Raw genomic sequence first — 54,003 nt, 5'->3', positions numbered from 1 at the left:
CGGCCTGGGCATCGAGACCGTCATCGACCTGCGCTACCCGTGGGAGATCGAGTCCAAGGGCCGGGTACCCGGGCATCCGTCACTCGCCTACCACAACCTCAGCGTCGAGCACCGCCCCTACGACCAGGCCGCCCTCGGACCCGACGTGGAACCGGGGCCCTACCTCGCCGAGCGCTACGTGGAGGTCGCCCACGACGGCGTCGCCGAACTCCGCCTGGCGCTGGGGGTGCTGGCGTCCCAGGACGGCCCCGCGGTCTTCCACTGCGCGTCCGGGAAGGACCGGACCGGTCTGCTGGCCGCGCTGGTCCTGGCCCTGCTGGGGGTGTCCGAGCAGGACATCGTGGACGACTTCGCGCTCACCGGGCTCGCCACCGGCCGGCTCCTTGACGACTGGCGGGCCGGGCACCCCGGCCGCACGCGGGTCTGGCCCGGGTACGGCCGCGCGCCCGCCGAGGTGATGAGCCTGTTCCTCGCGGCCCTGGCCGCGGAACACGGGTCCGTGCACGGCTACGCGGCGGACCTGCTCGGCGCCGACGCCGCCCTGGTCGAGGCCCTGCGCGTCCGCCTGCTCGAACCGGCCGCCGGGGCTCCTGCGCACGGGGATCACCCGGAGCGCTGAGCGGCGCCCCGGCGGGGCTGCCCGAACTCCCGTACGGGACCGGCCGGCCGCCGCGGCGGCGAACCGGCCCCGCGGCGGCCGGCGGGCACGGCATACTCGGGGCATGGCTGACACCACCGCGGTCGAGCTCGACACCGACGTACACGACCGGCTCGCCGCGCTCGCGGCGGCACGCGGCCTGAGCCTGCCGGACTACCTCGCCGGGCTTGCGGCCGCCCAGGAGCGCGAGGCCGGGCTGGCTCGCGCAGCGCTGGCCTTCGAGCGGGCGGTCGAACGGCCCGGGTTCCGCGAGGGCTTCGCCCGCGACTTCGGCCCCGGCGGCGCGGGCACCCGCGCGGCGTAGGCTGCCGGATCCCCCGCGGCCGCGATCACCCCCCTGAGCGTGACCGAGAGTGAGATGTAGAGTTCCGCGGACCTACGGCGGTCACAGGACGGCCGTGCGTTGACGGAGGCTGTCGAGGGATGAGTGTGGGCATAGCCGCGGGCGACAGGAAGCCGCGTCGGCTCGCGGCCCTCGACGCCGTCCGGATCCTCGCCGCACTCGGCGTGGTGTTCTACCACTACGTCGCCCTGGACAGCGCCTGGGGAGAGCCGACCGCGGCCGTCTTCCCGCGCCTGCGGCCGCTGGCCGTCTACGGCTGGCTCGGCGTCGAGGTCTTCTTCCTGGTCAGCGGCTTCGTCATCTGCATGAGCGTGTGGGGCCGCACCGTGGGCGACTTCGCGGTCTCCCGGATCTCCCGTCTCTTCCCGGCCTATTGGGCGGGCATCGCCTTCACCTGCCTCGTCCTGCTGACCTGGCCCGAGGTACGCCCCCTGAAGTCGTTCGCGGACGTCGTGGTGAACCTCTCGATGCTCCAGGGCGGCGTCGGCGTCCCCAACGTGGACGACGCCTACTGGACCCTCTTCGTCGAGCTCAAGTTCTACGTCCTGTTCGCGGCCGTCGTCGCCCTGCGCGGAGTGACCTACCGCAGCTGCGTGCTCTTCTGCGGGCTCTGGACCGTGGCCGGGGTCGTGGCCCCCACCGCCGACAGCGTCGCACTGTACTTCTTCGCGATCCCGTCCCACTCCCCGTACTTCATCGCCGGCATCGCCTTCCACCTCATGCGGCGCTTCCGGCCCAACGCCGTCCTGTGGGCCGTCGTCGGCGTGCAGTTCCTGCTCGCCCAGCACTACGTGCACGGACGGATGATCTCCAGCCTGGGCCGCGCCGTCACCGACCGGACGCCCGCCTGGCCCGCCCACGTGATCATCACGCTCGGCTTCCTGGTCATGGCGGCCATCGCGCTGGGCGCCCTCGACCGGGTCCAGTGGCGCTGGCTCCCCCACGCGGGCGCGATCACGTACCCCTTCTACCTGATCCACATGATGGCCGGGCTCACCCTCATCCACCGGTTCCGCGACGACGTGGCCCCCGTCCCCCTGGTCCTCTCCGTCACCGCCCTCATGCTCACGCTCGCCTGGGGCATCCACCGGTTCGTCGAGCGCCCGCTGGGCCGCATGCTGCGCGACAGCCTGCGCCGCGGGGTCCAGGACATCCGCACGGGCACCCCCGGCGGGCCGACGGGCTTCGGCCGGGTCCCGTCCCAGCCCGCCGCCCCCGACGCGGAACGCGTCACCTCCGGACGCTGACGGACCCGGGCGTGCCGGTGGAGCGGCAGGGAGGCCCGGGCGGCGGGTCAAGGCATGTGGTCGGGGTCGCAGCTCGCCCGGCGCAGACCGATCGTGCGCAGGGCCCGCATCAGGGCATCGGAGTCGCCCTCGCGGACGATGTGGACGGCCCCGTCGACGGCGAGGGCGAACACCTCCCGGGGCACACCCGAGGCCGCCGTCCGCAGGACCACCCCGCCCGGCGGGTCCAGGGCGCGCACCCCGTGGAACACGTCGAGGACGCCCGGAGCCGCGTCGAGGCTGTGGAGCCCGGCGGGCGGGTGCAGCGCGCGAGCGGCGACGTCACGGCGCGCTCGGACGGTCACTTCTTGATCGCGTCTGACACCCCAACGACCGTTTTACGCCCGGGTCGCGGAAGTGATCACATGAACAGCCCTTTGGAGTAAACACATTGCGCCACCGGTCGACGCCACCGCCCCCGGGGGGGCCGGCCTTCCCGAGCGCCGCCCGGTCCGCAGGGGCGGGCGCAGGCTCAGCGGCCAGGCGGCGACTCAGCGACCGGGCGCAGGCTCAGCGGCCGGGCGGGCCGGGCCCTGACGCACCACGCGGCCCGCGTCCATCACGGCGGTACGGTCGCCCAGCGCGTCCGCGGCGGCGAGGTCGTGGGTGATGAACACCAGGGCGAGCCCGTCGCGTTCGCGGAGCCCGGCCAGAAGGTCGAGGACCGCGCCGCGGGCCGCGGGATCGAGGCCCGAGGTGATCTCGTCACAGACGAGCACCCGCGGCCGGGCCAGCAGGGCCCGGGCCAGCGCGGCCCGCTGGAGCTCCCCGCCGGACAGCTCCCCCGGGCGGCGCCCTGCCGAACCCGCGGGCAGGCCCAGTGCCTCCACGGTCCGCCGGGCCTGCGCGAGCGCGTCCGCGCGGTCGGCCCCCCGGAGGCGGACCGCCGTCCGCGCGATCTGGCCGAGGACCGGCCGGTGTTCGTCGAAGGCCGCCTTCGCGTCCTGGAACACGTACTGCACGGAAGCGAGTTGCGCCCGGCTGCGGGACCGCAATCCGGGCGGCAGCGGTACGCCGTCGAGCACGACCCCGCCCCGGTAGCCCGCGTGCAGCCCCGCCACACACCTCCCCAGGGTGGTCTTGCCGCTGCCCGACCGGCCGATCAGCGCGAGGCACTCCCCCGCCGACACCGAGACGCCGACGCCGTGCAGGACCGGGAGGGCGCCGCGCCCGGTGCGGTGTACGGCGGTCAGGTCCCGGACCTCCAGGCGCGGCGGCCCGGCCGCGCGCTCCGACGGCCGACCGGACGGGCGCGGCGGGGCCGTGAACGGCTGCGCCGAAGACGGGGACTGCGGCGACGGCGACGGCGACTGCGGCGACGGAAGGGACGGCGGCGCCTCGGCCGGCGGCGCGCCGAGCACCGTGTCCGCGGGGCCCCGGTCCACTACGCGGCCGGCCCGCAACACCACGACCTCGTCCGCCAACTCCCTTACGACGTCGAGGTCGTGGCTCAGCAGAACGATGGCGACTCCCTGCTGGGCGAGGGCCGCCAGCTCCCGTACGACGCCCCGTTTGGTGTGCGGGTCCTGCCCGGTCGTGGGCTCGTCCGCGACGATCACCCCGGCGCCGAAGAGCAGCGCCTGCGCGAGCACCACGCGCTGCTGCTGCCCGCCGGACAGCTGGTGGGGGAACCGGCGCAGCACCTGCGCCGGGTCCGGGAGCTGCGCCCGGAGCAGGGCCGCGTGGACCCGCTCGCGGACCGCCCGGCGGCCGCCGCCCCCGCGGGCCGCGACGTCGCGCAGCAGCGCGCCGACGCGCCGGGCGGGGTGCAGTACGGCGGCCGGGTGCTGCGGTACGTAGCCGACGCCGTTCGGCAGGGTGCGTACGGTGCCCGTGACGCGCGCGCCGGGCGGGTACTCGCCGAGGAGGGCGAGCCCGGTGGTGGTCTTGCCGCTGCCGGAGGGCCCGACGAGGGCCGTCACCCGGCCGGCGCGGACCGTCAGGCTCACGCCGTCGACGACGGCGCGACCGCCGGTCTCGATCCGCAGGTCCCGTACGTCCACGAGGACGGTCATCGCCGTGCTCCCTTCCGGTGGCCGCCGCGCTGCAGGGCCGTGTCGAACAGCAGGTTGACGCCCGTCGAGAGCGCGGCGACGAGCAGGGCGGGCACCACCACGGCCCAGGGCTGGAGGAACAGCCCGGTGCGGTTGCGGTCGACCATCACCGCCCAGTCCGAGGTGTCCGGCTGCACCCCGACGCCGAGGAAGGCGGCGGTCGCCACCAGGTACAGGGCGCCGGTCAGCCGGATCCCGGCGTCGGCGGCGAGGGTCCGGCGCAGGGAGCGGGCCACGTACCCGACGGCGGTCCGCCACCAGGACTCCCCCTGCATGCGCAGCGCTTCCACGGCGGGCCGGGAGGCGACCTCGGCGGCGGCCGCGTGCACCACCCGCGCCGCCTCCGGTACGGCCGCCAGCCCGACCAGCGCGGTCAGCCCGGCCGGCCCGGGAGCGAAAGCGGCCGCGACCAGCAGGACCAGGAGCAGCGAGGGTACGGCGATCAGTACGTCCAGCGGCCGCATCAGTGCCTCCTCCAGCCAGGTCCGGCGGGTCAGCGCGGCGGCGAGGCCGACGGGCAGGGCGACGAGGTAGGCGAGCAGCGTCGCCCCGAGGGCCACGAGCACCACCGACCGGCCGCCGAGGAGGACCTGCCGCCAGGCGTCGCGCCCGGTGAAGTCGGTGCCGAGCCAGTGGTCCGGTCCGGCGGAGAAGGACACCGCCCGGGGGCCGGCCGGTCCGGCGAGCAGCGGCCCGAGGACGGCGAGCAGCAGCGGTACGGCGACGAGCACGGCCCCGGGCGCGTACCGCGCGGCGGCGCGGATCACGCGTCCGCCCCTGGTACGGGTCCCCCGTCCGCCTCCGGTACGGGTCACACGTCCGCCTCCGGTACGGGTCACGCCGCCACCTCCGAGCGGGGGGCCAAGCGGCGCGCGAGCAGGTCGGCGCCGAGGTTGGCCATGACGGTGACGAGGCCGTAGACGACGGCGAGGCCCTGGACGACCGGTACGTCGCGGGCGGCGAGCGCGTCGATGAGGACGGTGCCGAGGCCGGGGACGACGAAGAGGGCCTCGACGACGATCACCCCGCCCAGCAGCCAGTCGCAGGTGCGCGCCAGCTGCTGGCCGGCCGGTGCCAGCGCGCCCGGCAGGGCGTGGGCCCAGCGGACGCGGGAGGCGGAGAGCCCGTAGCGGCGGGCCTGGGCGACGTACGGCGAGGCCATCGCCTCGATCATCCCGGCGCGCACCAGACGGCTGAGGGTGCACACGGGCCGGGCCGTCAGGACGAGGACGGGCAGGACCAGCACGGCGGGGTCGCCGGTGACCGCGGTGCCGACGGCGGTGGCGGGCAGCCAGCCGAGGTGGAGCGCGAACACCGCGGCCAGCAGCACCCCGAGGGCGAACTCGGGCACCGAGTGCACGGCCACGGTGACGGCGCTGACGGCCCGGTCCGTGAGGCCGCCCTCGCGGCGGGCGGCGAGCATGCCGAGGCCGAGGGAGAGCGGCACGAGCAGCGTGAGGGTGGCGCCCGCGAGGATCAGGGTGGGGCCGGCGCCGGCGGCGAGGTGCCCGGTGACGGGCCGTCCGGTGGCCAGGGAGGTGCCCAGGTCCCCGCGCGGCATGCCTGCGACCCACTCCAGGAACCGTTCGGCGGCGGGCCGGTCCAGGCCCATGGCCTCGCGGATGCGGGCGATGCGCTCGGGGTCGGGCTGGTCCCCGGCGAGGGCCACCGCCGCGTCGCCGGGCAGCGCCTCGGTGAGGACGAAGACCAGCAGGACGACGGCCGCCGTCTGCCCCGCGCCGAGGAGCAGACGGCGGCCGGTCCAGGCGAGGCCGCCGGTCACGCGAGCCAGGTCCGGTCGAAGCGCGCCCAGTCGAGGGTGTTGGCGGGGGCCGTCCTGGACACCCCGCGCACCGTGGGGGCGGTGGCGACGATCCAGTCGGCGAACCCCCAGATCAGGAAGCCGCCCTCGTCGTGCAGCCGGCGCTGCATCCGCTCGTACAGGGCGGTGCGCTGCTGCTCGTCCGGGGTGGACTGGGCCTGCTGGTACAGGTCGTCGAAGTCGCGGTGGCGCCAGTGGGTGGCGTTGGTGGTGGAGCCGGTGAGGAGGCGCTGCGAGACGTGGGACTCGATGGGCATGGCTCCGGAGCGGTAGGAGGCGAAGGTGCCGGAGGTCTGGATGTCCTTCCAGTACGTCTCCTTGTTGCCGACCTTCACCTCGACGGTGACTCCGGCCCGGGCCGCCTGTTCCTTGAAGATTCCGGCGGCTTCGACGAATCCGGTGGCGGCGGGCGCGGTGTCCAGGGTGACCTTGAGCCCCTCGGCTCCGGCCTCCTTGAGGAGGGCGCGGGCCCGGTCGAGGTCCTGGGTGCGCTGGGGCAGTCCGGAAGCGTAGTAGCGGCAGCCCTTGCCGAAGAGGTCGTTGCCGATCTCGCCGGTTCCGGAGAGGGCGCCGTCGACGAGTTCGCGGCGGTCGGCGATGAGCAGGAACGCCTGGCGGACCCGCTTGTCGTCGAAGGGCGGGCGGTCGGTCTTCATGACGAAGCCCTGCATGGAGCTGCCGGGCAGCCGTACGACGTCGATGCGGCCCTTGCCCTGGTGGGCGCGGGCGGTGGCCGGGTTCAGTTCGTGGGCGTACTCGACCTGGCCGCCGAGGAGGGCGTTGACCCGGGCGGACTCCTCGCCCGCGATGAGGAATTCGAGCTCGTCCAGGTGCGGCGCGCCCTCCCAGTAGCCGGGGTGGCGCTTGACGAGCAGGCTGCTGCCGGGCGTGAAGGAGACGAAGCTGAAGGGGCCCGATCCGACGGGCCGGTCGAAGGCGGTGGCGCCCCGGGGGACGACGTACGCGCCGAAGGCGGCGAGGACGTTGGGGAATTCGGCGTACGGACGCTTGAGCCGGAACTCGACGGTGGCGGCGTCCACGGCCCGGCTCGCGGCGAGGTCGATGGGCTCCAGCGAGGCCTTGGCGCGGAAGGTTCCCTTCGGGTCGGCGATCCGGCGGTAGCTGAAGAGGACGTCCTCGGCCGTGACGGGCCGTCCGTCGTGGAAGGCGGCGGGGCGCAGGGTGATCCGCCAGGTGTCGAGTGCGGCGTTGGGTTCCCAGCGGGCGGCGAGGCGGGGTACCGGGGCGAGGTCGGCGCCGAAGTCGGCGAGCTTGTCGAAGAGGGCCTTGGCGCGGGCCGCGTCCACGAACAGGTTGGCGGCGTGCGGGTCGAGGGTCTCTCCGGCGCCGCCTCCGGCGAAGGCGGCGCGCAGGCGGCCGCCGCGCCGGGGCGTCCCGCCGTCCGGGGCGTGGTCGGCCGTGGTGCCGGGGCCGGTCCGGCAGCCGGCGGCGAGGGCGAGCGCTCCGGCTCCGCCCGCGAGGAGGAGGCTTCGGCGGGCGGGGCCGGTGGGTGCGGTGGGTGCGGTGGGGTCGTTCGCGGTGTGCATGGCGTGCGGTCTCCATTGCGGTGCGGGGGCTTCGGGCGGTTCGGTGCGGCGGGGGGTGACGGGGAGGCGCCCGGAGGTCACCGGGCGCCTCCTTCCGTACGGGTGCCTGCGGCGGGCGGGCCGGGCGGGGCCGGTGACAGGACGGCGGCGGGCGGGGCCGGTGAGGCGCCCGCCCCGGGTGGGCCGGACTCCGCCTCCGGGCCCGCGGGCAGGGCCCGGCGCCGGTGCAGCCGCGCGACGGCGGCGGCCGACGCCAGGCCGAGGGCGAGGCAGCAGGCGAAGGGCAGCCAGGAGGGGCCGGTGCGGTCGGCACTGTCCATGGCCCAGCCGATGCCCGCACTGCCCGCGGCGGCGGCGATGCCGGAGACGGCGTAGAAGAGGCCGTAGTACGTGCCGGTGAGGCCGGGCCGGCCGAAGGCCGGGATCAGCTCCATCACGAACGGCTGGGCGATCATCACCCCGAGGTGCAGGAGCAATACGCCGGAAAGCACCACCAGCAGGTTCAACGGGTGGGGCCCGGAAGCGCCCGCGACGAACATCGGGGGCACGAAGCCCAGCCCCATCACCGCGAGGCCGGCCGCGATCCAGCGGGCGCGCCCGCCCGCGGCCCCGAGCCGGCGGGTGATGCGGAGCTGGAAGAGCACGTTCGCGACGGTTCCGATGAGGAACAGCAGCCCTATCGAGCCGTCCCACCCGGAGGCCCGTACGGCGGCGTGCGGCAGCAGCAGGTACAGCTGGTTCTCCAGCCCGAACATGCCGATCATGGCGAGGGCGAAGGGAAGGAAGCCCCGGCTGCGGGCCGCCTCGCGCCAGTCCGCGAACACCCCGGTGTCGGGGGCGGGGATCTTCCGGACGGGCAGCACCAGGAGCTGGGCCAGGGTCAGCAGGGCGAAGACGCCGGCCGCCGACACCGCGGCGGCCCGGAAGTCCACGAGGAGCAGCAGGGAGCCGAGCAGGGGGCCGAGGAGGGCCCCGGTGGTGGCGAAGACGTTGAACAGGGCGAAGGCCTCGGCCTTGCGGTCGCCGGCCTCCAGAACGACGTAGGTCCGTACAGCGGGGTTGAAGAGGGCCCCCGCGAGCCCGCTGAGTATGGACGCGGCGAGCAGCAGCGGCAGCGCGTCGCCGAGGGCGAACAGGGCGAACCCGACGGTCCGCAGCGCACAGCCCGCGATGATCACCCCGCGGGCGCCGAGCCGGTCGGCGGCCGAGCCGCCCAGCAGGAACAGGCCCTGCTGGCTGAGGTTGCGCAGGCCCAGGACCACGCCGACGACGGCGGCCGACAGCCCGAGGTCGTCGGAGAGGTGCGTGGCGAGGTACGGGATGAGCAGGTAGAAGCCGGTGTTGACGCCGAGCTGGTTGACCAGGAGCAGGCGCACGGGGAGCGGGAAGCCGCGGACGGCGGTCAGGGTCTTCACCGGGGCTCCACGGCGTCGGCCCGCCGGTTCCGGACGCCGCCCCCGCCGGTCACCCGGCGTACGCCGAGCCCGGGCCGCCCGGAGGCGCGTACGGTGCCGTCCGCCCCGCCGATGCCGGTCCAGGGGTCGTCGGCGAGCAGCAGGTGCCCGTCGAGGTCCACCCAGCGGGCGCGGCCGGCGAGGTGCACGGCGGGGGCGATGCCGAGCGAGCTGGCGGTGAGGCACCCGAGCATCAGGTCGGTGCCGGTGCCGCGCAGGGCCGCGTGGATGCGCAGGGCGGCGCGGACGCCGCCGCACTTGGCGAGTTTGACGTTGACCCCGTGGACGCGGCCGGCGAGCGCGACGGCGTCCTCGTAGGAGACGGCGTCCTCGTCGGCGATGACGGGTACCGGGGAGTCCGCGGCGACCCGGGCCAGGGAGTCGGGGCTGCCGGGGGCGACGGGCTGTTCCACGGCGGTGACACCAAGGGCGGCGAACCGCGGCAGCAGGTCGCGGGCCCGGCGCTCGGTCCAGGCGCCGTTGGGGTCGAGCAGGAGGCTCGCCCCGGGTGCGGCGGCGTGGACGGCCTCGACGCGGGCCAGGTCCTCGGCGGGGTCCGGGTGCCCTGCCTTGACCTTGAGGACGGTGAACCCGGCGGCGGTGAGGCGGGCGGCCAGTGCGGCGGCCTCGGCGGGCCCGGTGATGCCGATCGTACGGGCGGTCGCGACGGCGGGACCCTGAACGGCGCCGGAGTCCGCTCCTGCGAGGGGACCCTGACCGGCGCCGGGGTCCGGGTCCAGCAGCCGGTGGGCGGGCTGGCCGGCGCGCTTGCCGACCAGGTCCAGTACGGCGGCCTCCAGCGCGGCGAGCACCCCGGGCGGCAGCCCGTGCCAGGCGCCGCCCTCCCCCGGGCGGCCGGTCTCGGCCCAGGCGGTCTCCGGGTCGGGGAACCGCTCGGTGGCGGCGCGGGCGGCGGCGAGGTGGTGCAGGATCCGGGCGGTGGGCAGGCCGAGGTGCTCGCTGCTGACGGCCTCGCCCCAGCCCCGCAGGCCGCCGTGCTCGACCACGGCCCAGACGGCGTCGCGGCGGGCCATGACGGAGCGCGAGATGCGCAGCGGCTGTGCGAGGCGCAGGTCGGCGGTGTGCCAGGTGAGCTTCACGCGGCGCCTCCGCGGACGGGCGCCGGGACGGACGTACAGCGGGTCCAGCCGGTGGCCTCGACGGCGCGGGGGTGCGGGATCTCGACGGGGCGCACGGCCCGGTCGGCGGTGTCCAGGCCGTGGGCGTGGCAGAAGTCGTCGTCGTAGACGGTACCGAGGTAGCGGTGCGGTCCGTCGGGGAAGACGGTCGCGACGACCGCGCCCGGTTCGACGCGGGCGGCCCAGGCGGAGACCAGGGCGACGGCGCCGGTGCTCCAGCCGCCGCTGACGAAGCTGGACCTGGCGAGGCGGCGGCAGGCGTCGACCGCCTCGGCGGGTCCCACCCAGTGCACCTCGTCGAAGGCCTCGTGGGCGACGTTGGCCGGGTGGATGCTGCTGCCGAGGCCGCGCATCAGGCGCGGACGGGCGGGCTGCCCGAAGATGGCGGAGCCGACGGAGTCGACGCCGATGACCTTCAGCCGGGGCCAGCGGCGGCGCAGCGGTCCGGCCAGTCCCCGGCTGTGCCCGCCGGTGCCGACGCTGCACACCAGGACGTCCAGGTGGTCGAGCTGGGCGGTCAGTTCGGCGGCGAGGGAGCGGTAGCCAGCGGCGTTGTCGGGGTTGTTGTACTGGTCGGGCCAGTAGGCCCCGGGGGTGTGGCGCAGGACCTCGCGCAGCCTGGCGATGCGGGCGGCCTGCCAGCCGCCTTCGGGGGCCGGACGGTCGACGAGGTCCAGCCGGGCTCCGTACGAGCGGAGCAACTGCCGCATGTACGGCTCGAGTTCGGTGTCTCCGACGAGGATGACGGGGTGGCCGAGGGCTTGGCCGGCGAAGGCGAGGCCGACGCCGAGGGTGCCGGAGGTGGACTCCACCACGGGTGCGCCGGGGAGGAGTTCGCCGCGGGCTCGGGCGCCACTGAGCATGGAGACGGCCGCGCGGGCCTTCATCCCGCCGGCGCCGAGGCATTCCAGCTTGGCCCAGAAGCCCGGGTGTCGGTACGGGAGTTCGGTGCGGATCCGGGCGAGCGGGGTGCGGCCGAGCAGGGGCAGCAGTTCGGGGCGGGCGGCGGTGTCGGCCGCGGGGCGGGGCAGGATCGGGGTGACGGTCATCGGGTGCCTCCGTAGCGGTGCACGGTGCCCGGTCCGCCGTCGAGCCAGAAGAACGGGTACGGCTCGGCGGACACGGCCGTGACCCCGGCGCCGAGGAACCGGGGCAGGACGGCGCTGCCGGTCTGGGCGAACATGACGAGGGGCTTCCCCGTGGCAGCGGCGTGGTCGAGCAGCGGCTGGAAGGTGCCGTTGCCCAGGGTCATGCCGGAGGCGAGGACGGCGTCGCAGTGCTCCAGTTCGGCGAGGGCGTCGGTGCGGACCGGCTCGCCCCATTCGGTGGCGCCGCCCTTGAGGTCGCAGGGCACGTAGCGGGTTCCGCGTTCGCGCAGCCGCTCCAGCAGGGAGTTGACCACGCCGACGACGAGGACCCGGCCGGGGCTCCCGCCGGCCGGCGGGGGCAGCAGGTCGACGACGGCGCGGGCCCGCGCCCGGGAGCGGTACAGCGAGCCGCCGGCCGGGAGCGGGTGGGGGCGGGCTCCGTGCTCGGGGGCGTGCGGGCGTACGTGCATGAGGTAGGCGTCGAGCGCGGCGATCCGTACGGGGAGCAGCGGGTGGTCGAGCAGGTCCGCGACGCGGGCGCCCGCGCAGTCGTCGAGCGCGCCCGCGGTCAGGGTGCCCGGTTCCACGGCGCAGGAGCCGACGGCGGCGCCGAGGCGCAGGCTGAGCACCTCGTTGCGGTAGCCGCCGGAACGGCCCTCGTGGCGTACGGCCTGGGCGGTGGTGAAGGCGAGGGCTACGCGCTGCCCTGCGGGGTCGGGTCCGTGGAGGCCGGCACGCACACCGTCGAGGAGGCCGGTGACGGTCCGCGCGGGCGGTTCGCGCAGGGCGGTGGCGCTCACGCGGGCACCGCCGCGGGGATGTCCTGGCGGTCGTAGGCGGGGCGGAGCCGTCCGAGGAGCCGTTCGGCCGTGCCGCGGGCGCCCGGGCCCTCGGTGTCGGCGGTCATGATGTGGCCGAGGTATTCGTTGTTGCTGGTCGCGGGCCGTACGGTACGTCCGGGCTCGGCGAGGTCCAGTTCCAGGACGCCGGGCTCCCGGCGCACTTCGTCGGCGCCGTCGACGGCGGCGAGGGTGCCGGCGACGGCGGGCAGCAGGAAGGCGACGGCGGCGCTGCGCACTCCGGTGGGGCGGGGGGCGAGGTCGGGGGCGCGGCCGAGCGCGACGTCCACGCAGGCGGCGGCGAGGTCGATGCCGGTGACGTGGCGGACCAGTTCGGTGATGCGGTTGCCGGCGGGCCGGGGGTTGACCTCGACCAGGCGGGGGCCGGCGGGGGTCAGCCTGATCTCGGTGTGGCAGACGACGTCGTCGAGGCCCAGGACCCGTACGGCCCGTACGGCGGTCTCGGCGGCTTCCCGGGCGGATGCGGCGCCGATGTCGGCGGGGAACATGTGGGCGGTCTCGATGAAGGCGGGGGCTCCGCCGAGGCTCTTGTCGGTGATGCCGACGACGTGGACGGCTCCGGCGTGGGACACGGTCTCGACGCTGACCTCCGGGCCGGTGAGGAGTTCTTCGAGGAGGAGGACGGGGGCGCGTTCCTGGCCGCGGGCGTTGACGGGGAACTCGGCCACGGCGCGGCAGGCGCGTTCCAGCTCGGCGTCGTCGCCGACCTGGCGGACGAGCATTCCGGCGCACAGGTCGACGGGCTTGACGACGAGCGGGTAGCCGATCTCCCGGGCGGCGGCCCGCGCCGCCGCCGCGTCGGTACAGACGGCGAAGCGCGGGCCGGGCACCTCCGCCTCCGCGAGGACCCGGCGGGTCCGGTCCTTGCGGCAGGCGTTCTCCACGGCGCGGGGGGCCGGGCCGGGCAGTCCCAGGCGCTCGGCCGTCCGCGCCACGGCGGGCAGGTAGTAGTCGCAGGAGGACAGGACACCGTCGAAGCCGAGCAGCCCGTGCAGTCGCTCGGCGAAGGGCAGCAGCGTCTGCGTGTCGTTGGTGTCGGCGGTCACGACGTGGCGCGCGGCGAGCAGCGGGTGCGTGCCGTCCGCGGGCGCCGTGGGGCGCAGGTAGTGGTGCAGGTCCCGGGTGAGGAAGGTGAAGTCGTGTCCGCCTTCGCGGATCGCGCGAGGTAGGAGCCTGCTCATCGACCCCACCCAGCTTTCGACAACCAGCAGGTGTCCCAAGGGATTTCCTCTCGGAGGGCATGACCGTGGAGGGCATGCGTGTGAAGCCGGACTCCTGGCGGCAGGCGTCCGGACCGAACCCAGACGGACGTTATCCGAAATCGTTTTCATTTCCAATAGTGGGTGCGCTGTGCACTCGCCGGGGCTGGCCTATGCTCGGAGAAGGGGCCGCTGCGACCCGTGGAGGGCGGCTGTCATGACCGAGGCGAACGAGGCGGACCGCGCCGACTTGGCCCTGAAGGCCAAACACCGCGCCATGTGGGCCCTCGGCGACTATCCGTCCGTGGCCACGCACGTCATCCCGCAGCTCGGATCCGTACTCGTCGACGAGTGCGGCGTGCGGCCCGGCGACCGGGTACTGGACGTCGCCGCGGGCACCGGCAACGCCGCCGTTCCGGCCGCGCTTGCCGGGGCCGACGTGGTGGCGTCCGACCTCACCCCCGAGCTGCTGGAGATCGGCCGCACGCTGGCCGCCGAACGCGGCGCCGAGCTGGAGTGGCGGGAGGCGGACGCCGAGGCCCTGCCGTTCGCGGACGGCGAGTTCGACACGGTGATGTCCTGCGTGGGCGTCATGTTCGCCCCGCACCACCAGGCCGCCGCCGACGAGCTGCTCCGGGTCTGCCGCACCGGTGGAACCGTGGGGCTGGTCAGCTGGACCCCGGAGGGGTTCGTCGGCCGGATGTTCGCCACGATGAAGCCCTACGCTCCCCCGCCGCCGCCCGGAGCCCAGCCGCCGCCGCTGTGGGGGAACGAGGAGCACGTCCACGAACTGCTCGGCGACCGCGTCGCCGACGTCGTCGCCCAGCGCCGGACGGTACGCGTGGACCACTTCGCGCGGCCCAAGGAGTTCCGCGAGTTCTTCAAGGCCTGCTACGGGCCGACGATCGCCGTGTACCGCAACCTCGAGGGCGATCCCGACCGGGCGGCCGCCCTGGACGACGCCCTCGACGGACTCGCCCGCGACCACCTGTCGGACGGGGCGATGGACTGGGAGTACCTGCTGCTCACCGCCCAGCGGCGCTGACCTCCACCCGAGGCCTCACCCCAGGGCGGGGTGTGCCTCGGGGTGCGCGTCCCACCAAGCCTTGTGGAAGGCGTTGTTCTCCACGTCGGCCACATAGGCGCCGGCCGCGGCCTCGAACAACAGCTCCGCCTGCCGGGCCGACACCGTGGACCGGTTCCAGGCCAGGCGGATCCGCCCGGTGACCGGCGCACCGAGCAGGGGACGCATCACGGTGCCCGCGGCCGTCGGGGCCGTCGGCTGGGTGAGGGAGACGGCGCGGCCCGCGGCGATCAGGTCGTAGTGCATCTTGCGGTCGGTGATCCGGTAGCGCAGTGACGGCGTGAACCCGGCCTTCACGCAGGCGGCGAGGAGCGCCTCGGGGCCGCCGTCGTCGTCCACCACCAGCGTCATCCAGGACTCCCCCGCGAGGTCGGCCAGGTCGATCACCTGCCGGTGCGCGAGCCGGTGCTTCTCCGACAGCCGCACGCAGAACGGCTCCTTCGGAACCAGCGTCCTGGCCGCGCTGCCCCCGGGGAGCGGCACCTCGTGGCCGTTCACCTCCCCGTACACGATGGCGTCGTACTGCCCCGCGCCCAGCATCCGCGCCAGCGCGGTCACCGAGTCCTCCAGGTCGACCGTGATCTCCTGACCGGCCATGGACCGGTCGGTGCGGACCAGCAGGCCGTCGAGCAGGACCAGCAGGATGCAGCCGAGCCGCAGCGGGGTGCCGGTGGCGATCTCCCGCGCCTCGGCGCCCAGCGCGTCCATCTCGCTCAGCACCCGGCGCGCCTTGGCCAGCACGAACTGGCCCAGTGCCGTGGGCTCGACGCCGTTGCGGCCGCGGACGAACAGTTCGCCTCCGGTGACCTTCTCGATGCGGCGCAGCTGGGCCGAGAGCGCGGGCTGGGACACCCCGAGACGTCGTGCGGCGCCCCCCAGGCTGCCCGCTTCCGCTATGCGGCAGACGGCTTGCAGATGCCTCAACTCCAGCTGCATCCGGGCAGCGTACGCAGCGCGCCGCCGCCGCACCATAACCCGGGCCTTATGCCTGCCGGGATGTCCCAATCCCGCCATGTCCACGCCCATACTCGGCGGCGAACGTGCACGTTCCCCATCCCCGCCCCCACCCCCCACGATCGGAGTGGACGTTGCAGCCCACCAGATGGACGGCAGCCGTGGCAGCCATGGCGCTGACCGTGAGCCTCGCCGGCGCCCTGGCCGGGACGGCGTCGGCAGCGCAACAGGCGCAGCCCGCACCGTCACAGCAGGACTCCCCGGCCGCCCGCGCGGTCGCCGCCGCCGACCAGGCCGTCAACAGCGGTCTCGACTCACTGGTCAACTCCTCGCAGGAGCAGTACGAGCGACGCCTCGTCACCCCCTGGGTGCAGGACCTCTTCTCGGTCGCCTACGAGCGCAGCTACCGCGGCCTGCCGGTCGTCGGCGGCGACGCGGTCGTCCTGGCCGACGGCGCCGGCAAGGTGCGCGCCCTGCAGTCCGCCTCCTCCGTACGGATCGACGTCGCGACCCGGCCTTCCGTCACCGCCAAGTCAGCCGAGTCCACCGCCCGGACGAAGCTGGCCACGGTGGACAAGGTCGAGTCGAGCCGGCTCGTCGTCCGCCTGAAGGACGACAAGCCGGTACTGGCCTGGGAGACCGTCCTCTCCGGCCGCACGAAGACGGCGCCCAGCAAGCTGCACGTCTTCACGGACGCCCGCGGCGGCGGCTTCGTCGACAGCTACGACGACGTCGTGGCGGGCAGCGGCAACAGCAAGTGGAACGGACCGAACCCGCTCACCATCGACACCACGGCCTCGGGCTCCACCTACTCGCTGCGCGACCCGAACCGGACCGGTCTGAGCTGTGCGGACTACAGCACGGGCACGGTCTTCTCGAAGTCCTCGGACTCCTGGGGCACCGGCAACCCCACGTCCAGGGAAACCGGCTGCGTCGACCTCATGTTCGCCGCGCAGAAGCAGTGGGACATGCTCGGGCAGTGGCTCGGCCGCAACGGAGTGAACGGCAACGGCCGCAGCTTCCCCGCCAAGGTCGGACTGGGCGAGCTGAACGCCTACTGGGACGGCAGCCAGGTCACCATCGGGCGCAACAGCGCCAACGAGTGGATCGCCGGCGTGGACGTGGTGGCCCACGAGTACGGGCACGCCATCGACTCCAACACCCCCGGCGGGACCAGCGGGCAGGAGTCCGGGCTCGGCGAGGCCACCGGTGACATCTTCGGCGCGCTGACCGAGGCGTACATCAACCAGCCCTCCCCGTACGACACGCCGGACTACACCGTCGGCGAGGTGATCAACCTCCAGGGCCGCGGGCCGATCCGGAACATGTACAACCCGCCCGCCGTCAACAACGACCCGGCCTGTTACAGCTCCGCCATACCCGGCACCGAGGTGCACGCGGCGGCCGGCCCGCTCAACCACTGGTTCTACCTGCTGGCCGAGGGAACCAACCCGGGCGGCGGCAAGCCCAGCAGCTCCACCTGCAACCAGACCACCCTGACCGGCGTGGGCGTCCAGAACGCCGGTAAGGTCTTCTACGGCGGCATGCTGCTCAAGACCAGCAGCATGTCCTACAAGAAGTACCGCACGGCCACGCTCAGTTCGGCGAAGTCCCTGGACCCCGCCACCTGTGATCTGTTCGTCAAGACCAAGGCCGCCTGGGACGCCATCAGCGTGCCCGCGCAGGCCGGCGACCCGACCTGTACGCCGAGCGGGCAGAACAACGACTTCTCGCTGGCCCTGAACCCCTCCTCTGGCACCGTCCAGCAGGGCGCCTCGGTCACCACGACCGTCGCCACCAGTACCACCACCGGGACCGGCCAGTCGGTGACCCTCACCGCGAGCGGGCTGCCGGCCGGGGTGAGCGCCTCCTTCAACCCCGCCACGGTCCAGTCCGGCCAGTCCTCCGTGCTGACGCTGACCGCCACCGCCAACGCGGCTCCCGGCGCGTCCACCGTCGTCGTCAAGGGCCAGGGCTCCACGCTCTCCCACACGGTCGACTTCGCGCTGAACGTCGGCGGGACCCAGCCCCCCAACGACCCCCCGAACGTCAGCGTGGCCAACGTGCAGGCGCACCTGGCCCAGTTCGGCGCGATCGCCTCGCAGAACGGCGGCAACCGCCGTGCGGGCAGCGCCGGTTACACCCAGTCCCTGGCCTATGTGAAGGGCAAGCTGCAAGCCGCCGGGTACACCGTCACCGAGCAGAACTGCACCTCCTGCACCTACCCCTCCAACAACCTGATCGCCGACTGGCCCGGCGGACCCGCCGACCAGACCGTCGTGTTCGGCGCGCACCTCGACGGCGTCTCGGCCGGCCCCGGCATCAACGACAACGGGTCGGGCTCCGCGACGCTGCTGGAGAACGCCCTCGTCCTGGCGCAGAAGAACCCCACGATGACGAAGCACGTCCGCTTCGCCTGGTGGACGGACGAGGAGCAGGGCCTGAACGGCTCGAAGTTCTACGTCAACCAGCTGAGCAGCGCGCAGCGCAGCGCCATCAAGTCGTACTACAACTTCGACATGGTGGGTTCCACCAATGGCGGCTACTTCATCAACAACGTCAACTCCACCACCGCCGCCCCGCTGATGGCGTACTGGACCTCGCTGAACCTCGCGCCTGAGGAGAACACCGAGGGCCAGGGCCGCAGTGACGACTACTCCTTCCAGCAGGCGGGCATCCCCACCTCCGGCTACGCGGCCGGTGCCAGCGCCCGCAAGACCTCGGCCCAGGCCACCAAGTGGGGCGGCACCGCGAACGCCGCCTACGACCCCTGCTACCACAGCTCCTGCGATACCACGAACAACATCAGCGCCACGGTCCTGGACCGCAGCGCCGACGGCGTCGCGTACGCCGTCTGGAAGCAGGCCGTCGGCGGCGAGACCCCGGCGCAGGACTTCTCGCTGAGCACCAGCCCGTCCGCGGGCACGGCCGCCCCCGGCGGCTCCACCTCCGCGATGGTGAACACCGCCACGGTCAGCGGCGCCGCGCAGACGATCGCCCTGTCGGTCTCGGGCGCTCCGGCCGGCGTGAGCGCCACGCTCAGCCCGACGTCCGTGCAGTCCGGCAGCTCCTCCACCCTCTCCGTGCAGGTCGGCGCGAGCACCGCGCCGGGCACCTACACCCTGACGGTCACCGGCTCCGGCACCGTCAGCCACTCCACCACCTACACGCTGACCGTCAGCGGTGGCGGCGGCACCTGCACCCCGCGCCAGCTCGTGGTCAACGGCGGCTTCGAGAGCGGCTCCACCCCGTGGACCGCCACCTCCGGCGTGATCACCAACCAGGCCGGCCAGGCTCCCCACGGCGGCAGCTACAAGGCCTGGCTCAACGGCTGGGGTTCGGCCCGTACGGACAGCGCCTCGCAGACGCTGACCATTCCGTCCGGCTGCTCCGCGTACCAGCTGTCGTTCTTCCTTCACATCGACACGGACGAGACGGAGAACGTGGTCTACGACCGGTTCACCGTCTCGGTCGGCGGCCAGACCCTGGACACCCTGTCCAACCTGGACGCGAACACCGGCTACACGCAGAAGACGTACGACCTCTCCCGGTTCGCCGGCCAGAGCGTCGCGCTCAAGTTCAGCGGCGTGGAGGACCAGTCCCTCCAGACCTCCTACGTCGTGGACGACGTCGCGCTCCAGGTGAGCTGAGGCCCGCCTGACCGTGTGACACCGGCCCGGTCCCCTCGACGAGGGGGCCGGGCCGGCGCGTTCGCTCAGGCGTCCAGTGCGGCGATGACCTCGGCGGTGCCGGCGACCCGGCCGATGCGCGGGAAGATCTTGCCGAAGCTGTGCGCGTGGGACTCCGCGTCGGTGTCGGCGGTGGCGTCCTCCGCGAAGACCAGCCCGTAGCTGTTCTCCCAGGCGGTACGGGCGGTGGACTCCACACCGACACTGGTGGAGATGCCGGCCAGGACGATGCGGTGGATGCCGCGGCGGCGCAGCTGGAGGTCGAGCTCGGTACCGGTGAAGGCGCCCCAGTGCCGCTTGGTGACGACGACGTCGCCGAGGGCGGCGAGTTCGGGCGGGATCTCGGAGAACGCGGCCGGGGGCGCGGCCGCCGGGCCGGGGCGGTCGACTTCGGTGGTGGGCAGGTCGCCCCCGTCCGCGGACCAGGCGACCTTCACCAGGATGACGGGCAGCTTGTGGGCCCGGAAGGCCTCCGCGAGCCGGATGCCCTGCTTCAGCACCTCGCCCGCGGGCCTGGCCGTGGGGAGGGCGAGGATGCCCTTCTGCAGGTCGATCAGGACCAGGGCGGTCTGCGCGTCGAGGCTGAGGTCGGACATGGAGGAGCTTCCTTCGGTTCGGGGGCCGTTCGGGCCGCGCGACGAGGCCCGCGGCCCGCAGGCCGCCGACCGAGGCGTTGAGCGGCACTGCTCGCCGGAGCGCTGTTCGCCGGGCTGGTGTTCCCCTGCCATGACACGACGACAAGGGACATACGGCATAAATACACCGTCTGACGTGGCATTCCCGCGTGGACGCATCGGGTGTGGCGCGACGGGCCGGGCACTCCCTGCGGGGACTCAGGGGGGGGTCTACCTCTCCCGTGACGCCTCCGCCCGTTTCGACGTGCACCTCGCGCTGGGCACCGCCGCCATGGTCGGCGTTCCGGTCATGGCCGGAGAGCCCGTCTCCTCCACGATGAGGTCCGGGTGACCCGCGGCCACCCGGGCCCCCATGACCACCGACACCATCAGGACCGCGCCGTCGGCGGAGCGGACGGGGCCACCACACGGTCCACCTGGGGCAGTCGACGCATGCGCCCGGTGAGGTCCCGGGCGGCGGCGTCCGCCGCCGCGTCCGGCGGGCCGGACCGGGACCGTATGAGTACCTGCTCGGTCGGCCTGCGCTCCAGGCTGCCGTCGGCCGCGATCGCCTCGGCGCGGCCGGCCTCGCCGAGGCGGAAGTCCTCGGAGGTGGCCTGGTGGGTGCCGAGGGCGATGCCGGCACCGGGACAGAGGACGACGAAGGCGAACCAGCCGGCGATCGCTCGCCCTGCGTGCCGCGCGCTCCATCGGGCCATACGGACGGGTAGTTGGGTCATGCCTGGATCATGCTCGGCGGGCCTGGGCGGCCATGACGTCCGGCAGGCTGAACTTCGCGTCCACCGGCCGGTGGACCCTCAGGCCTGACGCTAGGGGTCCTGACGCTCGGGGCCTTGACGCTTCGGGGCCTGCCGCTCGTCGCCCTGACGCTCGGCCGCGACCAGCGCGGTCAGTCCGTAGTCCAGTTCCGAGCCGTCGACGAGCAGGGCCTCCACCGTGCGCGTACGCGGATCGATGTCGGCCTCCAGGCCCTGGCCCCGGTAGCGGGGGTATCCCGAGGCGCCCGTCTCGCCGGTGGCCTCGACCACGGCGGACCGCAGGGCCTTGGACGCCGGCTCGGCGCCTCGAAGGTTCTCGATGTGTCCGGGTACCAGCAGGATCTCGAAGCGCTGCGGATCAGTGGTCATGCCCCGAAGCTAGACATGCCCCGGCCGGGCAGGCAAGGACCGTCGTGCCCTCGGCCGTGTCGTGCGCCGGCGGGGACGCGGGAGCGCGGGTTCCGGCGGGACGGGCCGCAAGTGCGGGTCGTCGTCGGTGACGGCGTCCGGGAGCACGGTGGCCGGCGTGGTCCGCCGGACGGTCTCGCTGAGCGCCTGCACCGGGTTGGCCTCGACCGCGACGTGCGGCCGGACGCCGTGGGCGGCGAGGCAGGCGTCGACGTGTCCGCGGGTGGCGAAGTCCCCGCCGAGCAGGGCCAGTCGGCGACCGGCCGGCTCGCGCACGGAGAGCGGCCCGGCGGGCTCCGGGTCCTGGGCGGTGGCCGCCGTGACGAGGCCGAGGGTCTCCGTGAACAGCGGCGCGGCGGCGATCCCGGCCGCGTGGGGGCCGTGGAAGGCGATGCCCGGGTCGTGGTCGTCGGCGAGCAGCCCCGCTTCGACGCGGTCCTGGGGCATCTCGCGGACATCGAGGGTGATGCCGGGGTGGGCGGTGTACAGCGCGGCGGCGGGCGGACCCAGGAGGTACGCGGAGAAGGTGGGGGTCAGGGCGAGGCGCACGCTTCCGCGGGAGAGGCCGGCGATGTCCTGGACGGCCCGCTCGGCGGTGGCGAGGTCCCGTAGGGCGCCGCGCGCGTGGTGGACGTACGTCGCACCGGAGCCGGTCAGCCGGACGGCGCGGCCCGTGCGGTCCAACAACTGCGCGCCGACGGTGTGTTCGGGCTGCTTGATCTGCCGGGAGAGCGTGGACTGGGAAGATCCGCAGTTCCTCGGCGGCGCGGGTGAAACCGCCGTGCTCGGCGAAGGCGGTCAGATGGCGGAGGTGACGCAGTTCCAGGGCCATGACGCGCACCGCGCGCGGCGCACACCACGGAGCCCCCTGCCCCTGACGAGGGGCGGGAGGCTCTGTGGTGTGCGATGCGGTGCCCGCCTGGACGGCCTCGCGGCTGGCGCACGCCTGCGGAAGGTTCGGATCCGTGGATCCGGGTGGGACAAGCCGGGGCCCCGTGGGCACTCGCGCAGGCGTCGGAGGCCCCGGCTCGCAGAGGGGACTGCGTCAGCTGCCGGCGGACAGGTTGCCCGAGAGGACCGGGATGTTGCTGAGGATGTGCGAGAGCGGCTCGTCGCCCTTGGCCTGGGTGGAGTTCTCGGTGCACTGCTGGTTCTGCGGGTTGGACAGGACGTTGATGTCCTGGACACCGACGTTGACCAGTGCGACCAGCGACTGGACGTTGAGCTTGGCCGGCAGGCCGATGCAGGGCTTGTTCAGGGTGCCCTGGACGAGGCCGAGCTGCGGGCTCAGGTCACCGGCGGTCTTCTGGTTGCCGTAGATCTGCTGGGCACCGTTGCCGTTGACCGTGTTGATCCCGTTGTCGTTGCCAATGGCCATGGCCGGGGCGGCGACGGCGGCGCCGGCTCCCAGGATCGACGCGGTGGCGGCGGCGGTGGCCATCATCTTCTTGATCATCATGGTTCAAGGTCTTTCTGTTGCACGAGTGCACGGTGGTGAGCGCCTTGATCAACGCCCGGACCTCCGACAGGTTCCGCAGCTTCACCCGATCGGCCGTGCGCCCGGCGCCCCGGGCGGGGAGCGCGGCACGCCCCGCACGGCCTGTACGGTCGGCCGGAACGCACGGAAAGGCGGGTCGTACGTGGTGGCCGCACGGTATGTCACAGAACTGGTGGAGTCGTTCGAGCGGCACGCGGAGCGGCCGGCGATCGGCGTCGGCCCCGATGTCGCGCGTTACGCGGAGGTGCTGGACGCGGTGTACCGGCTGGCGGGGGTGCTCGCGGAGGCGGGCGTCCGGCGCGGGTCGGGACTCGCCTGCGTGACGGGCCGCAACCGCCCCGAGGTGCTGGCGGTACGCCTCGCCGCGCACGTGCTGGGCGCGCGGCTCACGCAGGTGCTCGCCGGACCGGCCCTGTACGGGCTGGACTTCATCCTGCGGGACTGCCGGCCCGGCCTGGTGGTGCACGACGTGCCGGTGCCGGCAACCGGGGTTCCCCGGATCGGCCTGGACGAGCTGCTCGGGCGGGCCGCCGCGCGGGAGGGCACGGTGATTCCCGTACGGGCCCGCGAGGACGACGTGGCCCGCGTGACCTACACCGGCGGGACCACGGGACGGCCCAAGGGGGTGGCCTCCACCTTCGGCGCGATGGCCGCGCGGAACTCCGCGCGCGACGCGGGATGGGCGGAGCCGGTCTACCTGTCGGTCACGTCCCTGGCCCAGCGGTCCGGCGGGCGGTGCGTGGAACAGCTGCGGGCCGGGGGCCGGGTGGAGGTCCTCGACCCGTTCGGGCCACGGGAGTTCGCCGCCGCCTGCCGGCGTCTGGGGCGGGTGTCGACGTACCTGACCACCTCGATGGTGTACCGCCTGCTGGACGACCCGGAGACCGCCGCGGGCGTGCCCGGTCTGGAGGCGGTCTCGTACGGCGATTCGCCCGTCCACCCGGAGCGGCTGCGGGAGGCGGTGTCCCGCTGGGGCGGACGGTGGCAGCAGGGCTACGGCATGAACGAGGCGGCGGTGATCTGCCGGCTGACCCCCGCCGACCACGAGGCCGCGGTGACCGGCAGGCCGGAGCTGCTGGCCTCGGCGGGGCGGCCCGTCGCGGGGGTCGAGGTGGAGGTCCGCGACGAGCGGGGCGCGGCGGTGCCCGGCGGGCGTACGGGCGAGGTGTGGATGCGGTCGGCGGCGATGATGGCCGGGTACTGGGGCAGGCCCGACCTGACGGACGGGGCGCTGAGCGGGGGGTGGCTGCGGACCGGGGATCTGGGGCACCTCGGGCCGGACGGGTACCTGTACCTCGACGACCGGGTCAAGGACGTGGTGATGGTCGACGGGGACAACGTGTACTGCCTGCCGGTCGAGGCGGCCCTGACCCGGCATCCGGGGGTGACGCGGGCGGTGGTGGTGGGCCGGCACAGCGACCTGACGGGCGAGGAGGTGTGCGCGTTCCTCGTGCCTTCCGCGGGCTGGACCGGGAGCGCGGAGACGGCCGTGGAGGCGTGTGACCTGGTGGAAAGGGCGCTGGCTCCGGCCCACCGGCCCACGGCGGTGTTCTGGGAGCGGGAGATCCCGCTGACGGCCCGCGGCAAGCCGGACAAGCGGCTGCTTCGGGAGCGCCTGGGCGGCGGTCCGCCGCCGTAGCCGGGGGCTCCCCGGTCACCGGCGGCGGCAGGTCTCGGCCTTCTCTTACGGGTCTTGCCGGGCCGGCGACGCCCGGCAAGACTCCCGGCACCACACCTGGCCGCGCTGTCGGAGCGCCCGGGTACGTCCCCCGTACACGTCCCCCGTACACGGTGCGCCCCTGCGTCTTGCCGTGCACGGCACCGGACGCCGCGGGCTCGGCCGACAAGATCCGAAAGAGACGGCCTGGTCTAGACGAAGGTGACGGTGACCCGGCTGAAGCCGAGGGAGCGCAGCAGCCCCTCCAGCATCGCGGCGGTGTTCTTCTCCGCCCGCTGGGTGAGGCCGCTGTCGCGGGCGGCGTCGGCGATGTGCCGGACGGCGAGCTTCTGTACGGCCTGCTCACCGGCCGGGTTGCCGGAGAAGAAGTCGCCGAGGCGGTCCAGGAGTCCTCGTTCCTTGGACACCGCGTAGGAGCGGGCGGGGTCGAGGGCGGGGTCGCCGAGGCCGGCGTGCGGCAGCCGCAGGACGGCCTCGGTGCGGTCCTCGTTGACGGTGACGCTCTGCTCGCCGAGGCGGCCGAGGTCGACGTACGCGCTGACCGTGCCGGCGCCCACATACAGGGTGCGGGTGCCGCGGATGGCGTCGGGCAGCAGCTTCGCGTCCTTCTCCAGGTCCACCACGACCTGGTAGTTCCCGGCCGCGCCCTCGTACCGGCTCATGTCCTGGATCGACTTGAGCACGGCGGGGCCCGTCCGGTCGCGGGTCTCGTCGCCGAAGAGCGCGCCGAAGCCGGGGACGAGGCTGAAACGGCCCGCGATGACGAGCAGCGCGGCGAGGGCCACGAGCACGGCTGCCGTCCGCACCAGCCAGCGGGAGCCGGATCTCGCCGACTTCCCCGGTTCTTCGCGGAGTTGAGTGGAAGTCTCCATGCCTTCCGGATGCCCCGTCCGCGCGGGGCTACCCCCTCCCCCTCAGCGGCGCGCGGCGGCGTACCGCCAGAAGTCCCGCATGAGGCCGGGCGAGGACGGGCCGCTCAGCTCCCGCTGGGTGAGGAGGACGGCGACCGTGCCGGTGGCGGGGACCACGTGGGCGGCGGTGCCGGTGCCGCCGGTCCAGCCGTAACGGCCCGGGACGTTCCACGGGTCGAGGCGGTCCACGTCGACCGAGCCGCCGAAGCCCCATCCCTGGCCCTCCAGGAAGAGGGTTCCCGCCGCGCGCTGCTCCGCCGTGAGGTGGTCGGTGGTCATCCGGCGCACGGACTCCGGGGAGAGCAGCCGCCCGCCCTCGTACGCGCCCTCCGCGAGCAGCATCCGGCCGAAGGCGAGCCAGTCGTCCGCCGTGGAGACGAGGCCGCCCGCCCCGGAGGGGAAGGCGGGCTGACGGGCCCACTGGCCGTCGGGGGCGTCGAGGAGTTCGGGGGCACCCCCGTCGGGGGCGGCGCGGTAGTAGGAGGTGAGGCGGTGGAGCCGGGCCTGCGGTACGGCGAAGCCGGTGTCGGTCATGCCGAGGGGCTCGAAGACGCGCTCCGCCAGGAGGTCCGGGAGGGGCATCGCGGCGGCGCGGGCGAGGAGGACTCCGAGGATGTCGGAGCAGGTGTTGTACAGCCAGGCCCGGCCCGGCTGGTGGAGGAGCGGGATGCGGGCCAGGGCCGCGGTCCAGGCGTCGGGGCTGGCGACCTGCTGCGGCTGTGGCGGGCCCTGCTTCAGCTCGCTGAAGAGCAGCTGGACCGCGGGAAGCGAGAAGTCGGAGGGGAAGCCGTATCCCGCGCGGAAGGTGAGGAGGTCCTCGACGGTGATCGGGCGCTGGGCGGGGACCACGTCGTCGACGGGAGAGGACGGCGTGCGGACGACCATGGGCGCGGCGAGTTCGGGGAGCCAGCGCGCGACGGGCGCGTCGAGGGTGAGCGAACCGTCCTCGACCAGCATCATCGTCGCCGCGGCGGTCACCGGCTTGGTGATCGAGGCGATCCGGAAGAGGGAGTCGCGGGCCATGGGGGCCGAGCCGGCGGTGTCGACGGAGCCGGCGGCCGCCACCTCGACGTCGTCGCCGTGGGCGATCAGTGCGACCGCGCCGGGGAGGGTTCCGTCCTCGATGTGTGCCTGGAGGAGGCCGTGCAGGTCGCTCGGACCGTGCGGGTCGCTCATGTCCACCATCTCGCTTCTCTCGCGTACGGGTGCTCGTGGAGCTCGCGTACGGGTGCTCGTGGAGCTCGTGGGAGAAGACTGCCGCCGGCCCGGGGATTCATCGGTCCGGCGCGAGGGTGGGGGTGGGGCCGCGGATCGGCCGCGCGGGCCCGGCCGGGGGCCGGGTGCGCGGGTTCCGGGGCATCGTCAGGCGGCCGGTACGACCGAGGCCCTTATCGCCGCGGCCCACTCCTGGAGCAGCTTCGCGTGACGCACGCGTTCGGCGTCGGACAGGCGGCCCTCGGCGCGGGCGAAGAGGCAGCGGATGTCGGCGTTGATCTCGGCGAGGGGGCGCTCGGGGGCGGTGGTGTCATTGGTCGGGCTCACGTGATCAAGAGTAGGGGGCGGGTCTGACAGCCGGGTGCCGTGTCCGTCATGCGGACGCCGTCGGTCACTCGGCGATACGGGCCGCCCGCGCCTGGAGGTAGCGGCGCTCCGGGATGCTGAGGGTGAGCCCGGCCGCCCTGGCGTAGGCGGCGCGGGCCGCCGGGAGGTCACCGGCCCGTTCCAGCAGGTGGGCCCGTACGGCCTCGAGGCGGTGGGTGCCGGTCAGCCGGTCGTCGCCGTCCAGGGCGGACAGCAGGGCCAGGGCCCGGCGTGGTCCGTGCACCATGGCCACGGCGACCGCGCGGCCCAGCTGCTCCGCGGGGCCGGGCACGATCCGGATCAGGACCTCGTACAGGGCGAGGATCTGCGGCCAGTCGGTGTCCTCGTCGCTCGCGGCCTCGTCGTGGACGGCGGCGATCGCGGCGCGCAGCTGGTAGGGGCCGAGCCGGGTGCGCGTGAGGGCGTCGGTGAGCAGGGCGACTCCCTCCGCGACGGCGGCGCGGTCCCAGCGGGTGCGGTCCTGCTCGGCGAGGGGGACCAGGCCGCCGTCCGGGGTGGTGCGGGCGGCGCGGCGGGCGTCGGTGAGCAGCATGAGGGCGAGCAGCCCGGCGACCTCGCCGTCGGCGGGGAGCAGCCGGTGGACGGAGCGGGTGAGGCGGATCGCCTCGGTGGCGAGGTCGGCGCGCTGGAGGTCGCGGCCGGAGGTGGCGGTATGGCCCTCGTTGAAGATCAGGTAGAGGACGTGCAGCACGTCGGCGAGCCGGTCGGCGTGCTCCTGTGCCTCCGGGAGGCCGAACGGCGCCCCCGAGGCCTTGATCCGCCGTTTCGCGCGGCTGATGCGCTGGGCCATCGTCGCCTCCGGGACGAGGTGGGCCCGGGCGATCTCGGCGGTGGTGAGGCCTCCCACGGCGCGCAGGGTGAGCGCGGTCCGGGCCTCGGGGGAGAGCTCGGCCCCGCAGCACAGGAAGAGCAGTTTGAGCGTGTCGTCCTCGGCGGGGGCCCGGTCCTCGCCCGGCGGCGGGGTGGTGAAGGCGTCGCGCGGGGTCAGCGCGGCGGCGGTCTCCTCGCGGCGGCGGCGGGAGTCGTCGGCGCGCAGCTGGTCCACGAGCCGGCGGGAGGCGACCCGGATCAGCCAGCCGCGCGGGTTGCGGGGGCGGCCTTCGGCGGGCCACTGGCGTGCGGCGGCGAGCAGGGCCTCCTGTACGGCGTCCTCGGCCGCGTCGAAGTGTCCGTAGCGGCGGACGAGCGCGCCGAGGACCTGCGGGGCCAGGTGGCGCAGCAGGTCCTCGTGCGCGGCGGCCTCCCCGGACGCGGGGGTTCCGCGTCCGGGGCCGGGGGCGCGTCCGGGGGCGCGTCCGGGGCCTGGGGCCTCGGTCACATCTCGGTCCCCGAGGCGCCGCCCACGGGATGGACGACGACCGGGGGATTCGGGGCGCCTTCGGGAACGGGGCAGGCATGGGCGCGGGCGGCGATCTCGGCGGCCCGGGCGAAGTCCGGGACGTCGATGATCCAGTAGCCGGCCAGTACCTCCTTCGTCTCCCCGTACGGTCCGTCGCTCACCACGGGGGCGCCGTCGGCTCCGGCGGTGACCAGGCGGGCCTGGCGGGGTTCGGCGAGTCCCTGGCCGTCGACCCACTCGCCCGCTTCGGCGAGGTCGTCGTTCAGGGAGCCCATGTGGTCGAACATCGCCTTCACGTCGGCTTCGGACCAGGCCGGGTTGCCCTCGCTCGCCCGGCCGGCCATGGCCTCGTAGTCGGCCTGCTTCCCGAGGACCATCAGCATGTACTTCATGGGGTGCCACTCCTTTGTGTTCGCGGGCCCCGACGCGGGCGGGGGGCCTTTCGCAGGGGACGTCGGAGCCGTTCCTCCCATTTCGACACGTCGGCTGCGGCGGCGCGCGCCGGATTCGCCGGCCGGCGCCTACGGGAGGGACAGCTTGCCCCACTTGAGCCGGAGGATCTCGTCGCAGGCCCCGACCACCGGCTGCGAGTGGGTGACGACGATGACGCACTTTCCCTCGTCGTGGGCGAGCTTGCGGCACACCTCGACGGCGGTCGGCGCCGGCTACCGCCCCGACGACGCGTGAGGACCCCGCGCTTTCCGCGGCGACGTGTGGGTGCCCTGCGGGCGCCGCGCGGCCCGTACGGTCCGCCGGTGCGCCGACTGGGCATCCGGGGGCGGCTGTTCGCGGGTTTCGCGGGGGCGCTCGCGGTGTGCGCCGCGCTGGTGGTGGCCCTCGTCTGCTTCGGCATCCGGTACCTGCCGACGTACGACATCCCGGTGGTCCGGTGCCGCCGCACTCCGTGCGGACGCCGGTGAAGGGGAGCCCGTACGAGGGCGCCGCCACCACCAAACCGGTCCGCACGAAACAGGACGTGCGGGCGGCGGTGCTCGGCGTCTCGGCCGGCGGGGTCCTGGTGATCATGGCGGTGGGTCTGGGCGCCGGCTGGGTCGTCTCGCGGCGGCTCCTGGCGCCGCTGTACGAGGTGGCCGGCGCGGCCGCCAAGGCCAGGGACGGGGGCCTCGCCTACCGCATCACCGCGGCGTTCTGCCGCGCGCGGTCGCGGGTCGGTACCGGGCACGGGCTGGGGCTGGCGCTGGTCCGCTCGATAGCGGTGGCCCACCGGGGCTCCGCCTCGGCGGCGGCGAACCCGGAGGGCGGGCTGACGGTGCGGGCCTCGTTCCCCGCCCCGTGAGCGCGGAACCCGTGGAGGCGTGGAGCCCGTGGAGGCGTGGGACCCGCGGAGAGGCCACGGAGCCCGCGGGGCCGGCCGGCCTCGGCCGTTCCGCGGCTGTGGCAACGCGTGAACGGCCGGGAGGCGTTACAGGGGGTGGGTCAGTTGTTGGAGCCGACCGTGTTGTCGTGGCCCGCGTTGAACACGTCGTCCGCGGCGAACTGGAGCCAGTCGCCGAAGACGAGCGTGTAGGAGTTCTGCGGGGCGACGTTGACCGTGACGTCGGCGGCAGCCGCGGACGCACCGCCGAACACGATGGCACCGGCGGCGAGGACGGAGAACAGGGTGCGCGCAGAACACATGATTCCACCTTTCGCAAGGGAGACAGAAGGGGATGAATCGCACCCCAGAACCTAGAGAGGACCCACCCCGCTGTCCCGCCACTCGGCGGGGGCCGGCCAACACCAAGCCGATTGGTCGAACCACCGCGGCACGGGCGCCGGGCCGCTCCCAGGGCGGCGCCGTGGGGGCGCACGCCACCGCCGCACTACCCTGACCCCATGAAGATCATCGACTTCGAGCCGGGCGATCCCCGGCTGACCGAGGACCTCCTCCCGGTGCTGCTGGAACTGCGCACCCACCTGACGGAGGACCTGTTCCGTTCGATCCTCGCGGAGGGGCACAGCCAGGGCCTGCGCTTCTCCGGCGCGTACGACACGGAGGGCCTGTGCGTGGGCGCGGCCGGCTGGCGGATCGTCGCCAACACCTTCCAGGGCCGCAAGCTCTACGTCGACGACCTGGTCACCCGGGCGACGGCGCGCTCCACCGGCGTGGGCCACGCACTCCTCGCCCACCTGGAGGAGCACGCCCGGGCGGCCGCGTGCACGGCCCTCACCCTCGACTCCGGCACCCAGCGGACCGATGCCCACCGGTTCTACTTCCGGGAGCGACTGGCCGTGACCGCCTTCAACTTCGAGAAGCGGCTCACCTGACACCTACGTCGGCCACTTTCCGGGAATTGGCCTTGCCGTGATCCGGATTGGCCTCGGTACGTTCACGGCATGCGCATCCAAATCGTAGACGCCTTCACCAGCCGCCCCTTCGCCGGAAACCCCGCGGGCGTCTGTCTGCTCCCGGCCGGGCCCTGGCCGGACGACCACCGGCTCAGGCGTATCGCCGCCGAACTGAACCATTCGGAGACGGCCTTCGCCCGGCCGCTCCCGGCCGGAGCCGGGACCGGCTGGGAGATCCGGTGGTTCACTCCGCTCGTCGAGACCAATCTGTGCGGCCATGCCACTTTGGCCACGGCGCACGCCCTGCGGCAGGAGGGGCTGCTGACCGGCCCGGTCCGCTTCAGCAGCCGGTTCAGCGGCGTCCTCACCGCGCACCCCGAGCCGGACGGGTCCCTCACCCTGGACTTCCCGGCCGCCCCCGGAACCGAGGTCCCCGTCCCCCGCGGACTGACCGAGGCCCTGGGGGTTGCGCCGGTCGCGACGCTGCGCACCGGGGCGCTCGGCGATCTGCTCACGGTGCTCCCCGACGAGGCGGCCGTACGGGGGGTACGGCCCGACCTCGGGGCGATCGCCACCCTGACCCGGCGCGAGGAGCTGCGCGGCGTCATCGTCACGGCGGCTGCGGCGTCGGCGTCGGCGTCGGCGTCGGCGTCGGCTCAGCCTGCCCCGGATTCCGCCGGGGGGTCCGGCGAACCGGCGTACGACTTCGTCTCCCGGTTCTTCTCTCCCGCCGAGGGCATCCCCGAGGATCCGGTCACCGGCAGCGCCCACACGGCCCTGGCGCCCTACTGGGCGGCGCGGCTGGGCCGCACGGACCGCATGACCGGCTTTCAGGCCTCGGCACGGACCGGCCTGGTCGGGGTCGCGGTCCACGGCGACCGCGTCCACCTCACGGGGCGCGCGGTCACGGTCCTGGAGGCGGTCCTGCGCGTCTGACCGTGCGGGGAAGCGCGGGGCGCGCGGGCAGAAGGGGCGTGCGGGGCGCCCGGTGTGCGCCGATCCTTGCGGGCGGCCGGCTCAGAGGCGGTCCTCGCACTCCAGGATCCGGGTCCGCGGTGCGCCCACCAGCGCGGGAGCGGACTCGGGCGAGGACCAGACCCGGGCCGTGAGGAACTCCAGGAAGCCCTCGGCCTGCTCCGAGGTGTCGAAGTCCAGCTCAACGACCACGTACGCCGGGTCGTCCACGGGGCGCAGGACGCGGTGGCCGCGCACACCCGCCTCCCGCCGGGCGGGGGCGAAACGGTCGAAGGCGCCTTTCCACACGGCGAAGTCCGTGACGGGGTGCTCGACGTGCAGGCTGTACATGGCGCCTCCTCGGCGGACCGGAACCGGACCGGGACCGGACCGGGCCCGGCGGGCACTCCCCATCCTGCCGAAACCCCGCACGGCGCGCCCCGCGACGCGGTGCCGACGAGCGAGCCGGGGCCGGTCCGAGGCCTCGGACCCCTGCCCGCCGGACCCCGGCCGCCGTGACCGAACCGTCGCCGGTCCGAGGCCCGCGCGGGCTCGTCGGCGGGCGCCGTGCTTGTTAGGTTCCTGCTCCTGACACAGCCGATCCGGGGGGCACCGCTGTCATGTCCGCACGCGCCAGATCCTTCCGACTCCTGTCCGCCGCGGCCGTCACCGCCGTCCTGCTGGCGGGCACCGCCGGGTGCGGGGAGAAGGACCGTACGGCGAAGGGGGCGGCCTCCGAGCCGGCCGCCCCGCCTACGCCGACCGCCCCGGCCGCTCCGTCCTCCGCACCGGCTGCCGCGAGCGCGTCGGCCCCGGCACCCGGGGGGTCCCCGTCGGGCGGCGTCTCGGCCATTGCCTCCGTCCCACCGGCCCCGTCGTCCTCCGCCGGCGCCGCGCCTCCCGCCGCGCCCGCGCCGCGGGCCACGACGCCGCCTGCGGCGCCGACCCGCCTGACGGTGGCAGTGGAGACCCGGGGCGGCCGGCTCTCCCTCGTACGCGGGGGCCCGGCGCAGGAGTTCACGGTCACGCTGCGGAACGGCAACACGGCCGCGTACCGGCACCTCCTGGTCGCGTTCCAGATGGAGACGCTCGTCGACGGGTCCGGCGGCGGGCCGGGCGCCGGACCGGGCTTCGCCCTGGAACGGCGCGAACCGGCCTCCGGCGCCTGGCGCCCGGCCGCCCTGCGCGTCGCCAACGACCGCATGCCGCCGTCGCTGTTCACGGGCGGCTCCGCGCTCGCCGTCGGGGAGGTCCGCGTCGAGCGCTACCGGCTGCGGGCGAACGCCGCGGGCCCCGCCGGCAGCACCCCCGTGGTCGTCTCCTTCATCGACACGGACGCGGACCGCGAGGCGGCCGGCCACGTGAACCTCGTCCACGCGACCCGATGAGGGAGGTCCGGGCCGGAACGCGCGCCAGAACCGCGCAGAACGTGAGGAATCGGTACTGTCGAGGCCGTCCAGGACTCCTCTGGCGGTCGAGAGAGGTACGAGGATGGCCAAGGCCCATTTGGTGGGAAGCGGGATCGCCTCACTGTCCGCGGCGGCGTTCCTGATCCGCGACGGAGGCTTCGCGGGCCGGGACATCGTCATCCTGGAGGAACAAGACCGGGAGGGCGGGAGCCTGGACGCGGCGGGCTCTCCGGAGGCGGGCTACACCATGCGCGGCGGCCGCATGTTCGAGATCCATTTCGACTGCACGTACGACCTGCTGGGGTCGATCCCGTCCCTCGACGACCCGTCCAAGTCGGTCACCGAGGACACGTTCGCCTTTCACGAGGACTTCGCCTGGGACGACCACGCGCGCCTGGTCGACGGCGGGGGCAGGGTGGTCGACGCCCACTCGATGACCTTCTCCGAGCGGGACCGCCTCGAACTGGTCCGGTGCGTCGCCACCCCCGAGCACCAGCTCGACGGGAAGCGCATCACCGACTGCTTCAGCGAGGGGTTCTTCACCACCAACTTCTGGTGGATGTGGTGCACGACCTTCGCCTTCGAACCGTGGCACAGCGCGATCGAGTTCCGGCGCTACCTCAATCGGTTCATCCACCTCTTCAAGACCTTCGACACCATGTCGGGGATCTACCGCACCCGCTTCAACCAGTACGACTCGATCGTGCGCCCGCTGCTGGAGTGGCTGACGGACCAGGGGGTGACGGTACAGCTCGGCACCCGCGTCACGGACCTGCGGCTGGCCGCGGGCGACGGGCTGACCGTCGAGGCCCTGGTGTGGGAGCGCGACGGGCGCGGCGGTGAGACCCCGGTCGGGCCGGACGACCTCGTGATGGTCACCAACGGGTCGATGACCGCCGACTCCACGCTGGGGACGACCGACTCCGCACCCGTCCTGGACACGTCGGGTGCGGCCGGGTCGTGGGCGCTGTGGGAGGCCCTCGCTGCCGGCCGGCCGGAGCTGGGCCGGCCCGAGGTCTTCCACTCCTGCGTCGAGGAGTCGACGTGGGAGTCGTTCACCGTCACCACGAAGGACCCGACGTTCTTCAAGCTGATGCAGGAGTTCAGCGGCAGCGAGGCCGGAAAGGGCGGCCTGATCACCTTCAAGGACTCAGGGTGGCTGCTGACCATCGCCCTCAACCACCAGCCGCACTTCCGCGACCAGCCCGAGGACACCTTCGTGTGGTGGGGGTACGCGCTGTTCCCCGACCGCGACGGGGACTTCGTCAAGAAGCCGATGACGCGGTGCACGGGACGGGAGATCCTCGACGAGGTGCTCCGGCACCTGCGGTTCGGGCAGCGGCAGCAAATCCTCGACGGGTCCGTCGTCATCCCGGCCCTGATGCCCTACATCACCAGCCAGTTCCTGGTGCGCTCCGGGGGCGACCGGCCGCAGGTGGTTCCCGTGGGGTCGACGAACCTGGCCTTCATCGGGCAGTACGCGGAGGTCCCGGACGACGTGGTCTTCACCGTCGAGTACTCCGTACGCACCGCCTGGACCGCGGTGGCCACGCTGCTCGGTCTCGACCGGCAGCCGCCGCCCGTCTACAAAGGGCAGCACGACCCCAGGGTGTTGGTCGAGGCGCTGCAGACGCTGCACCGGCGCTGACCGGGGAGGGGTTCGCCGAGGGCGAGCACCGCGGTCCGCCAGGCGTCGGTGACGGCCTCGCGGGCGCGGTGGGTCGCCTCCGGAACCCCGGCGGGGAGCCGGAGCGGGGCCCCGATGTGGACGTGCAGGCCGGGGCGCCGGAGCGGGGCGGTGACGGTACCGGCGAGCTGCTTCACGCGTCCGCCGGAGCACAGGCGGCGGACCCCCGCCTGGCCCACCGGGACGACAGGAGCCCCGGTCGCGGCGGCGAGACGGGCCAGGCCGCTGCGGAAGGGGCCCGGGGCGGACTCCCCCGCGTCCCGCCGCCCCGGCAGCCGGCCCTCGCCGTAGAGCAGCACGCTGCGGCCGGAGGCGAGGGCCGCGGCCGCCGCCTCCAGGGACTCGGCGGCGCGCGCGGTTCCCCGGTGGACGGCGATGTGGCCCTCGCGCCGGAGCGCGGACCCGAGCACGGGCACCCGCCACAGGCCCGCCGTGGCCAGGACCACGGGCTCGATCCCGTGCCGGCGCAGCGCGGCGACGACGACGGCGGGGTCCGCGAGGGAGGTGTGGTTGGCGACGACGATGCCGCCGCCCGCGGGCACACCGTCGGGGTCGGCGGTGACGGTCAGCCGGCCGAAGGCGGGAACGACGGCGGCGGCGATCAGGCTGAGCATGGACGGCCCCGTTCGGTGGTGCTGTGGCTCGCTGAGCTGGTCCTCTCCATGATCGGTCGGCGAGGTGGCGGCCACATGAGTAGGCGTACTCAACCGGTGTGGGGGCCACCGGCACGGGCGTGGGAGCACGCCGGCCCCGGGGGGCCGGGCGCGGCGGTCAGGGGGTCGGCGGCTGCTTGAACTCGATCTCGACGAAGACCAGCCGTCCGGTGCCGGAGTTGACCACCTCGTGCGCGCCGCCGGCCTGGCGGGCGTACGTCTCCCCCGCGCGCAGCACCGACTCGGTCCGCGAGCCGTCGGGGGCGATCACGGTGATGCGGCCGTCCTCGACCGGAACCACCACGTAGTCGTACGCGTGCACGTGGTGGCCCGTGGTCGCTTCCGGCTCGAAGTCCCAGCGGGTGACCCGGGTCCTGGCGTCTTCGTACTGCACCGTGGCCCGGGCCGTCGTCTCGGTCGTCATGGCCGCTCCTCGTGTCGTGTGCGCGGGTTCCGCCCGCGCGCCGGTCCGGCGGCCCATCATGCCCCGCAGGACCTGCCGGGCCGGTGACCGACCGCCGGTCTTGACGGAGCGGCGACTCAGCCACCGGGCTACGCCGTGGTCACCGTCCCGCTGTCCGCAGTGGGTGTGCGGTGCGTACGCCTGCCCTTCACCGCGAACACCGGCTGGCCGGCGGGCCAGTTGTCCGAGCTGGAGGTGTACGCCCCGTAGTGCGGAGCGGGTGGTGAACGGCGGCCGGTGCGGTCCGGGAGTGGGCTGCTTTCCGCTGGTCGGCAGGGGGAAGTATGACCGAACGGTCACAGGATGCGGCAACGGGAACGCGGGGGGCGCGACCTCCATCTAGGGAGGAGGCGGGGCCCGCGCGCGGGTGTCGCCGGCGTGACGACATCAGCGGAGACCGGCGGGCTGCCGGGTGCGAACGGCAAGGCGGGGCCAAATGAAGGCGGTAACGGTGGCGGGCGGTTCCTCGGAGAATCCGAAGGTCGAAGTACCTGAGGAAGGGCCGCAGCCCCCGGAGGAGTCGAGCACCCCGTCCACGGCGGATGTGCCGGACGGGGACGCGGCAGCGGCGACGGACGCCGATGCGGGGGCGACGGGCGGTGACGTGCCGGAGGACGCGGACGGGACCCCGGGTCCCGCACGCGAGGAGGACCCGGCCGAGGGAAGCGGGGACGACGACCGCGCCGAGGCCGAGGGCGCGGCCCATGCAGCGGCCGAGGGCGAGCCGGACCGGCCGGCCGACGAGGACGGCGCCGAGGCCGGGGCAGGGGGCGAGTCGGGTGAGACCGGGACCGAAGCCCGCCCTGACACGGAGGCCGGGGCGAGCCCTGGTCCCGCGGCCGCGGCCACGGACGGCCCGGACACCGAAACGGCGGACTCCGAGCACACGTCCGGGACCTCGACCGAGACCGCGGACGACGCCCCGACCGCACCGGACACCACCCCGTCGGCCGCAGCGGACGGCAAGGCCGGGGCGAGCACGGAGGCCGAGCCCGGCACCGATGCGGAAACCGACTCCGAGCACGACGCGGCCCCCGCGACCGACGCCGCCGCCGACGCCGATGCCGACGCAAGCTCCGAAGCCGAAACCGACGCCGCTTCCAAGACCGCTTCCAACGCCGCCGCCGCCGATGCCAGGTCCGAAACCGAAGCCGAAGCCGCCTCCGAGCCCGCTTCCGACGACGACGCCGCCGCCACAGACGCGCCCGCTGAGGGCGGACCCGCCACCGAGGACGCCCCGGACCGCACCGGCTCGCCGGCCGAGGACGCGGAGGCCGCCGGGACCGGCGGGACGAAGCCGACACCGGCCGACCCGGCGCCGCCCAGGCGGCCGTCATGGGCGCAGGGCGCCGAACCCGGTGCGGCGCCTAAGCCCGACGCCGTATCCGGTGTCGGCTCGGAGTCAAAGTCGGAGTCGGAGTCCAAGGCCGCTTCCGCTCCCCATCCCAAGTCCAAGCCCACGTCCACGTCCACGTCCACGTCGGAGCCCGAATCCGAGGCCGTGCGGACGAGTCAGTTCGTCGCCCTCAAGCCCGTCGACATCCCCCGGCCCGCGCCGCAGCCCACGACCGCGCTCCCCCTCGTGCCCCCACCGGCGCCCGCACCCGGCCCGGCCCCCTCACCGTGGCCCGTGGTCACCGGGCCGAAGGGCGAGGTACCGCTCGACCTGCTGGCCGAACTCACCAACACGGCTCCCCCGCCCGAGACCCCCCGCCGCACCGCACTGCGCCGCGTCAAGATCTGGACGCCGATCCTGCTCGTACTGGCCGGAGCCGTCGCGGGCGCCCAGCTGCTGCGGCCCCTGCCCGACCCGAAGATCGTGGGTACGGAGTCCCTCCACACCATCGACGGCCAGTTCACGATCCCCTGGCCGGCCAAGGGCCAGGGTGCCGTCCGCGTGTCCGGCTCCGGTGACATCGGCACCTTCGGCGAGCAGAAGCCCGTCCCGACCGCCAGCGTCGCCAAGGTGATGACGGCGTACGTCATCCTGAAGAGCCGCCCGCTGCGCAAGGGCGAGCCCGGCCCCGACATCGTGGTCGACGCGAAGGCCGTGGCGGACGGCACCTCCGAGAGCGAGTCCCGGATCACGGGCCTCGTCGCCGGTACGAAGTTCAACCAGCAGGACATGCTCAAGATGCTCATGATCCCGTCGGGGAACAACGTCGCCCGGCTGCTGGCCCGTTGGGACACCGGCACCGACTCCGAGGCCGCCTTCGTCGAGAAGATGAACGCCGCCGCCAAGGAACTCGGCATGAACGACACCACGTACACCGACCCCAGCGGCCTGGACGCGAGCACCGTCAGCACGGCCACGGACCAGCTGAGGCTGGCCGAGGCGGTCATGGAGGACGAGGCGTTCCGCTCGGTGGTCGCGCTGCCCGACGCCCAGATCAAGGGGCTGCCGGGGCCGATCTACAACAACAACGACCTGCTCACCGCGCCCGGCCTGAGCATCCGTGGCATCAAGACCGGTTCGAGCACGCCCGCCGGCGGCACCCTGATGTGGGCGGCGTACAAGTCGGTCGGGGACGAGACGCCGCTGATCCTCGGCACGCTGATGGACCAGCGCGTGGAGAGCGGGCCGGACCCGGACGCCTCGAACAGCCTGATCCTGGTGAAGGCCAACAGCAAGAAGATCATCGAGGCCGTGCGGTCGGCACTGGCCTCGGCGCCGGTCATCCGCAAGGGGCAGGAGGTCGGGTACGTGGACGACGGGCTCGGGGGCCGCACCCCGCTCGTCGCCACCAAGGACGTGAACGTGGTCGGCGTCCCGGGCCAGCCGTTGCGGATCTCCCTCGGTTCCACGGCCGGGGCCGGTCCGGTGCCGCACTCGGCGAAGGCCGGGGCCGAGATCGGCGTGCTGACCGTGGGCGAAGGGGCCGGCGCCAAGAGCGTTCCGGTGGCGGTGCGGGGCGCTCTGGCGGAGCCTTCGTTCGGTACCCGGCTCACCCGCCTGGGCTGAGCGCGCGGCCCGGCCGGGCCCGTGGAGCGAAGAAGGCCGGTCCCCTCCGTGCGGAGGGAACCGGCCTCTTGTGTCAGCGTCCGCCCCGGGAGGTGCTCTGCCTCGTCAGGGTCATCGGAAGCGTCATGAGGTGCGATTCCTCCGCCGCGTCAGGCCTGTTCGCCTCGCACCGGCGACGAGCAGCCCACCACCTGCGAGAACCACGAAGATCGAGTAGGGAACGACGCCCACCACCTCGAAGAGGAACAAGGCGAGGAGAACGAGTCCGGCCGCCAGTTCCGCAGCCGCGATCCACTTCTTGTTCATGAGTGAGCTCCTTGGGTGTCTCGCGCACGGGAGGGGCGGTTTGGAGCGCCCCGGGGTAACGGGGCGGGGGCAGGGACGGGGGGCGGGGCGGGCCGGGGCGGCTATGCCGCTTCGCCGGCGTTCGCGACCATGCGGACGAGGGTGTCAAGGAGTTCCTCGGCACTGGCGTTCAGCCCTTCCGCGCCGAGGTGGCCGCTGAGCTCCATATCCGTGATGCCGTGGGTGCTGGTGAGCAGCAGGGCGCCGTAGTGCCGCGCGTTCCGCTCCCCGACGAGGTCGGCGACGATGGCCAGGAACTCGCCCTGGAAGCGGCCGGCCGCGCGCATGCGGTCTGCGGCCGGGTCGACCCCCGGTCCGCAGAGCTGTTGCCGGACGCGGTCGAGCCCTTCGCCGAGGTCTTCTGGGCGGTGTCCGCGGCGCCTGAACAGCATCTGGTAGAGGTGCGGCTGGTCCCGGCCGACTCCGACGAGGACGCGGAGAGCGCCGAGGAGCGTGGCGGAGGCCGACGGGGCCGGCTGGGCCCGCAGGGCGTGGACCTGGTCCGCGATCCGTTCCCAGCTCTCGGTCGCGAGGGCGGTCAGGAGGCTGTCCTTGCCCGTGAAGTGCCGGTACGGCGGTGGCGGAGTGGCGGCGGGTCTTCGAGGTCAACCTCTTCGGCCACATCGCCGTGACCCAGGCGCTCTTGCCCGCGCTGCTGCGCAGCAAGGGCCGGGTGATCAACATCAGCTCGATCGGCGGCAAGTACGCCATGGCCACGTACGGCGCTTACGCCGGCGCCAAGTTCGCCCTGGAGGCGGTCAGCGACTCGCTCCGCCGGGAGGTCGCGCCGCTGGGCGTCCAGGTGGTCGTGGTCGAGCCCGGCGGCGTCCGCACGGAGATCGCCGCCCGCGGGATCGCGACGGCGAACGACCTGGCCGCGCGGATGACTCCGGAGCAGGAGGAGCGTTACGGCGGCCTGGTCCGGGCGAACAACGAGCTGATGGCCTCGGGTACCGCGTCGGGTCTGACCGCCGACGCCGCCGCGCTGGTCATCGTGAAGGCCGTGACGGCCCGGCGGCCGCGTACCCGCTACACCGCCGGCCGGGATGCCGCCCTGGTCATGCGCCTGGGCCCGTTGCTGTCCGACCGCACGCTCGACCGCATCCTCGCCGCCAACCTGCGCCGCCACACCCCGAAGGGAGCCACGGCATGACCCACGGTACGAACCACGGCATGACCCGCACGGCCCCCGCCTCGCGTCGGCGTTGACCCGTACGCGGTCGGGCCGGGACGGGCGGGGGCCTGCCGGTACTCCTACTCCTACTCCTGCTCCTCCAGCCGGATGGCCCGCTTCAGGTCGTGGTGCGCCTTGCCCCCCTTGCCCTCCTGCTGCTCCAGCAGGGCGGCCGCGATGGCGTCGAGCTTGCGCTGGATGGCGTGTTCCGCGCGTCTCTCGGAGTTCTTCAGCAGGGCCAGCAGCAGGAGGGCCACCGCGCCCATGGCGTCACCCGTCAGGTGTTGCCAGCTCATGGACAGGTGCAGTACGTGGGCGACGAGAAAGGCCGCCACGAGGAGCACGCAGAGCACGGCGAACCCCGCGGAGCTGGTGAAGTTCGAGGCGAGCTCGGCGAATTTCTCGAATCGGCCGATCTTGCCGTTGGAGTTCTTCTCCGATGGATGTTCGATGCTCATGCTGCCCGCCTGCCCCGGCGGGACCTTCGGCACACCTCGGGCGAACCCCCGCTACCCGCGGGGCTGGGGCAGACGGCCCTCGTACGGGGCCGTGGAGACGGCCCGGCTCCGGGCGGTCACGGTTCCGGGGAGCCCCCGGGACCGTGACCGCCCGGGCGGTCAGGCGCCCGGCGGGACCCGGTGCGGGCGGCCGGAACCGCGCGTCAGGGAGTATCCGAAGAGGCCGGCGGCAGCCCCGAGCACACCGCCGGCGGCGGTCCAGATCCAGCGGTCGGACCACCAGCCGCCGGCCCAGCCGTCCTCCGGCTCGCGCAGCGCGGAGGTCACGGTGGCGGGCACCAGCGGGGCGGCCAGGGCCCCGTCCACCGCGTGGGCGCCGCCGGCCTCCTTCACCTCGGCTTCGACGGCCGCGCGCACCGGCAGGCCGAGGTCCTCCTCGGGGGCGCCGATGACCGTCAGGCGTACGTAGTAGCTGCCGGGCAGCGGGTCGTTGGCCCACGGCTCGGCGTTGGCGCGGACCGTGCGCAGGGTGCAGGACAGGTCCGCGGCGACGGCGTTCGCGGCCGCCGCGACGGTCTGCGTGCCGTACGTGCAGGCCTGGCGGCGGCGCAGGCCGTCGTACACGTCGAGCCGCCAGGTGGAGGCGCCGTGCCGGGCCGAGGCCTCGGGGAGCGTCACCTTCGCCTTGACGGTGACGCGCTGCCGGGCGTCGATCGGGAGCACCCAGTAGAGGTAGTCGCCGGTGGAGGCGGCCGCCGTGGCCTGCTGGCCCGGGCGGAACGCCGCCGCGGTGCGGAAGCTCGTACCGGCCTCGGTCGGAGCGGGTCCGCCCTCTCCGGAGGCGCTCGGGCTCGGGCTAGGGCTCGGGCTCGGGCTGGCCGACGGGGTGTCCGCGGAGGCCGTTCCCGCCACCGCGAGGGCGGCGGTCGCGGCCAGCAGGGCGGCGGTCAGCGTGCGTACGGTGCGCATCAGTTGGTCCTCCAGACGGAGACGCGCCAGCGGGAGATCCATCCCCACACCAGACCGGCCAGCAGGCCGAAGACGACCAGTACGGCCAGCAGCCACCAGCCGCGGCCGAGGCCGAAGGACGCGGCGTCGGAAGCCTCGTCGGGGCCGTCCACCACCTCGATGGTCAGTTCCACGGGCATGCCCGGGGCGGTCTTGACGGACGCGGGAGCGGAGAAGGAGTTGCTGACCTGGACGCAGACGGTCTCCGCGGCCGGTTTGGCGTCGCCGTCCGCGCCGTCGGCCTCGGCCTTGGGGTAGCGCAGTCCGGTGGACAGGACGTCGGTACGTCCGTCGCCCGCCTCGGAGCCGCGGACGATCTCGCGCCCGTGGACGGTGGTGGCGCGCAGCAGGACTCCGTAGTCCCGGTTGACGGCGCGGTCGGCGGCGATGCTGACGGAGGCGCGCAGTTCCTGGCCGGGCAGGACGTCCACGCGGTACCAGCGGTGCTCGCCGAAGGACTCGCGGTCGCTGTACAGGCCGGGCTTCAGCTGCGGGGCGCCCTCGCACTGCTTCGCACCCTCGGTGGCGACCGGGTTGACGACCGGGTCGGCGGCGCGGTCGACGAGCTGTTTGACGCGGCCGGAGAGTTCCGCGGTGTGCTGCACCGAGGTGTAGGTGCCGCCGGTGGCCTCGGCGATGCAGGTCAGCTGGGCGCGGGTCTTGGCGTCCGGGACCAGGCCGAGTGTGTCGATGACCAGATGGATGCCCTTGGCGGCGATGTCGCGGGCGACCTCGCACGGGTCGAGCGGGGCGCAGGTGTCCTCGCCGTCGGTGATGAGGACGATCCGCTTGGTGGCGTCGCCGCCTTCGAGGTCCTGGGCGGCGGCAAGGAGGGCCGGGCCGATCGGGGTCCAGCCGGTGGGGGCCAGGGTCGCCACCGCGGTCTTCGCCTCGGTGCGGTTCAGCGGCCCGACCGGGTAGAGCTGTTTGGTGTCCTTGCAGCCCTGCGCCTTGTCGTCGCCGGGGTAGGTCGCGCCCAGGGTGCGTATGCCGAGCCGCACCTCGTCGGGCACCGCGTCGATGACCTCGTTGAAGGCCTGCTTCGCCGCGGCCATCCGGGACTGGCCGTCGATGTCGGTGGCCCGCATGGAACCGCTGACGTCCAGGACGAGATCGACCTTGGGGGGTTCCTTGGCCGCGGGTCCGTCGGCGGCTGTGGCGCTCGCCGGGAAGAGCCCGACGACGAGGGCGGCGAGCAGGCCGCACGCCCCGGCCGCAAGCCGTTTCGATGTGATCATCGCCGGATCGTATTGAGGATCGTCCGGCAATCCAAAACGGGTGCCCGGCCCGGCCTTTCGGCCCGGGCGGGGGTAGAACGGGCGCGGAGCGGGGCGGGGCCCGGAGGGGAGGCGGGCGCGGGGAAATCCCGGTGCGCGGCCCGGGCCGTGCCTCCTGGGCCGCCCCGATGAGCGCCCGTACCATCCGCATCACCGTCCGCGGTTCCTTCGACGGCCTGACCGGCCGCCAGCGGGCCTGCGCCGACGCGGAGCGGGACGGCGGTCCCTGACGCTGAGGGCCCCCGGGGCGGCCGGCTCTCAGGGGCCCGCGGGCCCGGCAAGATCCGAAAGAGACGCGCTGTCCTGGCCGTTCGGGGCGAAGACGGCTTCGAGGTGGGAGGCCAGCCGGTGCGGGTCCGGCGGGCAGAGCCGGGCTCCGAGGTAGCCGTCGGGGCGGACCACGAAGGCGGTGGGACGGTCCACCCCGTACAGGCGGGCGAACTCGCCCGCCGTGTCGTGGTGCACGGGCAGGGTCGTGCCGTCGGCCGGGGCGTCGGCGGCGAGGACCGCGCAGATCTCGATCCGGTCCCCGGTGCGGGCGCGGGCGGTACGCGCGAGCGCGTCGAAGCCGGCGGCGCCGTCCGGACCTCCGGTACCGAACAGCAGAAGTACGTGGCCGCGCTCGCGCAGCAGGTCGTACAGGCGCTGCGGGTAGGCGGCGATCGGCCCGGTGAGGCCCCCGCAGTCCGGGGCCCGGTCGCCGGGGCGCGGGCCGGCCCCGGCGGAGCCTGCTCCGGCTCCGGCTCCGGCTCCGGCATCACCATCGGCACCGCTTCCGGCGTCAGCACCGGATCCGTCACCGGCGTCACCATCGGATCCGTCACCCGGCGGGTCCACGATCGGACTGCCCCGGTAGGTGACGAGCAGTTGGGCCTCGCGCAGCAGCAGGGTGACGGGGTCCTCCGGGTCGGCCTGCACCCCCTCCGCCGCGTGCCGGACGGTGCGGCCGACGACCTCCTCGCCGACGGGCCGCCGCTCGGCGTCGTAGCTCGCGAGCAGGCCCGGACGGGCGGCTCCGCCGACGGCGAGGGCGAGTTTCCAGGCGAGGTTGAAGGCGTCCTGGATGCCGGTGTTCATGCCCTGGGCGCCCGTCGGGGGGTGGATGTGGGCGGCGTCGCCGGCGACGAACACGCGCCCGTCGCCGTACCGGTCCACGATGCGGTGGCTGATGCGGAACACCGAGGCCCAGCGCATGTTCGACGCGGTCACAGGCCGCGGGGAAAGCCGGTCCAGGACCGCCTGGATGTCGGGCAGCGCGGGGGCCCGGCCGCTCTCCAGGCCGTGCGCCACCCCGTTCCCGGCGGTCCTGAACGTCCGGTCGCCCCCGGGAGCCCGCCCTGCGTCCGAGAGCTCGGGCGGGACCAGCATCGACAGGCGGTACCGGCCACGGCCGGGCAGCGGGATGCCGACGAGGACGTCGTCGACCGCGCCGTCGGCGCCGCGGTGCATGGCGCGCACGCCGTACCCGGCGGGCAGGTCCCAGTCGACCTCCACGTCGGCGAGCATGTACCCGTCGGCGAAGGCGCCGCCCTCGAAGGTGAGCCCGAGGCCCTTGCGGACGATGCTGTGCGCGCCGTCGCAGCCGATCAGGTACCGGGAGCGGACCTCTTCCTCCGTGCCGTCCGCGGCACGCAGGACGCTGGTGACTCCGTCGGCGTCCTGGGTGAACGAGACGAGCTCCACGGACCGTTCGATCCTGGTGCCGAAGCGGCCCAGGAACGCCTCGAGGATCCGCTCGGTCTCGTACTGCGGCAGCGCGGCGAAGCCGTACGGCACTTCGGGGGGCATGACGAGTTCGATGCGGACCCTCTCGGCGCCGTTGTCGTACACCAGCTGGCCGCGCATCGGGACGGACGCGTCGAGGGCGTCGCGCACCAGGCCCATCCGGTCCCAGACCTCCAGGGTCCGGGGCTGGATGCCCACCGCCTTGGCGAACGGCAGCCTGGCCGGCAGCCGGTCGGCGATCCGGCAGCCGACGCCGTGCCGGCGCAGTTCCCCGGCGGCGGTGAGGCCGACGGGTCCGGCGCCGGCGACCAGCACGTCCGTGGTGTAGGTGCGCGCCATGGGCGCCTCCCTGGGAGCGGCCCCGTACGGGTCGGTGCCCTCCCATGGTCGCCCGGGGGCGCGCGGAGCGGCTACTCGATCACGAGCTCCACGTCGATGTTGCCGCGGGTGGCGCGGGAGTACGGGCAGACCTCGTGCGCCTGCTTGACCAGCAGCGCACCGGTCTCGCCGGCCAGCGACTCGGGAAGCTCGACGCGCAGGACCACGGCCAGGCCGAACGCGGGGCCGTCCTTGCCGATGGACACCTCGGCGGTCACGGAGACCTCGCTGGTGTCGGCCTTCGCCTGGCGGCCGACGAGGCCGAGGGCGCTGGCGAAGCACGCCGCGTACCCGGCGGCGAAGAGCTGCTCGGGGTTGGTTCCGCGGCCGTCGCCGCCCAGCGCCGGGGGCATGGCCAGCGCGAGGTCGATCTGACCGTCAGAGCTGACGGCGCGGCCTTCGCGGCCGTTGGCGGTGGCGACAGCGGTGTACAGGGCGTCCATCGGAGTTCCTCTCGCAGGGGTGAACCGTGGTGCGGGGCCGGGGTGGCCGGCCGCCGCGCTCCACAAGTAGAGCACGCAATTGAGTTGCGCACAACTCAATGCCGCACACGCCGCCCCGGGTACACTGGCCGACATGACCGAGAAGCCGACCGAACCCCTCACCGACCAGGACTTCCTGCGCCTGGACGGGCAGATCTGCTTCGCCCTGAACGCGGCGACCCGGGCGGTCGGCGGGCTCTACCGCGTCGTCCTGAAGGACCTGGGCCTGACCTACCCCCAGTACCTGGTGATGCTGGTGCTCTGGGAGCACGGCGAGCTGCCGGTCAAGCAGATCGGCCGGCACCTGCGGCTCGACTCCGGGACGCTGTCGCCCCTGCTCAAGCGACTGGAGGCGGCCGGGCTGGTGGCGCGCGAGCGCAGCACCGAGGACGAGCGGTCCGTGCACGCGCGCCTCACCGCGGAGGGCGCCGCCCTGCGCGACCGCGCGGTGGAGGTGCCCCGGCGCATCGCGGCCGCGACCGGCTTCGACCTCGCCGAGATCCACGACCTCCACGCCCGCCTCGGGCGCCTCACCGCGGCCCTCGACGCCGCCGTCCCACCGGAGGCCTGAGCGGCTCCACGCCGCCCGACACCACCTGGGGGCTCACTCCTCGTCGTCCGCGTTCGCCCGGTTCTCCCGGGCCGTCATCTGGCCCTGCACGAAGGCGTCGGTGTGCGGCGCGTACGGGCGGCCGTGGTCGATGAGCAGCCCGGTGATCCGCCGCCACTCCGCCACCGTCGCGGCGGTGTCCTCGTCGGCCCGCTCCAGGTCGCCCGCCGCCTCTTCGGCGGCCTCCAGGGCGGCGGCCGTCTCGTGGTACGTCATCCCGGTGGCCGCGTGCCGCACCCGGTCGCGGGCGGCGCGTTCCGCCCCGGAGGGCTCGTGGGGTTGTGTCGCCTCGTCCTCGGTCATGCCTCGTCCTTGGTCATGCCTCGTCCTTGGTCATGCCTTGTCCTTGGTCATGCCTTGTCCTCGTTCGTGGGCTCGCCGCCCTGCCGTCCCGCTCCCGTCCCGATCCCGGGCACCCGGGCCTGTTCCCCGTATACCCCGGACCTGGGCGTTCATCGCGCGACGCGCCCGTGCGGGGTGCCCGGCACCTTGCCACACTGGGGCCAGGAGGTACGCGATGGACCCGGTTGCGGCGCTTGACCGGATCGCCTTCCTGCTGGAGCGCGCGCAGGCCCCCACGTACCGGGTGCGCGCGTTCCGGACGGCGGCGGCCGCCCTCGTCCGCATGGGCGGACCCGAGACCGCCCAGCGGGCCGCGGCCGGTTCCCTGGAGGCCGTCAAGGGCATCGGCCCCAAGACCGCCCAGGTCGTACGGGAGGCGCTCGCCGGATCGGTACCGGGCTACCTGCGGGCGCTGGAGGACGAGGCCGCGGCCCTCCCCGAGGGCCCCCCGCCCACACCGCGGGCGCTCGCCCTGAGGGCGGCCCTGCGCGGGGACTGCCACGTGCACTCGGACTGGTCCGACGGCGGCAGCCCGATCGACGCGATGGGGCGGGCGGCGGCCTCGCTGGGTCACGCGTACGCCGTGCTCACCGACCACTCGCCGCGGCTCACCGTCGCCCGGGGGCTCTCTCCGGAGCGGCTGCGCGAGCAACTGGACGTGGTGGCCGCGCTCAACGGGCAATGGGCGCCGTTCAGGCTCCTGACGGGCATCGAGTGCGACATCCTGGACGACGGTTCGCTGGACCAGGAGCCGGAGCTGCTGGAGCGGCTGGACGTGGTCGTCGGCTCCGTGCACTCCAAGCTGCGCATGGAGTCGCCCGCGATGACCCGGCGTCTGCTGGCGGCCGTGCGCAACCCCCTGATGGACGTACTGGGCCACTGCACCGGGCGGCTCGTCACCGGGCGGACCCGGCCCGAGTCGCGGTTCGACGCGGAACGGGTCTTCGCGGCGTGCGCCGAGGCCGGTACCGCCGTGGAGATCAACAGCCGGCCCGAGCGGCTGGACCCGCCGCGGCGGCTGCTGCGGCTCGCGGTGGCGGCCGGGACCTTCTTCGCGATCGACACCGACGCGCACGCCCCGGGCCAGCTGGACTGGCAGCTCCTCGGCTGCGAACGGGCCGCCGAGTGCGGAGTCTCCGCCGGCCGCGTCGTCAACACCTGGGAGGCGAACGACCTCCTGGCCTGGACCCGCACCCGGCGCGCCCCCTGACGGCGCCCCTACCCCCGCATCCGCACGACCAGCAGCACCGCGTCCGCCCCGGCCAGGGCCAGTACGGCCAGGAAGGGGAGCCGGCCGGCGGGGCGGCGGGAGACGAGCAGGGCCGTCGCCGCCGCCCCGCCCAGCAGGCCCCAGCCGTACGCCGTCATCCGCCCGGGCGGGCCCGCCACCAGCACCGCCGTGGAGGCCAGGACGAGGAGCCCCGCGACGACGGCCGCCCGCCGCACACCGAGGCGTTGCGGCAGGCCGGTGATCCCGGTGGCGAGGTCGTCGTCGATGTCGGGCAGCACGTTCGCGAAGTGCGCGCCCGCGCCGAGCAGAGCCGCGCCGGCCGTGAGCCACGCCGGCGGCCACGGCGCCCCGGGCAGGCCCAGCGTGACGAAGGCGGGCAGCAGGCCGAAGGCCACGGCGTACGGGACCCAGGAGACGGCGGTCGCCTTCAGCCGGAGGTTGTACGCCCAGGCGGCCGCCACCGCGGCCAGGTGGACGGCGCCGGCCGCCCGCCCGGCGGCCAGCGACAGCGGCACGCAGCACAGCAGCGCCAGACCCGCGGCGCCGGCCACGGCCGCCGGGGACACCGTGCCCGCGGCCAGGGGTTTGTCCCGGCGGCCCGCGGCGAGGTCGCGCCGGAGGTCCGCCCGGTCGTTGCACCAGCCCACGGACAGCTGCCCGGCGGCCACCGCGGCCACCGTCAGGGCGGTTCCGGACGGGCCGCGCCCCACCGCCACCGCCAGCGCGGCGGCGAGCAGGGTGACGGCCGCCGCCGGGACCGGGTGACAGGCCGCCAGCAGGCCCAGAACCGCACGGAGGCGTCCGGCGGCCGACGGGGCCGCTGCGGCGGGGCGGGGGGATGCGAGGCGCGCGGGCACGACGCCACCGTAAACGGCGCCGCGCCCGGTCCGCCTCATTCGTAACGAAATGTCAGTTCTTTTCTATTGTGAATCAATGACACGTGTCCTGGCAGTGAGCAGCGTGTTCCCTCCCCACCGCCACCCCCAGTCCGAGATCACGGCAGCGCTCGCCCGCTTCCTGCCGCCCGGTTCCGACACCGCCCTGCTGCACCGGGTCCACGCCTCGGCACAGGTGGAGGCCCGCCACCTCGCGCTCCCGCTGGACCGGTACGGGCCCGGAAACGACTTCGGCACCACGAACGCCCTGTTCGTCGAGGCGGCCCTCGATCTCGGCGCCCGGGCCCTCGAACTCGCGCTGGCCGGGGCCGGCATGACGGCCGACGCGGTCGACCTGGTCATGTCGACCACGGTCACCGGGCTCGCCACCCCGTCCCTGGAGGCGCGGCTCGCCGGCCGGGCGGGGCTGCGCCCCGACGTGAAACGGGTGCCGCTCTTCGGGCTCGGCTGCGCGGCGGGCGCCGCCGGGACCGGCCACGTCCACGACCACCTCACCGGGCATCCGGAGCACGCGGCCGTGCTCCTGTCCACGGAACTGTGCTCGCTCACAATCCAGTCAGCCGACACCTCGATGGCCGCGCTGGTGGCCGGGGCGCTCTTCGGCGACGGCGCGGGGGCCCTGCTCGCCGTGGGCCGCGGCCATCCGCTGTACGCCACGGCGGCCGGGCCCACGGTGGTGGCCTCGCGCAGCCGCCTCTACCCCGGTACCGGACACCTCCTCGGCTGGGACATCGGCCACTGGGGCTTCCGGATGGTCCTCGGCCGTGAACTCCCCGACCTCATGCGGCTGCACGTGGCCGAGGAGGTCGAGGCCTTCCTCGCCGCGCACGACCTCAAGCCCGCCGACGTGGACGCCTGGATCTGCCACCCCGGCGGGCCCAGGCTGCTCGACGTGCTCGCGGACGCCCTGGCGCTCCCCGATTCGGCCTTCGCCGTGAGCAGGCGCTCGCTGGCCGCGGTCGGCAACCTCTCCTCGGCGTCCGTCCTGCACATCCTGGGCTCCGTCCAGGAAGCCGGCCCGCCGCCGCCCGGATCGGTCGGGCTGATGCTCGCCTTCGGTCCGGGCTTCGCCTCCGAACTCGTCCTCCTGCGATGGTGACCCCGATGACCTGGTACCTGATCCTCATCGGCCTCGTCTGCGCCGAGCGGCTCGCCGAACTCGTCACGGCGCGCCGGCACACCGCGTGGAGCCTGGCGCGCGGCGGTGTCGAACACGGCCGCGGCCACTACCCGGCGATGGTCGCCCTGCACACCGCACTGCTCGCGGGCTGCGTGGTGGAACCGCTGCTGGCCGGACGGCCGTTCGTCCCCGCGCTCGGCTGGCCGGCCCTCGCCCTGGCCCTCGCCGCCCAGGGCCTGCGCTGGTGGTGCATCCGCACCCTCGGACCGCGCTGGAACACCCGGGTGCTCGTCGTGCCCGGGCTGCCGCTCGTCGCCGGCGGACCGTACCGGTGGCTGCGCCACCCCAACTACGTCGCGGTCGTGGTGGAGGGGTTCGCGCTGCCGCTGGTGCACGGCGCCTGGCTGACCGCGCTCGGCTTCACCGTGCTCAACGCGGTGCTGCTGCGCGTAAGGATCCGCTGCGAGGACGACGCCCTCACCGGGGTGTCCCTGCCGCGGGCGGCTCCGGCGGCGGCTTCGGGCACCGTGCGGTGATCGACCTGCTGATCGCGGGCGGCGGCCCGGCCGGGCTGGCCACCGCCATCCACGGCGCCCTCGCCGGCCTCGAGGTCGTCGTCGCGGAGCCGCGGCCGACCCCCATCGACAAGGCCTGCGGGGAGGGGCTGATGCCCGGCGCGGTCCGCCGCCTGAAGGAGCTGGGGGTGCCCCTGGCCGGCCAGCCGTTCCACGGCATCCGCTACGTGGACGGCGTGAGCGGCCGGCACGCCGAGGGGCTGTTCCACCACGGCCCGGGCCTCGGCACCCGCCGGACCGCGCTCCAGCCCGCACTGGCCGGACGCGCCGCCGCCCTCGGGGTCCGGGTCGTCCCGCGCCGCGTGGACGGGGTGGTCCAGGACGGCGACCGCGTCCACGCGGCGGGGCTCACCGCGCGCTACCTGGTGGCGGCCGACGGGCTGCACTCCCCCGTCCGGCGCGGTCTGGGCCTGACGTCCCCGCCGGCGCCCGGCCGCCCGGCCCGCTACGGGCTGCGCCGGCACTACGACGTCGCGCCGTGGAGCGGGCTCGTCGAGGTGCACTGGGCGGACCGCTGCGAGGCGTACGTCACCCCGCTGGCGCCCGACCGGATCGGCGTCGCGTTGCTGACCTCGGAGCACGCCCCCTTCGACGTACAGCTCGCCCGGTTCCCGCTGCTGGCGCAGCGGCTGTCCGGGGCCCGCGGAACGCCGGTGCGCGGGGCCGGGCCGCTGCGCCAGGGCGCGCGCGTACGGGTGGCCGGGCGGGTCCTGTTCGTGGGCGACGCGGCCGGGTACGTCGACGCGCTGACCGGGGAGGGCCTCACGCTGGCCGTGACCGCCGCCGGGGAACTGGTGCGCTGCGTACGGGAGGGGCGGCCGCAGGCGTACGAGCGGGCCTGGCGGGAGCTGTCGCGGAGCTACCGCACGCTGACCGCCTCCCTGCTCTGGGCCCGCCACCGGCCCCCCGTCGCCCGGCGGATCGTGCCGCTGGCCGCGCGGCTCCCGCGGGTGTTCACGGGGGCCGTGAACCTCCTGGCGTGACACGGCACCCCGCGCACGGGGCGCGGGGTGCCGGTGCCGTACCGGGGGTGTCGGCCGGTGCTAGGCGGAGCGCTCCTGACGGTTCCTCAGGGCCAGTCCGGACAGCACGGCGCCGGCCGCGGCGCACAGCACCGCGATGACGCCCGCCCAGGCCGGCGAGCCGCCCACGGCCCCCGCCAGGGGGTCGTAGTGCGTGGCGCCGCCGAACACGTGCAGGGCGACGACGCCGAGGGCCGTGACCGCCCCCGCCCGCCAGACCAGCGGGGTGTCGCGGGCCGCGAGCACCGCGCCGACGGCGAGGCACAGGACGGTGACGGCAAGGGGCAGGAAGCCCACGGGGGAGGCGGTGGAGAGCAGCGTCAGGTCGGCGGGGAGGTGGAGCGCGCCGCTGACCAGCAGGGCGACCGCCATGGGCCAGCGCAGTACGTGCCGCAGGGCCGGGGAGGCCGCCGGCCGCACGGCGGCGGGGGCCTGACGCGAGCGGGGCGGCGCCTGGGGCGCGGGGGGACGCGCCTTCGGCTCCGTGGGCGGCACGGGGCGGGCGGCCGCTTGCGCGTACGGGGCGTCGTACAGCTCCGTGTACCCGGGGTCGTACCGCTCCCCCGGCGGCTCTGCGCCCTCGCCGGGCCGTTCGGCGGAACCGGCGGGCGCCCGCTCCGGCGCACCGGAGCCGTCGGGACCGTCCGCGCCGAGGATGGTCACCAGCAGCGCCACGTCCTCGATGGACCGGCCGACGGCGGCGGCGCGCAGCGTGATGTCCGCCTCCACCACCTCGTGCGGGTGCTCGCCCAGGAGGGCGACCATCTGCCGCACTTCGTCCACGGGCCGGGTCACGGCTGCCGTGCGGAGCGCCTCGTGTCCGGGGTTGGGCGACTGGCCGGTGTCCTTGAGGAGGCTCACCAGCGCAGTGACCTCTTCGAGCGGGCGGCAGGTCGCCGCCGTCTCGAGCAGGGTGCGTACGGACTCCTGGCCGGGAGCGTCCGCTGCGAGGGTGTCGGGGATCCCGGGGCGGTCTTCATGGTCCGTCGCCTCGAGGGTGATGGGGTCATTCATGGAAAGCTCCGTTCGCCGACACGCGGGTCTACACATCGCGCGCCGGTCATCGTGCGTCATGGGAAGCGCACGCTTTGTTACATTTACTGTCAGCTCTAATCACTGCGCCATTCGGGGCGCGCAAACGGGGGACTCCCCGTGGGGGCTCCGGCCGGGCTCCACGGGGACAGGGCGTCAGCCGTGCCCGACATGCGTCTCCTGCGCCGCCGATGGGGCTCCGCGCTCCCGGCGGCCGCCCTGTCGCTCCTCGTCGCCGCCGGCGCCGTACGGCGGCGGGTGCGACCCCGGTCCGCGGGAGCCCGTCGGTGGCCATCACGGAGAAGCCCTCGCGGGCACCGGAGGCCTTGAAGACGGCAGCGGCATGGACCGCCGGCTCGGACGGCCCCTCGCCGTACATGCCGGGATGCTCGCCGTAGGTCCGTTGCCAGTGCGCACGCTGAACCTCGGCCAGCCCCTGCTCCGACTCCGACGTACCGACGACCTCCTCGTCGGGCCGGCATCGAACAACCAGCCCCTGTCCGCCCCCCCTAGAAGGACCCATGTCGTCGCGTCGCCTCGCCGCCCGCTGCACCGGGGCGGCCAGTGCTGTCGATTACCTTCGGGCACATCGACTTCGGTCCGAACCGAGTGCCTCCCGAAGCCCTGCGGTCTGTCATGACACACGGTCGGCGGATCTCGGACGGTCGGGGGAGGCGGGGCCGTGGCGCCGGATCGTACGATGACTGCATGAGCAGCACCATGCAGTCGAGCCGCCGCCCGGCCGGGCGTGGCTTCGTGCTGCTGGTGCTGGCGGTGCTGGCCGGTGTGCTGGCCATGCACGGCCTCGTACCCGGGTCGGCGTCTGCGCAGGCGCCGGCGGTGACCGACGGCCACTCCATGGCGATGGTCCACGAAGTGACCGCCCAGCAGGTGACGGGTGCCTGCTCGCACACTGACGGCGGAACGGGCCACGCGGAGCATGCGGATGCCACGTGTGCGGCAGCCGGTGTCGGCGCCGCATACGCGCCTCCCGTCCTGGCCGCAGCTCTCGACACCGGGCCCGCGCCGGTGGCGCTGCCCGGCAGTGCCGCGGGGACCCCGGAGTGTGGGCGTGCTCCGCCCGATCTCGCTGAGCTGCAACTCCTACGGATATAGGACCGCCCGCGCGGCCCCTCCTTGCCCGGCTTGGCCGGCGAGAAGTGCCGCGCTTCGGCACGTCCTCGTTCCGTATCGGCGGCCGCCCCGCTCGGGCGGCGCATCAAAGGAGTCGCACCACCATGAGCAAGAACCTCGTCCGCCGGACCGCCCTCGTCGCCGCCGCGGGCGCCGCCTCCCTCGTGCTCGCCGCGTGCGGGTCGGGCGACGCCACCTCCTCCGGCCCCAGCCCGTCACCCTCGGCCTCCTCGTCCGCTGCGGCCTCCCAGGGCCAGCACAACGCGGCCGACGTCGCGTTCGCCAAGGGGATGATCCCCCACCACCGTCAGGCTGTGGAGATGGCCGGCCTCGCGCCCACCAGGGCCGAGTCCGCCGAGGTCAAGCAGCTGGCGGAGGAGATCAAGAAGGCCCAGGGTCCGGAGATCAAGACGCTGTCGGGGTGGCTGACCTCCTGGGGGGAGCAGGTCCCCGCTGAGGGCGCCATGGACCACTCCATGCACGGCGCCGACGGCGGAATGATGACGCCCGAGGAGATGGACAACCTGAAGAAGGCGTCCGGCAAGGCCTTCGACACCGCCTTCATGCAGCTCATGATCAAGCACCACGAGGGCGCGGTGGCGATGGCCAAGGCGGAGAAGGCCGACGGTTCCTTCCCTGAGGCCAAGACCATGGCGGGCGCCATCGTCACCTCGCAGACCGCCGAGATCACCAGGATGAACAACCTGCTCGGCAAGAGCTGACCCACACTGGGCGGAGGGGTGGGGGGGGGGGGGGGGGGGGGCGCGGGCC

The 54,003-nt window shown here is 74.3% G+C and carries 57 protein-coding genes and 1 pseudogene (1 of these 58 running past the window's edge); 22 read left to right on the top strand and 36 right to left on the bottom strand.

All coding sequences use genetic code 11. The annotated features are described in order from the left end of the window. The 3 genes from OTB16_RS09125 to OTB16_RS09115 form a co-directional block, all read left to right on the top strand. On the top strand, positions 1-619 hold the 3' portion of the coding sequence (locus OTB16_RS09125) for a tyrosine-protein phosphatase (RefSeq protein WP_267719472.1). The gene continues 149 nt to the left of window position 1, outside the view; 619 of the gene's 768 nt are visible here — the last part of the coding sequence; the start codon falls outside the window, past its left edge; the stop codon is at positions 617-619. A 103-nt stretch (positions 620-722) separates the two neighbouring features. Continuing rightward, positions 723-962, top strand: coding sequence for an antitoxin MazE7 (locus OTB16_RS09120; protein ID WP_267719471.1), 240 nt, complete (start codon positions 723-725; stop codon positions 960-962). 119 nt (positions 963-1,081) lie between these two features. After that, entirely contained in the window at positions 1,082-2,248 is a 1,167-nt protein-coding gene (locus tag OTB16_RS09115; RefSeq protein ID WP_267719470.1) for an acyltransferase family protein, read from the top strand. Between the two features lie 47 nt (positions 2,249-2,295). Here OTB16_RS09115 and OTB16_RS09110 read toward each other — a convergent pair whose 3' ends face one another. From OTB16_RS09110 to OTB16_RS09065, 10 genes are all read right to left on the bottom strand, one after another. After that, positions 2,296-2,592 carry a hypothetical protein gene (locus OTB16_RS09110; RefSeq protein ID WP_267719469.1) on the bottom strand — a complete coding sequence of 99 codons (297 nt, stop codon included), beginning with the start codon at positions 2,590-2,592 and terminating at the stop codon, positions 2,296-2,298. Positions 2,593-2,778: 186 nt separating this feature from the next. Then, the gene (locus OTB16_RS09105; protein ID WP_267719468.1) at positions 2,779-4,302 is read right to left on the bottom strand and encodes an ABC transporter ATP-binding protein; all 1,524 of its coding nucleotides are present in this window, start codon (positions 4,300-4,302) and stop codon (positions 2,779-2,781) included. Then, the gene (locus OTB16_RS09100) at positions 4,299-5,108 is read right to left on the bottom strand and encodes an ABC transporter permease subunit (RefSeq protein WP_420717652.1); all 810 of its coding nucleotides are present in this window, start codon (positions 5,106-5,108) and stop codon (positions 4,299-4,301) included. The genes OTB16_RS09105 and OTB16_RS09100 overlap by 4 nt, the downstream gene beginning before the upstream one ends. Positions 5,109-5,176: 68 nt before the next feature. After that, a complete protein-coding gene (locus tag OTB16_RS09095; RefSeq protein ID WP_267719467.1) occupies positions 5,177-6,124 on the bottom strand; it encodes an ABC transporter permease in 948 nt (315 codons plus the stop codon). Next, positions 6,121-7,710, bottom strand: a complete 1,590-nt coding sequence (locus OTB16_RS09090) for an ABC transporter substrate-binding protein (RefSeq protein WP_267719466.1) — start codon at positions 7,708-7,710, stop codon at positions 6,121-6,123. The genes OTB16_RS09095 and OTB16_RS09090 overlap by 4 nt, the downstream gene beginning before the upstream one ends. 77 nt (positions 7,711-7,787) lie before the next feature. Continuing rightward, a complete protein-coding gene (locus OTB16_RS09085; RefSeq protein ID WP_267719465.1) occupies positions 7,788-9,125 on the bottom strand; it encodes an MFS transporter in 1,338 nt (445 codons plus the stop codon). Further along, positions 9,122-10,264 carry an enolase C-terminal domain-like protein gene (locus OTB16_RS09080; RefSeq protein WP_267719464.1) on the bottom strand — a complete coding sequence of 381 codons (1,143 nt, stop codon included), beginning with the start codon at positions 10,262-10,264 and terminating at the stop codon, positions 9,122-9,124. Before OTB16_RS09080 ends, OTB16_RS09085 begins: the two co-directional genes overlap by 4 nt. Continuing rightward, the gene (locus tag OTB16_RS09075; protein WP_267719463.1) at positions 10,261-11,352 is read right to left on the bottom strand and encodes a PLP-dependent cysteine synthase family protein; all 1,092 of its coding nucleotides are present in this window, start codon (positions 11,350-11,352) and stop codon (positions 10,261-10,263) included. Before OTB16_RS09075 ends, OTB16_RS09080 begins: the two co-directional genes overlap by 4 nt. Further along, positions 11,349-12,176: a Rossmann-like domain-containing protein gene (locus OTB16_RS09070; RefSeq protein ID WP_420717662.1), complete on the bottom strand. Its 828-nt coding sequence runs from the start codon at positions 12,174-12,176 to the stop codon at positions 11,349-11,351. Before OTB16_RS09070 ends, OTB16_RS09075 begins: the two co-directional genes overlap by 4 nt. 11 nt (positions 12,177-12,187) lie before the next feature. Continuing rightward, complete coding sequence (locus OTB16_RS09065) at positions 12,188-13,471, bottom strand: ATP-grasp domain-containing protein (protein ID WP_267719461.1); 1,284 nt, start codon at positions 13,469-13,471, stop codon at positions 12,188-12,190. A gap of 196 nt (positions 13,472-13,667) precedes the next feature. Here OTB16_RS09065 and OTB16_RS09060 point away from each other — a divergent pair, with 196 nt between their 5' ends. Continuing rightward, positions 13,668-14,495 carry a class I SAM-dependent methyltransferase gene (locus OTB16_RS09060; protein WP_267719460.1) on the top strand — a complete coding sequence of 276 codons (828 nt, stop codon included), beginning with the start codon at positions 13,668-13,670 and terminating at the stop codon, positions 14,493-14,495. Between the two features lie 15 nt (positions 14,496-14,510). On the opposite strand, the gene OTB16_RS09055 is transcribed toward OTB16_RS09060, so the two are convergent. Then, positions 14,511-15,470 (bottom strand): LysR family transcriptional regulator, encoded by a 960-nt coding sequence (locus OTB16_RS09055; RefSeq protein ID WP_267719459.1) that lies wholly within the window; start codon positions 15,468-15,470, stop codon positions 14,511-14,513. A 188-nt stretch (positions 15,471-15,658) separates the two neighbouring features. Here OTB16_RS09055 and OTB16_RS09050 point away from each other — a divergent pair, with 188 nt between their 5' ends. Then, entirely contained in the window at positions 15,659-19,138 is a 3,480-nt protein-coding gene (locus OTB16_RS09050; RefSeq protein WP_267719632.1) for a M28 family peptidase, read from the top strand. Between the two features lie 65 nt (positions 19,139-19,203). On the opposite strand, the gene OTB16_RS09045 is transcribed toward OTB16_RS09050, so the two are convergent. The 5 genes and pseudogenes from OTB16_RS09045 to OTB16_RS09025 form a co-directional block, all read right to left on the bottom strand. Next, on the bottom strand, positions 19,204-19,773 hold the full coding sequence (locus OTB16_RS09045; RefSeq protein ID WP_267719458.1) for a hydrolase: 570 nt from the start codon (positions 19,771-19,773) through the stop codon (positions 19,204-19,206). Between the two features lie 324 nt (positions 19,774-20,097). After that, positions 20,098-20,531, bottom strand: a pseudogene (locus OTB16_RS09040) (MMPL family transporter); the annotation flags it as partial. Positions 20,532-20,621: 90 nt separating this feature from the next. Continuing rightward, complete coding sequence (locus OTB16_RS09035; RefSeq protein WP_267719456.1) at positions 20,622-20,939, bottom strand: hypothetical protein; 318 nt, start codon at positions 20,937-20,939, stop codon at positions 20,622-20,624. A gap of 9 nt (positions 20,940-20,948) precedes the next feature. Continuing rightward, entirely contained in the window at positions 20,949-21,665 is a 717-nt protein-coding gene (locus OTB16_RS09030; RefSeq protein ID WP_324290787.1) for a LysR substrate-binding domain-containing protein, read from the bottom strand. 358 nt (positions 21,666-22,023) lie between these two features. Then, on the bottom strand, positions 22,024-22,434 hold the full coding sequence (locus OTB16_RS09025; RefSeq protein ID WP_267719631.1) for a rodlin: 411 nt from the start codon (positions 22,432-22,434) through the stop codon (positions 22,024-22,026). Positions 22,435-22,621: 187 nt separating this feature from the next. On the opposite strand from OTB16_RS09025, the gene OTB16_RS09020 reads away from it, so the two are divergent. Then, positions 22,622-24,115 (top strand): AMP-binding protein, encoded by a 1,494-nt coding sequence (locus tag OTB16_RS09020; protein ID WP_267719455.1) that lies wholly within the window; start codon positions 22,622-22,624, stop codon positions 24,113-24,115. A 230-nt stretch (positions 24,116-24,345) separates the two neighbouring features. On the opposite strand, the gene OTB16_RS09015 is transcribed toward OTB16_RS09020, so the two are convergent. The 6 genes from OTB16_RS09015 to OTB16_RS08990 all read right to left on the bottom strand — a co-directional run bounded on the left by OTB16_RS09015 (position 24,346) and on the right by OTB16_RS08990 (position 28,650). Further along, positions 24,346-25,026 carry a DUF4230 domain-containing protein gene (locus tag OTB16_RS09015; protein ID WP_267719454.1) on the bottom strand — a complete coding sequence of 227 codons (681 nt, stop codon included), beginning with the start codon at positions 25,024-25,026 and terminating at the stop codon, positions 24,346-24,348. 42 nt (positions 25,027-25,068) lie between these two features. Continuing rightward, a complete protein-coding gene (locus tag OTB16_RS09010) occupies positions 25,069-26,241 on the bottom strand; it encodes a serine hydrolase domain-containing protein (protein WP_267719453.1) in 1,173 nt (390 codons plus the stop codon). A 186-nt stretch (positions 26,242-26,427) separates the two neighbouring features. Then, a complete protein-coding gene (locus OTB16_RS09005; protein ID WP_267719452.1) occupies positions 26,428-26,607 on the bottom strand; it encodes a hypothetical protein in 180 nt (59 codons plus the stop codon). A 64-nt stretch (positions 26,608-26,671) separates the two neighbouring features. Beyond that, positions 26,672-27,889, bottom strand: a complete 1,218-nt coding sequence (locus OTB16_RS09000; protein WP_267719630.1) for an RNA polymerase sigma factor — start codon at positions 27,887-27,889, stop codon at positions 26,672-26,674. Positions 27,890-27,981: 92 nt separating this feature from the next. Then, on the bottom strand, positions 27,982-28,398 hold the full coding sequence (locus tag OTB16_RS08995) for a YciI family protein (RefSeq protein WP_267719451.1): 417 nt from the start codon (positions 28,396-28,398) through the stop codon (positions 27,982-27,984). Positions 28,399-28,527: 129 nt separating this feature from the next. Further along, positions 28,528-28,650 carry a hypothetical protein gene (locus OTB16_RS08990; RefSeq protein WP_267719450.1) on the bottom strand — a complete coding sequence of 41 codons (123 nt, stop codon included), beginning with the start codon at positions 28,648-28,650 and terminating at the stop codon, positions 28,528-28,530. 111 nt (positions 28,651-28,761) lie between these two features. On the opposite strand from OTB16_RS08990, the gene OTB16_RS08985 reads away from it, so the two are divergent. Together OTB16_RS08985 and OTB16_RS08980 are read left to right on the top strand one after the other, a co-directional pair. Then, entirely contained in the window at positions 28,762-28,926 is a 165-nt protein-coding gene (locus tag OTB16_RS08985; RefSeq protein ID WP_267719449.1) for a hypothetical protein, read from the top strand. Continuing rightward, positions 28,923-29,303: an ATP-binding protein gene (locus OTB16_RS08980; RefSeq protein ID WP_267719448.1), complete on the top strand. Its 381-nt coding sequence runs from the start codon at positions 28,923-28,925 to the stop codon at positions 29,301-29,303. Before OTB16_RS08985 ends, OTB16_RS08980 begins: the two co-directional genes overlap by 4 nt. A 140-nt stretch (positions 29,304-29,443) precedes the next feature. Here the strand turns inward: OTB16_RS08980 and OTB16_RS08975 are convergent, their stop codons facing one another. Further along, positions 29,444-29,644 (bottom strand): hypothetical protein, encoded by a 201-nt coding sequence (locus OTB16_RS08975; RefSeq protein ID WP_267719447.1) that lies wholly within the window; start codon positions 29,642-29,644, stop codon positions 29,444-29,446. A gap of 198 nt (positions 29,645-29,842) precedes the next feature. Between OTB16_RS08975 and OTB16_RS08970 the strand changes: the two genes are divergently transcribed. Next, positions 29,843-30,274 (top strand): GNAT family N-acetyltransferase, encoded by a 432-nt coding sequence (locus OTB16_RS08970; RefSeq protein ID WP_267719446.1) that lies wholly within the window; start codon positions 29,843-29,845, stop codon positions 30,272-30,274. A gap of 69 nt (positions 30,275-30,343) precedes the next feature. After that, a complete protein-coding gene (locus tag OTB16_RS08965) occupies positions 30,344-31,231 on the top strand; it encodes a PhzF family phenazine biosynthesis protein (RefSeq protein WP_267719445.1) in 888 nt (295 codons plus the stop codon). An 81-nt stretch (positions 31,232-31,312) separates the two neighbouring features. Here the strand turns inward: OTB16_RS08965 and OTB16_RS08960 are convergent, their stop codons facing one another. Further along, entirely contained in the window at positions 31,313-31,600 is a 288-nt protein-coding gene (locus OTB16_RS08960; protein ID WP_267719444.1) for a hypothetical protein, read from the bottom strand. Positions 31,601-31,869: 269 nt separating this feature from the next. On the opposite strand from OTB16_RS08960, the gene OTB16_RS08955 reads away from it, so the two are divergent. Together OTB16_RS08955 and OTB16_RS08950 are read left to right on the top strand one after the other, a co-directional pair. Beyond that, positions 31,870-32,637 carry a hypothetical protein gene (locus tag OTB16_RS08955; protein ID WP_267719443.1) on the top strand — a complete coding sequence of 256 codons (768 nt, stop codon included), beginning with the start codon at positions 31,870-31,872 and terminating at the stop codon, positions 32,635-32,637. 103 nt (positions 32,638-32,740) lie between these two features. Beyond that, positions 32,741-34,306 (top strand): oleate hydratase, encoded by a 1,566-nt coding sequence (locus OTB16_RS08950; protein ID WP_267719442.1) that lies wholly within the window; start codon positions 32,741-32,743, stop codon positions 34,304-34,306. On the opposite strand, the gene OTB16_RS08945 is transcribed toward OTB16_RS08950, so the two are convergent. Together OTB16_RS08945 and OTB16_RS08940 are read right to left on the bottom strand one after the other, a co-directional pair. Beyond that, positions 34,243-34,959 carry a lysophospholipid acyltransferase family protein gene (locus OTB16_RS08945; protein WP_267719440.1) on the bottom strand — a complete coding sequence of 239 codons (717 nt, stop codon included), beginning with the start codon at positions 34,957-34,959 and terminating at the stop codon, positions 34,243-34,245. The two genes, OTB16_RS08950 and OTB16_RS08945, sit on opposite strands and share 64 nt — an antisense overlap. Positions 34,960-35,116: 157 nt before the next feature. Further along, positions 35,117-35,422: a cupin domain-containing protein gene (locus OTB16_RS08940; RefSeq protein ID WP_267719439.1), complete on the bottom strand. Its 306-nt coding sequence runs from the start codon at positions 35,420-35,422 to the stop codon at positions 35,117-35,119. 475 nt (positions 35,423-35,897) lie between these two features. Between OTB16_RS08940 and OTB16_RS08935 the strand changes: the two genes are divergently transcribed. Continuing rightward, positions 35,898-38,423: a D-alanyl-D-alanine carboxypeptidase family protein gene (locus OTB16_RS08935; RefSeq protein WP_267719438.1), complete on the top strand. Its 2,526-nt coding sequence runs from the start codon at positions 35,898-35,900 to the stop codon at positions 38,421-38,423. A 123-nt stretch (positions 38,424-38,546) separates the two neighbouring features. Here OTB16_RS08935 and OTB16_RS08930 read toward each other — a convergent pair whose 3' ends face one another. Together OTB16_RS08930 and OTB16_RS08925 are read right to left on the bottom strand one after the other, a co-directional pair. Next, on the bottom strand, positions 38,547-38,729 hold the full coding sequence (locus OTB16_RS08930) for a hypothetical protein (RefSeq protein ID WP_267719437.1): 183 nt from the start codon (positions 38,727-38,729) through the stop codon (positions 38,547-38,549). A gap of 101 nt (positions 38,730-38,830) precedes the next feature. Then, positions 38,831-39,256 carry a TetR-like C-terminal domain-containing protein gene (locus OTB16_RS08925; protein WP_267719629.1) on the bottom strand — a complete coding sequence of 142 codons (426 nt, stop codon included), beginning with the start codon at positions 39,254-39,256 and terminating at the stop codon, positions 38,831-38,833. A gap of 89 nt (positions 39,257-39,345) precedes the next feature. Here OTB16_RS08925 and OTB16_RS08920 point away from each other — a divergent pair, with 89 nt between their 5' ends. Further along, on the top strand, positions 39,346-39,921 hold the full coding sequence (locus OTB16_RS08920; RefSeq protein ID WP_267719436.1) for an SDR family NAD(P)-dependent oxidoreductase: 576 nt from the start codon (positions 39,346-39,348) through the stop codon (positions 39,919-39,921). 107 nt (positions 39,922-40,028) lie between these two features. On the opposite strand, the gene OTB16_RS08915 is transcribed toward OTB16_RS08920, so the two are convergent. The 3 genes from OTB16_RS08915 to OTB16_RS08905 form a co-directional block, all read right to left on the bottom strand. After that, positions 40,029-40,400, bottom strand: coding sequence for a low affinity iron permease family protein (locus OTB16_RS08915; RefSeq protein WP_267719435.1), 372 nt, complete (start codon positions 40,398-40,400; stop codon positions 40,029-40,031). A gap of 159 nt (positions 40,401-40,559) precedes the next feature. After that, positions 40,560-41,369: a hypothetical protein gene (locus OTB16_RS08910; RefSeq protein WP_267719434.1), complete on the bottom strand. Its 810-nt coding sequence runs from the start codon at positions 41,367-41,369 to the stop codon at positions 40,560-40,562. After that, positions 41,369-42,646, bottom strand: coding sequence for a VWA domain-containing protein (locus tag OTB16_RS08905; RefSeq protein WP_267719433.1), 1,278 nt, complete (start codon positions 42,644-42,646; stop codon positions 41,369-41,371). Before OTB16_RS08905 ends, OTB16_RS08910 begins: the two co-directional genes overlap by 1 nt. 167 nt (positions 42,647-42,813) lie before the next feature. Between OTB16_RS08905 and OTB16_RS08900 the strand changes: the two genes are divergently transcribed. Further along, on the top strand, positions 42,814-42,915 hold the full coding sequence (locus OTB16_RS08900) for a DUF6204 family protein (RefSeq protein WP_267719432.1): 102 nt from the start codon (positions 42,814-42,816) through the stop codon (positions 42,913-42,915). 28 nt (positions 42,916-42,943) lie between these two features. Here OTB16_RS08900 and OTB16_RS08895 read toward each other — a convergent pair whose 3' ends face one another. Both OTB16_RS08895 and OTB16_RS08890 read right to left on the bottom strand, forming a co-directional pair. Further along, entirely contained in the window at positions 42,944-44,749 is a 1,806-nt protein-coding gene (locus OTB16_RS08895; RefSeq protein WP_267719431.1) for an FAD-dependent monooxygenase, read from the bottom strand. 71 nt (positions 44,750-44,820) lie between these two features. After that, on the bottom strand, positions 44,821-45,231 hold the full coding sequence (locus OTB16_RS08890) for an organic hydroperoxide resistance protein (protein WP_267719430.1): 411 nt from the start codon (positions 45,229-45,231) through the stop codon (positions 44,821-44,823). 133 nt (positions 45,232-45,364) lie between these two features. Here OTB16_RS08890 and OTB16_RS08885 point away from each other — a divergent pair, with 133 nt between their 5' ends. Further along, positions 45,365-45,841 (top strand): MarR family winged helix-turn-helix transcriptional regulator, encoded by a 477-nt coding sequence (locus OTB16_RS08885; protein ID WP_267719429.1) that lies wholly within the window; start codon positions 45,365-45,367, stop codon positions 45,839-45,841. A gap of 33 nt (positions 45,842-45,874) precedes the next feature. Here the strand turns inward: OTB16_RS08885 and OTB16_RS08880 are convergent, their stop codons facing one another. Then, positions 45,875-46,183, bottom strand: coding sequence for a hypothetical protein (locus tag OTB16_RS08880; protein ID WP_267719428.1), 309 nt, complete (start codon positions 46,181-46,183; stop codon positions 45,875-45,877). A 214-nt stretch (positions 46,184-46,397) separates the two neighbouring features. Between OTB16_RS08880 and OTB16_RS08875 the strand changes: the two genes are divergently transcribed. Further along, entirely contained in the window at positions 46,398-47,432 is a 1,035-nt protein-coding gene (locus OTB16_RS08875; protein ID WP_267719427.1) for a PHP domain-containing protein, read from the top strand. A gap of 8 nt (positions 47,433-47,440) precedes the next feature. Here the strand turns inward: OTB16_RS08875 and OTB16_RS08870 are convergent, their stop codons facing one another. Next, a complete protein-coding gene (locus OTB16_RS08870) occupies positions 47,441-48,310 on the bottom strand; it encodes a UbiA family prenyltransferase (protein WP_267719426.1) in 870 nt (289 codons plus the stop codon). A gap of 76 nt (positions 48,311-48,386) precedes the next feature. On the opposite strand from OTB16_RS08870, the gene OTB16_RS08865 reads away from it, so the two are divergent. From OTB16_RS08865 to OTB16_RS08855, 3 genes are read left to right on the top strand one after another with little or no spacing between them, the layout of a single operon-like run. Beyond that, positions 48,387-49,448: a type III polyketide synthase gene (locus OTB16_RS08865; RefSeq protein ID WP_267719425.1), complete on the top strand. Its 1,062-nt coding sequence runs from the start codon at positions 48,387-48,389 to the stop codon at positions 49,446-49,448. Between the two features lie 5 nt (positions 49,449-49,453). Beyond that, positions 49,454-50,005: an isoprenylcysteine carboxyl methyltransferase family protein gene (locus tag OTB16_RS08860; protein ID WP_267719424.1), complete on the top strand. Its 552-nt coding sequence runs from the start codon at positions 49,454-49,456 to the stop codon at positions 50,003-50,005. Next, positions 50,002-51,027, top strand: a complete 1,026-nt coding sequence (locus OTB16_RS08855) for an NAD(P)/FAD-dependent oxidoreductase (protein WP_267719423.1) — start codon at positions 50,002-50,004, stop codon at positions 51,025-51,027. The genes OTB16_RS08860 and OTB16_RS08855 overlap by 4 nt, the downstream gene beginning before the upstream one ends. 60 nt (positions 51,028-51,087) lie before the next feature. Here the strand turns inward: OTB16_RS08855 and OTB16_RS08850 are convergent, their stop codons facing one another. Then, positions 51,088-52,080, bottom strand: coding sequence for a hypothetical protein (locus OTB16_RS08850; RefSeq protein WP_267719422.1), 993 nt, complete (start codon positions 52,078-52,080; stop codon positions 51,088-51,090). A gap of 726 nt (positions 52,081-52,806) precedes the next feature. On the opposite strand from OTB16_RS08850, the gene OTB16_RS08845 reads away from it, so the two are divergent. After that, on the top strand, positions 52,807-53,214 hold the full coding sequence (locus tag OTB16_RS08845) for a DUF6153 family protein (RefSeq protein ID WP_267719420.1): 408 nt from the start codon (positions 52,807-52,809) through the stop codon (positions 53,212-53,214). Between the two features lie 122 nt (positions 53,215-53,336). After that, a complete protein-coding gene (locus OTB16_RS08840) occupies positions 53,337-53,954 on the top strand; it encodes a DUF305 domain-containing protein (RefSeq protein WP_267719419.1) in 618 nt (205 codons plus the stop codon). Positions 53,955-54,003 lie beyond the last annotated feature (49 nt).

The organism is Streptomyces antarcticus, assembly GCF_026627255.1.
Lineage (GTDB): Bacteria > Actinomycetota > Actinomycetes > Streptomycetales > Streptomycetaceae > Streptomyces > Streptomyces antarcticus.
This window is presented reverse-complemented; position numbering and strand designations above follow the sequence as displayed.

What these genes read in the sequence shown, in the direction of transcription:
- OTB16_RS09120 (WP_267719471.1), top strand. Translation starts at nt 723, where the DNA reads ATGGCTGACACCACCGCGGTCGAGCTCGACACCGACGTACACGACCGG.
- OTB16_RS09115 (WP_267719470.1), top strand. Translation starts at nt 1,082, where the DNA reads ATGAGTGTGGGCATAGCCGCGGGCGACAGGAAGCCGCGTCGGCTCGCG.
- OTB16_RS09105 (WP_267719468.1), bottom strand. Translation starts at nt 4,302, where the DNA reads ATGACCGTCCTCGTGGACGTACGGGACCTGCGGATCGAGACCGGCGGT.
- OTB16_RS09090 (WP_267719466.1), bottom strand. Translation starts at nt 7,710, where the DNA reads ATGCACACCGCGAACGACCCCACCGCACCCACCGCACCCACCGGCCCC.
- OTB16_RS09075 (WP_267719463.1), bottom strand. Translation starts at nt 11,352, where the DNA reads ATGACCGTCACCCCGATCCTGCCCCGCCCCGCGGCCGACACCGCCGCC.
- OTB16_RS09060 (WP_267719460.1), top strand. Translation starts at nt 13,668, where the DNA reads ATGACCGAGGCGAACGAGGCGGACCGCGCCGACTTGGCCCTGAAGGCC.
- OTB16_RS09055 (WP_267719459.1), bottom strand. Translation starts at nt 15,470, where the DNA reads ATGCAGCTGGAGTTGAGGCATCTGCAAGCCGTCTGCCGCATAGCGGAA.
- OTB16_RS09050 (WP_267719632.1), top strand. Translation starts at nt 15,659, where the DNA reads ATGGCGCTGACCGTGAGCCTCGCCGGCGCCCTGGCCGGGACGGCGTCG.
- OTB16_RS09045 (WP_267719458.1), bottom strand. Translation starts at nt 19,773, where the DNA reads ATGTCCGACCTCAGCCTCGACGCGCAGACCGCCCTGGTCCTGATCGAC.
- OTB16_RS09035 (WP_267719456.1), bottom strand. Translation starts at nt 20,939, where the DNA reads ATGACCACTGATCCGCAGCGCTTCGAGATCCTGCTGGTACCCGGACAC.
- OTB16_RS09025 (WP_267719631.1), bottom strand. Translation starts at nt 22,434, where the DNA reads ATGATCAAGAAGATGATGGCCACCGCCGCCGCCACCGCGTCGATCCTG.
- OTB16_RS09015 (WP_267719454.1), bottom strand. Translation starts at nt 25,026, where the DNA reads ATGGAGACTTCCACTCAACTCCGCGAAGAACCGGGGAAGTCGGCGAGA.
- OTB16_RS09010 (WP_267719453.1), bottom strand. Translation starts at nt 26,241, where the DNA reads ATGAGCGACCCGCACGGTCCGAGCGACCTGCACGGCCTCCTCCAGGCA.
- OTB16_RS08995 (WP_267719451.1), bottom strand. Translation starts at nt 28,398, where the DNA reads ATGAAGTACATGCTGATGGTCCTCGGGAAGCAGGCCGACTACGAGGCC.
- OTB16_RS08975 (WP_267719447.1), bottom strand. Translation starts at nt 29,644, where the DNA reads ATGTGTTCTGCGCGCACCCTGTTCTCCGTCCTCGCCGCCGGTGCCATC.
- OTB16_RS08970 (WP_267719446.1), top strand. Translation starts at nt 29,843, where the DNA reads ATGAAGATCATCGACTTCGAGCCGGGCGATCCCCGGCTGACCGAGGAC.
- OTB16_RS08965 (WP_267719445.1), top strand. Translation starts at nt 30,344, where the DNA reads ATGCGCATCCAAATCGTAGACGCCTTCACCAGCCGCCCCTTCGCCGGA.
- OTB16_RS08960 (WP_267719444.1), bottom strand. Translation starts at nt 31,600, where the DNA reads ATGTACAGCCTGCACGTCGAGCACCCCGTCACGGACTTCGCCGTGTGG.
- OTB16_RS08955 (WP_267719443.1), top strand. Translation starts at nt 31,870, where the DNA reads ATGTCCGCACGCGCCAGATCCTTCCGACTCCTGTCCGCCGCGGCCGTC.
- OTB16_RS08950 (WP_267719442.1), top strand. Translation starts at nt 32,741, where the DNA reads ATGGCCAAGGCCCATTTGGTGGGAAGCGGGATCGCCTCACTGTCCGCG.
- OTB16_RS08945 (WP_267719440.1), bottom strand. Translation starts at nt 34,959, where the DNA reads ATGCTCAGCCTGATCGCCGCCGCCGTCGTTCCCGCCTTCGGCCGGCTG.
- OTB16_RS08940 (WP_267719439.1), bottom strand. Translation starts at nt 35,422, where the DNA reads ATGACGACCGAGACGACGGCCCGGGCCACGGTGCAGTACGAAGACGCC.
- OTB16_RS08935 (WP_267719438.1), top strand. Translation starts at nt 35,898, where the DNA reads ATGAAGGCGGTAACGGTGGCGGGCGGTTCCTCGGAGAATCCGAAGGTC.
- OTB16_RS08930 (WP_267719437.1), bottom strand. Translation starts at nt 38,729, where the DNA reads ATGAACAAGAAGTGGATCGCGGCTGCGGAACTGGCGGCCGGACTCGTT.
- OTB16_RS08915 (WP_267719435.1), bottom strand. Translation starts at nt 40,400, where the DNA reads ATGAGCATCGAACATCCATCGGAGAAGAACTCCAACGGCAAGATCGGC.
- OTB16_RS08910 (WP_267719434.1), bottom strand. Translation starts at nt 41,369, where the DNA reads ATGCGCACCGTACGCACGCTGACCGCCGCCCTGCTGGCCGCGACCGCC.
- OTB16_RS08905 (WP_267719433.1), bottom strand. Translation starts at nt 42,646, where the DNA reads ATGATCACATCGAAACGGCTTGCGGCCGGGGCGTGCGGCCTGCTCGCC.
- OTB16_RS08900 (WP_267719432.1), top strand. Translation starts at nt 42,814, where the DNA reads ATGAGCGCCCGTACCATCCGCATCACCGTCCGCGGTTCCTTCGACGGC.
- OTB16_RS08895 (WP_267719431.1), bottom strand. Translation starts at nt 44,749, where the DNA reads ATGGCGCGCACCTACACCACGGACGTGCTGGTCGCCGGCGCCGGACCC.
- OTB16_RS08890 (WP_267719430.1), bottom strand. Translation starts at nt 45,231, where the DNA reads ATGGACGCCCTGTACACCGCTGTCGCCACCGCCAACGGCCGCGAAGGC.
- OTB16_RS08885 (WP_267719429.1), top strand. Translation starts at nt 45,365, where the DNA reads ATGACCGAGAAGCCGACCGAACCCCTCACCGACCAGGACTTCCTGCGC.
- OTB16_RS08880 (WP_267719428.1), bottom strand. Translation starts at nt 46,183, where the DNA reads ATGACCGAGGACGAGGCGACACAACCCCACGAGCCCTCCGGGGCGGAA.
- OTB16_RS08875 (WP_267719427.1), top strand. Translation starts at nt 46,398, where the DNA reads ATGGACCCGGTTGCGGCGCTTGACCGGATCGCCTTCCTGCTGGAGCGC.
- OTB16_RS08865 (WP_267719425.1), top strand. Translation starts at nt 48,387, where the DNA reads ATGACACGTGTCCTGGCAGTGAGCAGCGTGTTCCCTCCCCACCGCCAC.
- OTB16_RS08860 (WP_267719424.1), top strand. Translation starts at nt 49,454, where the DNA reads ATGACCTGGTACCTGATCCTCATCGGCCTCGTCTGCGCCGAGCGGCTC.
- OTB16_RS08850 (WP_267719422.1), bottom strand. Translation starts at nt 52,080, where the DNA reads ATGAATGACCCCATCACCCTCGAGGCGACGGACCATGAAGACCGCCCC.
- OTB16_RS08845 (WP_267719420.1), top strand. Translation starts at nt 52,807, where the DNA reads ATGAGCAGCACCATGCAGTCGAGCCGCCGCCCGGCCGGGCGTGGCTTC.
- OTB16_RS08840 (WP_267719419.1), top strand. Translation starts at nt 53,337, where the DNA reads ATGAGCAAGAACCTCGTCCGCCGGACCGCCCTCGTCGCCGCCGCGGGC.